Raw genomic sequence first — 40,834 nt, forward strand, 5'->3', positions numbered from 1 at the left:
GTCCCTAGATATACCCCAGGTATACTCCAGATATGCTCCAGACTTTTCTATAATAATTAAGTCATTCCCGTCATCGAAAACAGCCCGTGACTACCACTCCCCTCTCTCCAAGTTCAACTGTTCAGGTTCCCGATGCGCTAGGTCGTTTTGGACGCTTCGGCGGTAAGTATGTGCCTGAAACGCTGATGCCTGCGCTTGCTGAATTAGAAACAGCTTATCAACGATACCGCAATGACCCTGGTTTTCAAGCAGAATTACAGCAGTTGTTACGGGATTATGTAGGACGCGCCACACCATTGTATTTCGCTGAACGCCTGACTACTCATTATGCCCGACCCGATCGCACCGGGCCACAAATTTATTTAAAGCGCGAAGATTTAAATCATACTGGCGCTCACAAAATCAATAATGCCCTTGGTCAGGTATTGTTGGCGAAACGCATGGGTAAGCAACGGATTATTGCCGAAACGGGTGCTGGACAACATGGAGTTGCTACAGCCACAGTTTGCGCTCGTTTTGGGCTGGAATGCGTAATTTATATGGGCGTTCATGATATGGAACGCCAATCTTTAAATGTGTTTAGAATGCGGTTGATGGGGGCAGAAGTGCGTCCGGTGGAAGCGGGAACGGGAACCCTGAAAGATGCCACTTCTGAAGCAATCCGCGATTGGGTAACAAATGTGGAAACAACTCACTACATCCTGGGTTCAGTAGCAGGGCCCCATCCTTACCCGATGATGGTACGCGATTTCCATGCAGTAATTGGTCAAGAAACTCGCGCCCAAGCAATGGAAAAGTGGGGCGCACTTCCTGATATTCTCTTGGCTTGTGTAGGTGGTGGTTCCAATGCGATGGGACTCTTCTATGAGTTTATTAATGAGTCTTCTATCCGGTTCATTGGGATTGAGGCCGCCGGAGAAGGTGTTAATACCGAAAAACACGCAGCAACCTTGACAAAAGGACGAGTTGGTGTCTTGCACGGAGCAATGAGTTATCTATTACAAGATGAAGATGGGCAAATCATTGAGGCCCACTCAATTAGTGCGGGGTTAGATTATCCGGGTGTGGGGCCAGAACATAGCTATTTGAAAGACACTGGTCGCGCTGAATACTATAGTGTGACGGATGCAGAAGCTTTGGCAGCATTCCAGAGATTATCGAAATTGGAAGGGATTATCCCGGCATTGGAAACAGCCCATGCGATCGCCTATCTCGAAACCCTATGTCCCCAACTAAGCGGTAGTCCCCGAATTGTCATAAACTGCTCTGGACGCGGTGATAAAGATGTACAAACGGTAGCCAAGTTATTAGAACAATCGTAAATTTACGTAAAATATTTGGAAGAGAGCAATGATGGCGCAACAATTCCAGCACGCTATGCTACCGCAACCCACTCACGATGAGTTGGCACGCCAAAACTTCATGCAAAGTCTGAAAATGCACATTTTCAGGAATATTGCTCCTGGAAATAAGGTAGTTTATGAAAAACTAGCCAAGCCGAAGTTTGAACAAAAACATCAGCGTCCTCCCCAAAATCGTCATGAAATTCGGGAAGCAATGCAGCATGAACCCTACTACCGATGGACTAGTGCCCTCAAGCGCATCAACCAGGAAATATTATGGGATGCTGTAAATACTAGTGTTGACAGACAACTGCCAGAGTTGATTGAGCGTGCCAAAGATCGGGGTGGTGAACTGGGTACTTTAACCCTCGACCCAAATTTTAAAATACCTAATCATCAAAAGGCTGTAGATATTCACTGTATGCCCGGAGGATATCACAGTGAATTCACTGCTGACGATCTAGCTGCTGGCGCAACTTACGATCGCGGCGTTTACGTTTATGGTCTGGGTTGGTTGGGGCCCCTTAACAATGATATGGGGCTATCTATAGTCCAAAACTACCTTCTGCCAGAGTATCCCGACTTTCGACCTAGAAAAATTCTCGATATGGGATGTTCTATTGGTAATAGCACATTACCCTACGTAGATGCTTACCCAGATGCAGAAATTCATGCCATAGATGTAGGCGCACCCATGTTGCGTTATGCTCATGCAAGAGCCGAAGCCTTGGGCAAAGGGGTACACTTCTCACAGCAAAATGCCGAGCATACTAACTTCCCAGATGAATCATTTGACTTAGTGGTTTCTCACATTTTGCTGCATGAAATTCCCCCGCCAGTCGTCCGTAAAGTTATGCAAGAATCTTATCGTCTACTGGCTCCTGGCGGTATGATGCTCCATCTGGAAGCACCCTTGTATCGTCACATGGATGTGTATACACAGTTCATTTTTGATTGGGAAACCGCTAACAACAACGAACCATTCTGGAGTGCTGTCCGCGATCTAGATTTGGTGACGCTAGCGACTGAAGCAGGTTTTGCCGCAGATAAGACATTCGAGAAGTTTGTCCCTAATGGGGCATGGAAAGCAAAAGTCAATAATGATGGCAACTCAGGTAGCCAAGGCAGTTGGTTTGTAGTCGCGGCAACGAAGTAAATACCAATTCGTAATTTGGAATTGAGAAAGTCAGATTTTATCTGGGTTTCCCTCTTTTCTGTGTGTAGTCTTATTTTTGGAGAATTGGTATATGGTAAAAACAGCCAAAGGTAAACGACCTGTTTACTTAGAAAATCCGCAAACGGATAAATTGTTAGCGATCGTTATGGCTTTGACTGGTGAGGTGTCCGTACTGCATGAGCGGCTAGACACCATTGAACGGTTGCTAGAGGTTAAAGATGTTTTATCGCCTACTGAGATTGAAGCTTACCAGCCGGATGCCAAGGTAATTAAGGAGCGGGAACAGTGGCGTGCAGAATATATTGCACGCGTGTTGCGCGTGGTGCAGGAAGAGTTAGAACCTCTCAATCAAAGCTAGTTGCACAAAGGTTTTAGTGAAAAAAATTATGCTATTTATATAAAACAATCATACTAATGGTAGAGGAAAGTTTTTTATAAACAGCACGATCTTTTCGTAAAATTGTGAATTTAAACGTTTGCTGGCAGTTTTTGCACATAAAACTGGCATAAAGAGAGGTATATAGACCTATAACCAATTTGTCAGATTGACACTACTTTGGTTAGATTGTCTGGAACTTTACTTTCAGCAAGTGATTAAAACAACAATCTACACTGTTATTTTAGGTACGATTGTTCTCAGTAGTGGAGCGATCGCGACTCCTGTGAAAAATCCAAATTTTACACCCATGTTATCAAACGTATCAAGGGCTACTTTCAAAATGGCAGCATCTAGTATTATCAACACTGCTGCTCTAGAACAGTCGGTTTTTATCCAAATTAATAACTATAGAACTTCCCAAGGGCTACCAGCACTGACTCGTAATGCTGCGATCGATAATCAAGCTAGGATTCACAGTCAGGATATGGCTAATGGGAAAGTTCCCTTTGGACATACAGGATTTTCAGAGCGTATTCAAGCAATCGGTATTTCTTACACAGCAGCTGGTGAAAATGTCGCTTACAACCAAGGATATAGCGATCCAGCCACGATCGCTGTTCAAGGCTGGCTCAAAAGTCCAGGGCATCTAGCCAATATAAAAGGCAATTATGACAAAACGGGGATTGGTCTTGCTGCCACCAGTACAGGCAAAGTCTACTTTACACAAATTTTCCTTCGCTGATAAGTTTAGCAAAATTTAGATTTTTTCTGAAATTCCCCAAACTTCAGTCTGTTGACAAAGCTTTTGTTAGATGTGGAAAAATGTAATTTCCGTGACACTTTTCTATTGAATACTAGATTATTTTTTAGTAATTCATGAAAATCTTAAATTATCAGCAAAAATAACCGTGATTCTATGAAGCCGATCTATTGAAATATTGACAATTGGAAATGATTATTTGTACTTCCCGTAAGGGATGTAGCCAAATTGCCGAAATTCATCAACCCTTAATAGTATCGTGGTATATATCGTCGGAACAATAAGTTAGAGTAGAAGTCTTATATCTCTACACATAACGCAATTCTCCATGTTCCGACAAACTGCTTTTGGCATCGCTTTAAGTGCGCTTGTCCTTGCTAGTGGATTAACGACTGTTCCGATACCAAATTATCCTTCTACAAATACATCCACCCGTAATAAGCTGTTGTCGCTCTTTTCCAGTCAGGTTGCAATATCGACTCCTACTTTTAAAACTACTGAGTTAGAAAAATCAGTTTTTGAGCAAATTAATCGATATCGGGCTTCTAAAGGACTGCCAAAGTTGACCCTCAATGCAAATATTACTCGACAGGCAAGAATTCATAGTCAAAATATGGCTAAGGGTAAAACCCCATTTAGCCATCAGGGATTTGAAAAGCGAGTTAAAGCTGTCCCTCTTCGCTACAACAGTGCGGCGGAAAATGTTGCTTTCAACCGGGGATATAGTAACCCTGTGGAGGAAGCTGTGACTGGTTGGATCAATAGTCCGGGACATCTAAAGAATCTTAAAGGCAATTACAACCTCACTGGAATTGGCGTTGCGACTAATAATCAAGGGGAAGTCTACCTGACACAAATATTTTTTCGCACTAGGTAGATTTAATTTCTGATTTTTTTGCACAATGATAATGTAGTGTCTGACAAGACTTTTATCTGCTAGACACTGCTATTATTTTTGAACAATTCATGACATTACAAGATTTTCAGGTGAGCGATCGCGATCTCAGTGACGCAGCCCTTGGACAGTATTTAGAATCAACAGCGATCGCAGTTGATACAGAAACGATGGGATTATTGCCGCAGCGCGATCGCTTGTGTCTCGTCCAACTGTGCAACCTAGAAGGGAAAGTCACTGCAATCCGCATAGCCAAAGGACAAGACAACGCCCCAAATTTAAAAAAACTCTTGGAAGGGGCCAATGTCGTAAAAGTATTTCACTTTGCGCGTTTTGACCTTGCCACTTTGCGAGCTAATCTGGGGATTCAGGTTAACCCGGTTTTTTGCACCAAAATCGCCAGTAAGTTAGCCCGTACTTACACAAATCGCCACGGACTCAAAGATGTAGTGCAAGAGTTAGAAAAAGTGGAACTCGATAAAAGCTCCCAAAGTTCTGATTGGGGTAATGCCACTAGCTTATCTGAAGCTCAACTGAGTTATGCTGCCAATGATGTGCGCTATTTACTTAGCGTGCAACAGAAGTTAACAGAAATGCTCAAACGAGAGGAACGTTGGGAAATTGCTCAAGAATGTTTTGAATTTCTGCCAACAATAGTTTCCTTGGATTTATTGCAATTTAAAGATTTGTTTGAACATTGATCGATTAAATGGGCATTGTTCTGTTGGTGGAAGCGGCACGGTTATCCCGTTCCCAGTGCTGAGTAAAGAAGTGAGATTCCCTACTCAGCATAATTTTCTAAGTTCTTGTTGGTCTAAGAGCCAACATTGGAATCATCTCTGTCTGTGGAATTTTTAGATTCTTTAATGCCTTCTTTGAGGTTACTAGCTCCCTCTTGAATGCTTTCTTTGACGTTACTAGCTCCTTCTTGAATGCCTTCTTTAAGGTTACTAGCTCCCTCTTGAATACCTTCTTTGAGGTTACTAGCTCCTTTTTTAATGGCTTCTGTGGTGCTAGTGCCTCCCTTTTGCAGATTCTCTTGGTGATTTTTTAGCCGATCTACAACGTTGTAGTCATCTGCACCTGCGGGAGTTTTTGATTCAACAATACCTTCTGTTGGACCACCGATCGCTTTCCATGCCTCAAGACCACCTTTGAGTTGGGAGACATGCTGAAATCCATTAGAACGAAGTTGCTGTGCGGCTTGGGCAGTTTCTTCTTCGTTAGCACCGTAAACGTAGATATCACGGCTTTGATCCAAAGAAGGCACTGCACGCTGTACCAATTCATCTATTGGCATGGGCATTGCTCCCATAATGTGACCTTGGTTGAAGGTATTGCGATCGCGCACATCTAGGATTGTAAAAGCTGGTTCGCCCCATTCTAGACGAGACTTCAGGACATGAGCATCAGATTGTGCTTCTATTGGTTGTTGTGGGGGAATGATGCCGCCGACTAAATTGTTTACCATAACTTTTCCTTGTTGATGATAAAAGCAATCTAACGGATTCAACATATTTAATTGCTCTTTCTCTGGGATGAATATCCTCAAACTATTTCTTTAGATAGACTGGATAATTGAAATATTTTCTGCCATTTAATCCATTGCCAATATAGACAAAATATACTAGCTAGAGGAAAAGTTTTTTCTTAACTTGATTAAATATATTTTGAAGTTACATTTTTGAGTTTTAACTATTTAAACACATTATAAAGATATCTAAAGTGACTAAATTTTCTACCTAATTAATCAAAAATATTCAGCCATCTTTCTAGGAATTACGTACCTTTTCTATATCTGCGATCTCTAACAATAATGTCTCTTCAATCTATTTCCGCATTATTGGATTTACACCAGCACCACTATTAAGGCAATCTACCAATAATTTATTCACATCATAATTATGATGTGCGCCTTAGTCGTTACCTCAAATGCCACATTCTCAGTTAAGCCAGCAACCTTTTACCAAAATAATCCTAACTGTTGACAAATTTGTACAAAACAAGAGCGGGAAACCAATTCACCTGCAAAAAATTTGGAACCTGGTTGACCTGTAAGACCTAAAGCTATGACTCCAAGTTTTGTCTGTTAAAGCTGTTTTTGCTGCCCTTATACCTTCTGGTGATGCTCTGAGTCCTTGGCTTGTCATAGTCTCAAGCTGAAACTTGTAGTATAGTGTATGCTTAGAAGGCTAGCTACATGTAAATGCACGCTGAGTAAATTTTCGTAGTCCCTCTTCAGAAGGAGATACCCATTGCTTAAAGTCCGGTTGAGTAGGTAGAGTTGAAAATCTAGATTGGCTTGTGGCTAGGTTTGTAAGCCTTTGTGAAAAACTAATCAGTCAGGGAATGCGTTATTTTTCCAGATTTGTATCAACTGCTGTAGTATCTTGTTTCTGTCTAGAATATTTGTGGTTGTAAAAATGCTCTTCAATTACACTTAATCTTAAGTATAAAAGTCAAAAAATATCCACTAAGAAATCAAAATTATACAAAAATCATACACAAACTATACATTTTATCGGCATTCCACTAGCTGAACTTTTCATAAACTTCATGGAAAATTAATTGTACACAAGTACTACAGTAGCGATCGTACTCAGCAGAGACGCGCGTGAATCCCCTCTCAACAGAAACACGTATTGCAAAACTGGCGCAACAGCGAATCGCCCAATCTACAAATAGGCAGCATTATGGTTATGATTACCGCGACTACTCCCAAAATTATGATTGTTGATGACGACTTCGGTGTGAGAAATCTCGTTCATCGTTATTTGAGTCGGAAATATCAAATAGAGGCGGCAGCAGATGGTAAAACTGCCTTATCAATGTTTGAGCAATTCAACCCAGCTTTAGTAATTCTGGATTGGAATTTGCCGGATGCTAACGGTTATAGCCTCTGCCAAGAAATGCAGAGTCGTACTAATGTTTTAGTACTGATACTGACTAGTAGGACTGATGAGGCTGATAAAATTAAAATCTTGAGTGCAGGGGCTGATGATTTCATGACTAAACCGTTTAGTCTTGCAGAAATAGAAGTTAGAGTAGAAGCTCTTTTGAGGCGGATACGCTACATCAACCCTTCACCAACACAACGAATCATTTTTAAGCATCTAGTAATTAATCCAGAGGGTCGGGAGGTAACACTTAACGATAAGCCTCTCGCTTTAACAGCGCTGGAATTTAATATTTTACATTTTTTGGCAAGTCATCCCAATCAAGCTTGGAGTCGCCCACAGTTAATCCAAAAAATCTGGGGTTGCGACTACATAGGAGATGGCCGGGTGGTTGATGTGCATATTGGTCAGCTTCGCAAGAAGATGGAAGTCGATCCTAGCGTACCAGAGTTTATTAAAACTGTACGCGGCTATGGTTATAAGTTTGAAGCTATCGACGAAAATACTACTTCCTGAGCTTTCCAATTTTAGGGGTAGTTTATAACAAAGAATGACTCATCTGAGTCAGCATTAGTTTTATTGTTTACTTAAATACTTTTACTGAGGCTTGACCGTATAACTTGCGTTAGTTTGGGGCGTTGATACAAACTGATTTGGTGATTTTGTGTCTGCTCAAGCCTTAGACAGTAACTTTATTGCTTTTAATATATCGTCTCAAAATAAGTTCCAACAAAATCAAAATGTACAAAGCTTATCCGAAGTTTCGCCTATAGGTAAAATTTGGGACAAGCACAGAGCTAATACTGATAAAGTCTTGCATTATTACGCCAAAGTAGACGAACATTGTTTTCAGCAGTATGCTTGGCGGATGAGAATATGTTCCGAGTTGCTGAAGTTTCAATTAGTGCCAGAGGCATCGGAAGGTATTCTCAAGTTAAAGCTATCAGATGCCAGATTCTGTAGAGTTCGTCATTGTCCGGTTTGTCAGTGGCGGCGATCGCTAATGTGGAAAGCAAGAGCTTATAAAATTCTCCCACAGGTTGTAATTGATTACCCCAAGTACCGTTGGCTATTTGTCACCTTGACTGTAAAAAATTGCCAGATTGAGGAACTCAGGGAAAACTTGGATTCGATGAATAAGGCTTTTAAGCGATTTACTGAATTGAAAGTATGGCCTGGGAAAGGTTGGGTGAAATCCATAGAAGTAACTAAAGGTAGAGATGGAGTCTCAGCACACCCGCATTTACATATTTTGGTAATGGTGCCGCCTTCGTATTTCAGTCATGGCTATCTATCTCATGCCAAATGGATAGCGTTGTGGCAGCAGTGCTTACGGATTGATTACCAGCCAATTGTTCATATTAGCGCGATCGCAAAGCATCATAACCCATCACTACTTATCCCAGAAATTCTCAAGTATCAGGTGAAAGAGTCAGATTTAGTGGGTGATAGAGAATGGTTTCTAGAGTTAACCCGTCAACTGCATAAAAGTAGAGCGATCGCTGTTGGGGGTATACTCAGGCAGTATATGCGCGAATTAGAGGAGAAAAACCAAGACCTCATTGATGAAAGTGAAGAGACAGATGAGGTGGATGGAGAAAGTTTGTATTTCCGATGGGAGCGCAAGTTACAAAGATTTAATATAGAGTGACATCAGCGATACAAGAACAGCCTCATAATCCTTACATGAAAAGGACTACATAAGTTTAGAACTGTAGAAACTGTGGCTTAATCCGGCGAAAGGACAAAGACCAGCGATCAGATACAACCGGAAGTAGTTCATGGAGAATACTAGAATCAAACTGGATAACCTGACCATCTTCAAGGTGATATTCGTCTTTCCCAATGCGGAAAGTAGCACGTCCAATATTGACTAATGCTACCAGAGGTTCAAAAACGGGGTGGTCATAGTGTGGTTTCATGCCAACACCTGGACGATAATGGCAGAGTAAGGCACAATCCCATCCTGGAAGAATGCGATCGCCAAGTCGATTAACCGTCTCATCCCAATGTCCTTTCTTAATTACCGCAGGGTGTACTAGTATTACCTCGTTTCCAAACCATTTGTGAGTTCGACCAAAAGCAATCTTACTAGAAGGCATTGACTTCATATTAGATTGATATTCACACCAGTCACGAAAGCTTTTAAGATCGAAACCAAAGTCTTCAATGTTATCAAAATTCATAATTAGCTCCTAAAAATCAAAAAATCTTCAACCCAAAATGAACAAAAAAAAGGAAGTCCTATCCACTCAACGAGTAAACAACTGGATTTCCTCACTTTAATCAGGCGTTAGCCTCTTATTTCTCTAACTCAAAAAGCACAAACAAATAAATACCAGCCACCCAACGAGGGGATGACTGGTTAAATTGCCTTTACTTGAAGCTAGTAAATAGCTTCGATGATTTAGTTGTAAAATCTCAAAATAGATTGGCAAAAATAACAATGACTAATCCAAAGCCTATTCGCACAGTTCGTCGGGGAAGAATATTCCCTGATATTCAGTGGTCAGAAGAAAAAAAATCTCAATGGAAAGCTCAACAAGAGGCATTTTACCAACGCTGTAAAGTTATTTTTGACCGAGTTAAACCAGAGTTAATCAAAACTCACTACAACTGGTATATGGCTGTTGAGCCTGAAAGTGGAGATTATTTCATTGATACAGATGAATTAACTGCTATAAATAAGTCTCGCCAGTATCACCCGAATACTCCGGTGTTTATATTTCGGATTAATGAAACAGGAATAGCTGGCACAATATGATTCAAGGCAGCTTTGGTGATGAGGAACAGCTATTCTTTGAAATAGAGTTAATTACTGCTGATGGTTTAGAATTACCTGTCGATGCCATGCTAGATACAGGATTTTCAGGCTGGCTAGCCATTGACAAGCAGGATTTAGAGGAATTTGATTGGGTGTATTTAGGTGAACGAAATATGCAACTAGCAAAGGGGGAAGCAAAGTTTGATATCTACGCTGGAAAAGTGCGAATAGATGGACAAGAGTTTAATATCCCTGTTTATGCAGGTGATGGAGTTTCAGAAGTTTTACTCGGTCGTGAGTGGCTCAAAAATCGACGGTTGGTAGTGGATTTATCAGCAGGATTGTTAACCCTAGAAAACAGTTGAGAAAAATAAATTGGTAAAGTATAAGAGCGAGTGATTTAAACTATCCTTAAGAAATCACCTCATGCTGACTTCACTGTTAGGGACTCGCGTAAAAATAAAATACCAGCTAGACAATCTGTATGAAGTAGAAGATTCCAAAATTTCATTGGTACATTATTAAACCGCAAGTCCCTTACTGCTAGCTGTAATCCCAATGCATCCAGTAATTTACTTAGACAATAAAATTCAATTTCTCCTTGCTCAGATAACATCAAGTCAAGTTGCTCATAGGATTGCTTAACTGGCGCTGGAAACCGATCAATTCCACCCTGTGCCTCAATCACATTTTTGAGTGCTTTTCCTAACATTTTAGGATCGCCCTCTTCTAGAACTACTTCGATATAAGATGCTGCTTCTAATGGATCTTGGAGATGTTTAACTAGTCCTTCGTGATAGCTTGCACTTCTAGGCATTATCTCTACTCCTATAGTCTTTCCAATATTCCTGAGCTTTACCAATATCTTCTTTCTGAGTGCTTTTATCTCCACCACACAAAAGAATAATAATTGTTATCCCTTCTTGTCCAAAATATATGCGGTAGCCTTGCCCATAGTCGATTCTCAATTCAAAAACACCTTCTCCAACTTACTTACAATCACCTAAATTACCATCTTCAACTCGGTCAAGTCTGGCTCTTATTTTAGCTTTTGCTCTTCTATCTCGCAGAGAATCAAGCCACTCATCAAAAATATTTTTTCCATCTACTGTTCAGATAATTCCTAATTTCTCTTGGTTGGACTTCCATGATTCTTTCGACAAGTCTAGTTATAAATCATGAAATAATTCATAGTTTTCTCGCCGCCAATCTTTGACTAACCAACTCAGCCGCTAAATGTATCGCTGCTTTCATACTCGTAGCATCAGCAATTCCCTTACCTGCAATATCAAACGCTGTTCCATGATCTGGGGAAGTCCGAACGAAAGGAAGACCTATAGAAGTATTAACTGCCCGATCGAACGCCATCAGCTTCACAGGAATTAAACCTTGGTCGTGATAAAGTGCCAAATAAGCATCAGCAGGATTTTTTACTACAGAATTTCCATACCAAGCTTGACCAGGTTTAACCCACATCGTATCTGGCGGTATTGGCCCATCTAGCTGTAATTGTGGTCGTTTTTGCCGCTCTTGCTCTAACCAGGGAATTAACCAATCTTGCTCTTCACGTCCAAGTTGCCCCTGTTCGCCACTGTGGGGATTTAAACCTGCGATCGCAATTCTCCCATTTTCTATCCCAAAATCTCTCTCCAAACACTCCACCAGCAAATCCAATTTTTGTGTCAACAATTGCGGTGTCAATGTATCCGCTACTTGACGTAGGGGAATATGTGTGGTAGCTAGTATTGTGCGGAGTATCCAACCAGTATAGGGCGATCGCGCTACAAATAACATCCCAAAACGCTCAACACCTGACTTTTGCGCTAAAAGTTCCGTTTGCCCTGGATAATTATACCCTGCGGCTTTCCAAGCAGATTTAGCGATTGGCCCCGTGACTATCCCATCAAATTTACCAGCAAGTGTTTGAGCGATCGCATATTCCATATAGGCAAAACTAGCCGCACCACTCGCCGCATTACCTATTCCTGGGATAATTTGACCTTTAATTTCTTCATCCAACTGCACATCACTAACAGACAACTCTTCTGGATTTGCCAAAGGTGCTAAATTCTCGATTAAATTCAATTTGCGATCAGTCTGTGTCAGCAAATCCCAGCTACCTACTACTGTTACGTCGTATTTTTTACTAATTTCCGGTTCTGCTAAAGCTTTCAAAATCACTTCCGGCCCAATCCCCGCCGGATCTCCCAGCGTCAGCGCCAAACGCGGGCGGTTATCTGGGCGAGAATTTACTAAGTTATCTTGGTTATTTTGATACATAAAATTTATTCATAATAATTATCATCAAGTTTTCTCGCATTTCCCTATCTTTCCCGCTCCCCAGTAGGGATTGCCCCCCAAGCCAGTAGGGATTACTTGCTAAACTAGTTTAAAATTATTTACACGGGTCTAATCCTACAGTAACTATTGAAAAGCTTCTGCTAGACCTAGTTTACACACACTAATTTGCATAAGGAGAATCACACTAATGGGCGGCGAAATTTTGAATGCAGCTGTATTGTCCTTCGGTTTAATCTTCGTAGGCTGGGGCTTAGGTGCTTTGTTACTGAAAATTCAGGGCGGAGAAGAATAATTGAGTGCTGAGTGCTGTTAGCGGGGCGTTTAGCCCGTGCTGAGTTAGGAGTTAGTAATTATTCCCCCTCATCCCCCTTATCTTTCCCCACTCCTCACACCCTTCTTTCTAAAAGTTCTGTTCGCCCTAAGTGGGCATTCATGCTTTTTGCTAACTGGGAAAAAAGCTTGTCCGTCTAACGGACAGCCATTTTCCCGTGAGTTTTTCCATTAAAAATGATTTTCTGAGAAAAGATGTAAACTTTTGTTTGCATAGGTTATTCTGATAACATTCTTTTCATAAAACATTAAAATTTATTACAAACCTCATGACATTATTAATCGTCGGTGCCACTGGCACCTTAGGAAGACAAGTGGCTCGTCGTGCAATCGATGAGGGATATAAAGTGCGCTGCCTCGTGCGGAGTAGCAAAAAAGCAGCTTTTCTCAAAGAATGGGGTGCGGAACTCGTACCGGGAAATTTGCGTTACCCCGATACCCTAGCGGAAGCTTTAGTTGGTGTAACCCAAGTTATTGATGCCTCAACATCTCGCCCTACGGATTCACTGAGTATCAAGCAAGTTGACTGGGAGGGCAAAGTAGCATTAATTCAAGCAGCAAAAGCAGCAGGTATAGAACGTTTTATCTTCTTTTCAATTTTGGATGCCGATAAATATCCAGAAGTCCCACTAATGGAAATTAAGCGATGTACAGAATTATTCTTAGCTGAATCAGGCTTGAATTATACCATCTTGCGGCTAGCTGGTTTTATGCAAGGGTTAATTGGTCAGTATGGAATTCCAATTTTGGAAGCACAGCCAGTTTGGGTGACAGGTAATTCTTCTCCCATTGCCTATATGGATACTCAAGACATTGCTAAGTTTGCAATCCGCGCATTGAGTGTGCCCGAAACGGAAAACCAAGCTTTTCCTGTAGTTGGTACTCGTGCATGGAGTGCGGAAGAAATCATCAACTTATGCGAACGCTTATCTGGAAAAGATGCCAGGGTAACGCGGATGCCAATAAGCGTACTGCGTGCCGTGCGGGGCTTAATGCGGTCTTTTCAGTGGGGATGGAACGTAGCAGACCGGTTAGCGTTTACAGAAGTATTGGCTAGTGGAAAACAGCTAAATGCTTCAATGGATGAAGTATACACAGTGTTTGGCTTAGATCCGCAACAAACCACAACTCTAGAAAGCTATCTCCAAGAGTATTTCAGTCGGATTATGAAGAAGCTCAAAGAGGTGGACTACCAGAAAAATAAAAATAAAAAGCAGAAACCTAAAAAAACTCCTTTTAAACAGTCTTCAAAAGCTAATAGTCAATAGTAATTACAAAACACACATTAGTCATGAAACTCTACACTCTGAATATTTGATTCCAGATTAATGACTACATGACCAAAAATGTGTAAGGATTATCGAAAACTTAGGTAAAAGCCCCGTCCTTCTAGGACAACTTTAATTCTCTAAATTTGTCTTGAAAGTTTCCGGGGATTGGTATAATCAAACAATATCACAGGTAGAATAACCGCTAGCACAAATGGATAACCAACCCCAATACGACTGGCTAGGAAATAATAATGGTTAGTGGGCGGCGAAAACCACGATAAACATAGCTGGGGTAGCAAACGCTCACCCATACCAGAAAAGTCAAAAACTTGTTAATTAAGCGTACCGTGGGGCACACGGAAACAAGGGGAGAAATCCTCTAAAGCTTGGGGAGATAAGCCCTCTGGGGCTGTCTAAATTAGGCTCGAAACTTGGTTCAATTGAACGGGTTTTTGGTTTAAGTAATGCCGAAAGGCTAGGCAGTTTAAAGGTGTATCAATGAACCAAGAATCCTCATGCTTTCAAGCTGGGGAGTGTCAAATAATACAAAGCATCGCCTAAACTTGGATATTTGAGTGTGCCGAAAGCAGGCATTATCTACAATGACGTTAAACCGATAGCGGGTCGTGTCGCTATCGAGTTGAAAGACAAGCTAACCGCAGCTGGTTGGGATGTGTGTATCACATCCAGTATCGGTGGAATATTGGGCTACTCTAATCCAGATAGTCCTGTATGCCACACCCCCATTGATGGTCTAACGCCCCCTGGTTTTGACTCAGATATGGAGTTTGCAGTGGTGTTAGGGGGAGACGGCACTGTTTTAGCAGCGTCTCGTCAGGTAGCCCCCTGTGGTATTCCACTATTAACAGTGAATACCGGTCACATGGGATTTTTGACAGAAACTTTCCTGAATCAATTGCCCCAAGCACTAGAACAGGCAATGACAGGTAAGTATGAAATTGAAGAACGAGCCATGCTCACCGTCAAAGTATTTCGGGGGGATGCAGTGCTGTGGGAAGCCCTGTGCTTGAATGAAATGGTTTTGCACCGGGAACCTTTGACCTCTATGTGCCATTTTGAAATTGCCATAGGTCGTCATGCACCAGTAGATATTGCGGCGGATGGTGTGATTGTTTCTACACCTACTGGTTCCACAGCTTACTCATTGAGTGCTGGTGGCCCAGTGGTGACTCCTGGCGTACCTGTTTTACAGCTAGTACCCATTTGTCCCCATTCTCTAGCTTCTAGAGCATTGGTATTTCCAGATACTGAATCGGTCAACATTTACCCAGTCAACATTCCTCGCCTGGTGATGGTGGTAGATGGTAATGGAGGGTGCTATGTCTTCCCAGAAGATAGAGTATATATGGAGCGATCGCAATATACTGTCCGATTTATTCGCTTGCAACCCCCTGAGTTTTTCCGAATTTTGCGAGAAAAATTAGGTTGGGGTTTGCCACATATCGCCAAACCAACTTCGGTAGAATTGCCGTAGTTATTGGGAATGGGGAATGGGGCATTGGGCATTGTTAAAGAGACAACTGAGCAAACAGAAAATTATTTCCCCATTCCCCGTTTGCTGATTTCCTGCCAGAATTACTGGTGTACGGATAGGTATTTGGAGTGAGTTATTAAGATTGCATCGAAGAATTCGATGGCTGACACCTGAACGTGCTAAAACATCCTTAACAGCGTGTCAAATCAGGGTCGATCCATCACTAAAAACTCGTAATTGCACTTTATAACTGATGTAAAGATTTTCTCTGGAATATCTTTACAATCCCAAATCCAATATCCCAAATTGTTATGACAGTTGCTCTAAGTCCCTGTGTTTTGGTGATTGAAACCGATGAGAGCCTAGCAAATCAGCTTTCTTGCGATTTGCAAGAAGCTGGCTATGAATCAATTTTGGCTCATGATGCTACCAGTGGTTTGCAATACTGTCGCGATCGCCAACCTGCTTTAATTGTTTTAGACCGGATGCTAGCAGGAGAATCAGGACTCTCATTGTGCAAAAATCTGAGAAGCACTGGTATGCGATCGCCTGTGTTGGTTTTAATGGCAAGAGATACCGTTGACGATCGTGTAGCTTGTCTAGAAGCAGGAGCGGATGATTACATCCTCAAGCCTTACCGCTCAGAAGACTTTTTAAAGTTAATTCGCCTCTACTTAAAACCTGATGTGGATACCACGGAGCAATTGCGCTTTGGGGATCTAATTTTAGACATCGCAACTCGCCGTGCTATCCACGGGGGACGGGCAATTGACTTGACAATGAAGGAATTTGAACTATTAAAATTCTTAATGGAACATCCCCGTGAGGTGTTAACTCGCGAACAAATTTTAGAAAATGTTTGGGGTTATGACTTTCTGGGTGAGTCAAATGTCATTGAAGTGTACATCCGCTACTTGCGCCTCAAAATTGAAGATGAAGGTCAAAAGCGCCTTATTCAGACAGTGCGCGGCGTAGGTTACGTTTTAAGAGAATCCTAGTACAGAATGCCTACTTTTGACAATTGGCTCAAGTGCATTGTCTAGTTATAGAACTTACGTAAAACTACAGGCGGTAGGGTCAATTCATGAATTGCCTCTACCTAATAATAAAAGTTTTGACTATTATTTGCGTAAGTCCTGGTTAATTGAGGCTAAAAAAGGCTGTGGATTACGCGACAAATAAAAGCCGTAGGTTTTATAGCTTAAATTCTGTAAAATTGAAATCTAAATCACAAAATCAAAAAGAATTATGACTCGTTGGCTGGGTTTACTCTCGATGTTGCTGAGTATTTTGTTGATGGGTTGTTCTGTACCAACAACAGCTAAACCTCCAACCCCTACGCCTGGTTCTCAAACTCCAGCACCAGAGAGTTTAGGCCAAAAACTACCAATTTCTGCTAAAGCCATTGTTCCTAATGGAACAATTATTCAGCTAGAAGTGGCGAAGACACCACAACAGCAACAGATGGGGTTGATGTATCGACCAGCTTTACCAGATAACCGGGGGATGCTGTTTGGGTTCTCTTCTCCACAATCAATTAGTTTCTGGATGAAGAATGTACCTGTAGCCTTGGATATGGTATTTTTACGGGACGGTGTAGTTAAATATATTCAAGCTGCTGCACCTCCTTGTGCAAGTGAGCCTTGTCCTACTTATAGTCCCAACACACCAATCGATAAGGTAATTGAACTTCGCTCTGGAAGAGCTGCCGAATTGAAGTTGAAAGTAGGCGATACTGTCAAAATTCAGTATTGAGACTTAGGTCTATTGTATTGCGGGGATAAAGATTTGGATGATTCCTCTGTTCAGAGCCTATACTACCGAAGTATGTGTTTTTTTTGTAAAAAATGTCACGTGTTGTAGCAAAAAAGTCATCTGTAACGCTACTATTTAAAAACTGTGGTAATGATGTAAAATTCTACTGTCTCCAAGCTGAAATCGCAGTCTTAAAGTTTGGTTGTAAAAATATTCCCTTGGGCGCAAGTGTAAATAGTCGCCAATAAGAGAGTATAGGCTATGGAATCTTTATTACTACATGTGTCATTAAATAAAGCACAAAAGCAAACAAGATGGAGCCAATTTAATTCAGTAAAAATGCTGCTTGAGAATCGAGCAGATGATTTGTACGAAAAGTTCTATTTCTCAGACTCTCTATAATAAGCCTGTCTTAAAGGCAAATTTCAAAAACTGTGCTGGGGTGTATAGCCGATAACGGCAAAGTGACAGATAAAATACTGGCTACTGGCTACCAAGCAATGGTGAACTCATATATGACAATACATTCGTCACAAGGAGGTGAGATCGAAATGTCACCATCGAAATATTCTCGACTGATTAATTTTTTGCAAGAAGATTTGGCAATTTCCACGGCATCGCTGGCGGTTGCACTACGCCATCGGGAGCAAGACCCAGGACCTTTGGCAATGATTCTTTGGCAGTATGGTTTGATTACTCTAGAGCAGTTAGAACAAATTTATGATTGGCTGGAGACGGCATAGATGATGCCAATTTTAGATTTTGGATTTTGGATTAAAATTCTCTAGCAAATGGTTGTTATTGGAATCTCAAGCCTTAATACTATCTAGGGCAACTTGGTATAATTTAGGAAAACTAAAGCATGTCACATCAACTCTAATCTATACAAAGATTGATATATAAGTTTATTAACTCTGACGGTTTATACTCATTTATATACAAATAAAAAGAGCAAGTTAAATTATTAACTCGCTCTTTTTATTTAGTTCGGATTAATTAAGACTGACTAAACACTTTAACTGCTGCTGCTATACCAGAACCAGGGGTGAAGTCTTCGTAGCCAAGTTCTGTTAGGGTAACTTCTAAGGATGCTATACAGCTAAGAATATCGCGATCGCTCACAAAGCCCAAGTGACCAATACGGAAAATCTTATTACTCAAATGGTCTTGACCACCGGCTAGGGCAATATCAAAGCGTTTTTTCATCAATGACCGAATCTTATCAGATTCAATTCCCTGTGGTGCTACAGCTGTAATTGCTGGACTAGCAGAACTATCTGCCGCAAACAGGGGTAAATTCAACCCTTGAATGGCGGCGCGGGTAGCATTTTTCAGTCGTTCGTGTCGAGCAAATATTGACTCCAAGCCTTCCTCTTTCATAATTCGTAACGTGGTGTGCAGCGCTACGATCAAGTTCACTGGGGGAGTAAATGGAGTGGTATTTTTGGCTGTGGCTTTGCGATATTTGCCTAAATCCAAATAATATTTCGGTAGCTTCGCAGTTTTGTAAGCTTCCCAAGCTTTGGGACTGACAGAGACAAAACCCAATCCTGGCGGAATCATATAACCTTTTTGGGAACCGGAGGCGACTATATCCAAACCCCAAGCATCCACGGGGAGATTGAATGCACCCAAGCTGGTGACGGCATCAACGATAATTAAAGCTTCACCGTGTTCTTTGACATGGCGGTTGATAGCTTCTAAGTCATTCAACACACCCGTCGAGGTTTCGCTGTGAGTAATAATTACAGCTTTAATTTGCTTTTGGGTATCTGCTTGGAGTTTTTCGGCAAATACTGAGGGGTCTAATGGTTTTCCCCATTCCACCTTAACTTCTTCTACATTCAAACCGTAGGCTTGGCCAACTTCTACCCAACGTTCGCCAAATTTACCATTAGAGCCAACTAAAATGCGATCGCCTGGAGAAAGAAAATTAATTATTCCGGCTTCAACAGCACCCGTACCACTGACATTTAATGTCAGCACATCACTTTGAGTTTGATGCAGCCACTTGAGGTTTTCCGTTACCTCTGCCAATATGTTGCTAAATTCACTGGTACGGTGTCCAATCGGATGCTTGGCTAATGCCAGTAAGGCAGCTTCTGGCACCGGGGTTGGGCCTGGAATCATTAGCATCAGCTTATCGTTCATGTGTCTATCCTAAAAGTCAAATAAAAGTCAAAATTGTGGGAAGTTGGTTTATTCTGGTAGCGAATTCTAGATATTTACCTACAAATTACACTCAGATGACCATCAGTCTTGTTGTATATTTTCCAAATCCATAGGAAAAGTATCGTGGGAGTTAATCATCGGTCAGCTTGACCTTTGCAATTTATACGAGACTCCAACTTAGATAAAACCTCTGTTCTAGGCAATCTTACCATACACTTAGACACCAGGCTAAGACCTTGGTTGTAGGTGAGTGCCGATTGGAGACTAGCGGGAATCGTCGGTGAAAAAGCTATGTTTTGTTTCAACAAAGGAAGTAACCGCCTACACTATGCGGAAGAGTTGGATGTCGCCGTTTGCGAAGATATAAAAGATACCAAACCCAAACTTTTCAATCTGCTTTCGTGGAGGATTGATTCTTGAATTGCGATTCTCTAAGGAATACCTCTATCTATTGAGGAGGTGATGATTTATTTCAGTCTAAATCGCTTTTATATCAATATCCAAGCCATTTATAGCTTACTGAATGATGATTTTTAACTGATAATTTCCGCTTCATTTGCCACCAAATTTGAGATATCTATGCTACTAGTTGCTGTACATCTTGAAATCGTACCCAGTGGTAGATGATAGCTAATCAACTATCCGTTTTTATACTACACTTAGAAATTTGCTACATTTGTGCTTAGTTTTATTAGTTACTATTCATGGTGAGTCGTTTTTAACTAGTGTTCAGTTTATAAACTGTCACTCACCAGATCCCTTGTTTTCTCGTAAAAGAGATATTCTTAGTTAGTGCAAGGAGTGATACCATTTCACCAGATGTTTGTCACAAGTTATCCCCGCAATGCTCCCTGTTTAGGGGGTGTTGCAGATTTCAAATGTTGCATCAAACGGGTGAGTTGGTATAAGCTTTTACGGGGAAGCGCTTGAGTGAGCAAAACTCTCAAGCGCTTTTTCGTGTATAAATAAGATAGTCCAACTATCTGGACGATAATCCAATTAATAATATTTTTACTTATAGATTTAAGTAATTGTTTCATCTAAGATTTATCTGATAACTCAACTCACACTTATCCAGTTAGAAGATGGCACGATTATTTACATTGAAGCCACAAATAAGGGTAGAGTGTTTATTTTCTAACCAACTGGAAAAGAAAACTCAGCAATCATGAGTCAGAATATTGATGCTGCCAAAATTTCTATTATCATTGCGGCTATTAATGAAGCGAGGAATATTAAAGAAACAATTGCTACTACTCAAAGCCGTCTAAATATAGAAGTCATTTTAGTAGATGGTGGCTCTCAAGATGATACTGTAGCGATCGCTCAGTCATTAGGTGTCAAAGTTATCTCATCATCTCCCGGTCGGGCTGTGCAAATGAACGCGGGTGCTGTAGCGTCTGGCGGTGAGATTCTGCTATTTCTCCATGCAGATACCCGTTTACCGACTGGGTTTGATGAGATGATTTGCACAGCGCTCCAACAGCCTGGGACTGTAGCTGGTGCATTTAATTTGCGGATTGATGCCCCACTTTTGAGTTTAAGGTGGGTGGAGTTGGGTGTAAAGTGGCGATCGCATTTTTGCCAAATGCCCTACGGCGACCAAGCAATTTTTTTAACCAAGGAATCATTTCAGCAAATTGGTGGTTTTCCTGAATTGCCTATTATGGAAGATTTTGAACTCATCCGTCGGTTAAAAACCATCGGACGCATTGTAATTATCTCTACACCAGTTATTACTTCAGCGCGTAGATGGTTGCAGAAGGGAGTATTCAAAACTACACTACTTAATCAATTAGTAATTATTGCTTATCTACTCGGCGTTTCACCTGAGCGAATTCGTAGCTGGTATCGCCGAGAAAAATTTAAGGGAATTAAACTGTTTCTCATGTAGGTAGTATATCTTAGGGGCATTGGATTGGAGGTGTAGGTTTGAAACTTGAGCCTCAGAAGGTCAACGTCGAGCCTCAGAAGGTCAACATCGAGCCTCAGAAGGTCAACATCGAGCCTCACGAAAGTCAACATTGAGCCTCAGAAGGTCAACGTCGAGCTTCAGAAGGTCAACATTGAGCCTCAGAAGGTCAACATTAAGCCTCAGAAGGTCAACGTCGAGCTTCAGAAGGTCAACATCGAGCCTCAGAAGGTCAACATCGAGCCTCAGAAGGTCAACATTGAGCTTCAGAAGGTCAAATTTATAAAAATGAAGAAGCGTTTATTAACTTCCAAACTTAAACTGCTACTCCTAAGTTGCCTAATTCTCACTCTAATAATTGTCGCTAAACAGTTGAACATTCAGGGACTTCTACAGACCTCAGTCATTTGGGTTGAGAGTCTTGGAATTTTAGGGCCTATCGCTTACATAGTTATTTACAACTTGGCAACATTACTGTTTATACCAGGTTCCCTCTTAACGCTCGAAGGTGGTTTTCTGTTTGGAGTATTTTGGGGGTCAATATATGTGCTAATTGCTGCAATGCTTGGAGCAACCTTGGCTTTTCTCGTTGGCCGCTACCTTTCGCGAGATTGGGTTTCTCGACAAATGGACAAACATCCTAAATTTAAAGCGATTGATTTAGCAGTTGCTAAAGAAGGATGGAAAATTGTCTTGCTAACTCGTCTCTCTCCCGTTTTTCCTTTCAATTTATTGAATTACGCTTTTGGAGTAACACAGGTTTCTCTGAAAGACTATATATTAGGTTCCTTTGGGATTATTCCCGGTACTGTAATGTACGTTTATATTGGTTCTTTAGCTGGTAATCTTGCCACGATTAACACGACTAATCAACCAACTACTCCAGAAACTCAAGTTTGGCAATGGGTAATGCGAGTAGTTGGGTTAATTGCTACCGTTGCCGTAACGGTCTATATCACAAAAGTAGCTCAAAAAGCATTAGCTCAAAGTGTAGCAATCCAAGAAATAACAATCCATGACAAAACTAACAATCATTCAGATATTTAAAAGTATTGATTTCAAATACTTGCAGAAGTTTTTTAGTCTAAGTACATTAATATTATTGATATTGGTAAGCGCTTTTTTATTAAATACAGACTCGGCTTTTGCCCAAGAATCTCTAAATCCAAATTCTTTTAATCCCCAAGCTATTTTACGCGAAGCCTTGCAGTGGATTGATAGCTTGGGTGCGTTGGGAGCCATAGCTTTTATTGCCATTTATATTATCGCTACCGTCGCTTTTTTCCCAGGTTCTATTCTCACCTTGGGAGCGGGTGTAATTTTTGGTGCAGTTTGGGGTTCTCTCTACGTATTTATCGGTGCGACCCTTGGCGCTACTGCTGCTTTCCTTGTGGGACGTTATTTAGCAAGGGGCTGGGTCGCTGGTAAAATCGCAGATAACAAAAAATTTGCCGCTATTGACCAAGCAGTTGGTAGAGAAGGATTAAAAATTGTCCTGTTAACGAGACTCTCACCCATATTTCCTTTCAATTTATTAAATTATGCCTTTGGCATCACGGGAGTATCACTTAAAGATTACTTCATCGGCTCTGTAGGCATGATTCCCGGAACTATTATGTACGTTTATATAGGTTCCCTTGCAGGTAATTTAGCCATGATTGGTACTGAAGCTCAACCTACCAACCCAACTTTACAATGGGTAATTCGGATTTTGGGTTTGATTGCGACAGTCGCCGTTACAGTTTATGTCACCCGAATTGCACGCAAAGCTTTAGAAGAGGAATTGTAGGACAGCATAATTGTGCTACCCCACTGTGGTCTATTCAACAGCAAATTGCTGTAAATTATCGATTGTTGAAAGGTTTATACAGGAAAGCTTCAATCGAATCTGTCAATTCCCAAACGGACAAAACAACTCAAAGGCTGTATTCCTTATTAAACAAGCATAAAAAATAAAAGACTGAGCCGCCTTAATTTATCAGGATTCCTAATTTTGAATTCCCCAAAAGGCAGTTGACTTTAGTATTTACAATTCTTAGAAGAGGTTTAGCTAATGACCAATTCAGATTTAGAGAGAGTCACGGTTCGCCCAACGGATGAGTATAACCAAAAGTTAGTATCTTACGTCCATCCGCCAAACTGGGTTAATCCTCAACCGGCAGATGTTTATGATTTAGTAGTAATTGGGGCTGGTACGGCCGGATTAGTTGTAGCTGCGGGGGCTGCGGGTTTGGATTTGGGTTTAAAAGTGGCGTTAATTGAAAAGCATCTCATGGGTGGAGATTGCTTAAATGTTGGTTGCGTACCATCTAAAACGATTATTCGGTCTGCCCGCGTCGTTGGCGAAATCTGGGATGCTAAAGAATTGGGAGTTAATATTCCCCAACATAATATTGATGTTGATTTTCCTAAAGTCATGGCCAGGATGCGGCGGGTAAGGGCTGATATTAGTCATAATGACTCGGCGGAGCGGTTTCAAAAGTTAGGTGTCGATGTCTTTTTAGGTAGCGGTCGATTTGCAAGTAAAAATACCGTGGAAGTTGGCGACAAAACCCTCCGGTTTAAAAAAGCTGTAATTGCTACTGGCGCAAGAGCCGCACAACTTTCGATTCCGGGAATTGAAAAGGCGGGTTATCTAACTAATGAGACGGTTTTTTCTCTAATTCAACGACCGGAACGTTTGGCGGTGATTGGTGGCGGCCCCATTGGTTGCGAATTAGCGCAAGCTTTCCGGCGCTTGGGTTCTGAAGTGGTACTTTTCCATAGCGGTTCTCATCTGTTGAATAAAGAAGACGCTGAAGCTGCTGAAATTCTGCAAAAGGTTTTAATTAGCGAAGGAATTCGCGTGGTTTTGAATTCCAAATTAGAAGAAGTGGTAACTGTTACTCAGGGGAAACGGCTTTACTTTTCCTCCAATGGTCATCGAGATTCGGTGACAGTAGATGAAATTTTAGTCGGTGCGGGGCGATCGCCAAATGTGGAAGGTTTAAATTTAGAATCAGTGGGGGTGAAATACGACAAGCGCCAAGGTGTAAAGGTAAATGATTACCTCCAGACGACCAATCCCAAGATTTATGCGGCTGGCGATATCTGCATGAACTGGAAGTTTACCCATGCTGCTGATGCAGCGGCGCGGATTGTAATTAAAAATACGCTGTTTTCTCCCTTTGGTTTAGGGCGCTCGAAACTCAGTAGTCTGGTGATGCCGTGGGTAACTTATACTGACCCAGAAATTGCCCACGTAGGCATGTCCGAACACGAGGCGCAGAAATTAGGTATTGAAGTGACGACAATCAAGATACCTTTTAATAGTGTAGACCGAGCGATCGCCGATGGTGAAGAGTCAGGATTTCTCAAAATCCACCATAAAAAGGGGTCTGATGAAATTATCGGTGCAACTATTATTGCCAGTCATGCGGGTGAAACGATCTCAGAAATAACTACAGCAATAGTGAATAAAATCGGCTTGAGTAAATTAAGCAGTGTGATTCATCCTTATCCCACTCAAGCCGAAGCTATAAAAAAGGCGGCTGATGCTTATCGCCGCACACTCTTAACATCAAATGCCAAAAAACTATTGGGATTTTTGACAAAGTTATCTTGAGCAAAATCAGCGAACAGTCACATAACTGTTCGCTGATATGTCAATCTCTAAACAGGTCGGAAGCGATCGATCTCGCCTGTGACGATGTTTGCGAAATACAGATTGCCATCCTGTCCAGTGGTAAGTTGTGTAGGCACTCCTTGTTCTGCTGTCAGGGTAGCAAACCGATTAACTGAGACAACTTTGCCGTTACTATCGAATTTCAAAGCATCGATAGTTCCTTGACTGAAATCACCAACGAATAAAGATCCTTGATAGATTGAGGGGAAAGTACTACCTGTGTAAAAGTCACCCACAATAATCGAATTGGAAGAATAATGCTTGTAGGTGTAAGCTGGCGCTGTAACTGCTTTGCCACTATTATAAAAATCTTGCGCCGCATCTAGGACAGCATATTTTGGTTGTTTCAGGCTGACAATATTGCCATTGGCATCAAGACCACCTTCATAGAATGGCCAGCCAAAGTTTTGTCCTGGTTTTCCGATATTCACCTCTTCATAAGTACTGAAGCCAACATCACCGATATAGGGGGTATTGGTGGTCTTATCAATTGTGAACCGGAAGGGGTTACGCAGACCAAAGTCATAGACCTTGGAACGATTGCTATTGGGATCGCCATTGTAGAAAGGATTACTTGATAAACCTTTACCTGTAATCGCATCAATATGCAAAAGCTTACCGGACAGATTATCGATATCCTGGACGCGAATTGCTCGCGGATCTATGCCATTGTAGGAAGTGCCATCTCCGAAGCTAACAAACAGAGAACCATCAGTACCAAACTTCACAGTCCCAACTGAGTGAGAGGCGCTATCGTTGGCGACAAAATTCTGGATATTTTGGACTTTATCAAGATTATTGAGATAATCTTGCAAGCTGGTAAACAGCTTACCAGTATCTTTGTTGATGATTCCTGATGGTGCATAGCCAAGTGTAATATCTGTGCTATCTCCCTCTGGGTGGCTGATATTATCCCAAGTACCATTTGTGCCTATCAGCACAACTTCGCTGCCAGCAATGGCAGTAGTGTAATTAGTGTTGGGATCGGCTGTGACGCGAGTTAGCCTTCCAGTTCGATTCGCTCTCTTGTCGCGATCGTCCAATGTGGTATTGGGATTGTTCTTAGGGTTTTTTGGATCGGTTTCTGGTGGATCGTAACTATACAACAGGTAAACGTAGTTGTTACCATTTGGATTTTTGCCAAAATCTGGGTGGACGGCAATGCTTAACAAACCGCGATCGTTAACATCACTTACCTCGTCAGAAATATCGATAAATGGTGTTGCTAATAAACTGCCATTTTTCATTATTCGCACTACCCCATCTTTCTGGGCAATGAACATGGTACTACCATCAGATGTCCAGTCAAAAGCTGTGGGTTGAGTCAAACCAGAAGCTACCGAATCTATAACAAACTTACCAGAGTCATTATCAAGAATAGTGATAGTTGTCTGTTGATTAGTTAGTTGGACTCCAACTGCGTTACTAAACTTCAAAGTAAATGCTTCATTTGATTCCCCAACATTGTCATTAATTATGGGGATAACAATTGTCTTGCTGACTTGTCCTGCTGCAAAAGACAAGGTTCCAGATACAGCCTGGTAGTCAGATCCCGCTTTCGCAGTTCCATCCATAGTTACGTAGTTCACACTAGCGGCTCCGGTAGCGTTACCGCGTGTAGCTGTAACCGTAGCAGTACCATCACCCTCATTAACTACTGGCTGACTGAAATCGATGCCAGAGCGATCGTTATCTTGAATCGTAATTTGGAGAGTTCTTTGGAGTCCTAATGCTGCCCCATCTGGCTGCTCAATAACAAAATTAAACGTTTCATCTGCTTCTGCTAAAGAATCGTCATTGATGGGAATAGCTACCTGTCTGCTGCTTTGTCCTGGTGCAAAAATAACTGTTCCACCGCTTTCAGTGCCTTCACTTCCGTAGTCAACTCCTGCTGTGGCAGTACCAGAGAAGGTGGCATACTTGATTGAAGATGTGCCGCTTAAATCACCAGTTCTCAGTAAGGTGATGATGGCATTACCAGCACCTTCGTTCACAGTCGTGGAAGCCGATCCTAATGTGATGGTGGTTGGAGATTCCGGCGAATACAGTTGAGATTGAGGAATGATTTGCTTTGTCTGAGAATTGCTTGACCAAGACAGTTGGGAAACGGCGCTGTATTGATTGTCGTAGTATTCGAGTTTAATGTCATACTTCTGACCTGCAACTAATGCGATCGAGCCACTATTTTCTGTGGTAGATTGATCGACAAACTTATTGATGAGTAGTTGATTATTAACCCACAGTCGCACACCATCATCACTATTGGTAGAAAAATTGTAAGTCTCGCTATACTGAGCTTGCACCTGACCTGTCCAACGGGCTGAAAAGGTATCTACACCGATAGATGGATCTGGAGAACCAGCCCCCCAAGCAAAGTTCACTGTCGGATCTGTGCGAGTTACCTTCAGGTTGGTGAAGTCGGCGTTGTCGTAATACTGGGCTTGTAGTCCGTTGCCATTACCAGGTGCGTTGAGATTACTATACAGTTGTGACTGAGGAATGATTTGCTTTGCCTGAGAATTGCTTGACCAAGCCAACTGGGAAACGGCACTGTATTGATTTTCGTAGTATTCGAGTTTAATATCGTATTTTTGACCAGCAACCAGTGCGATCGAGCCACTAGATTCTGTGGTAGATTGATCGACAAACTTATTAATGATTTGCTGACCATTCACTGACAATCGTACACCATCATCAGCAGTGGTGTAGAAGTTGTAAGTCTCGCTATACTTGGCTTCTACCTGACCTGTCCAACGGGCTGAGAAGGTATCTACACCGATAGATGGATCTGGAGAACCAGCACCCCAGAGAAAGTTTACTGTCGGATCTATGCGAGTTACCTTCAGGTTTGTGAAGTCGATATTATCGTAGTACTCTGCTTTAAGTCCATTTCCCTGAGAGAGCGCACTGGCGCTAGCGCGAGCAATATTGGATTGTGGTGGATCGATGGTTTGTAGGGCTGATGGAGTAACTGTTGGACTTGCAGCTACTGACAACTGTTGATTAAGAACCTGTGAATCATTCATTGAGATATATGCCTCACAATAGTATTAAAACTAATTCCACAATCAATGCTTGTAGATTAGTTTTATGTTGAATGGTTTCAAAAAAATGCCGAATTATTTTAGCTTAAACATATTGATAAGCGGAGCATTATTTACCTATTAATATATTTATTGATTTCAATACTATTCCACTCAATTGCTGATACAAATTCTTTCTATTTATGCTCCTTTACTGCTTATTTGTATCAATGAAAACAAAATAATATGAAGCTATATACATTGCTATATCTTCTTTAAAAGCATGTATATAGAAAAACACTTATGAGCAATAAAAGCTAGAGACTACTTTCAGGGCATATTAGTCCTTATGAGTCTTTGTCTTCTCTCAATAAATTTCTGAATTTTTGATGTATGTAAATTCAGTTTGGTGAATTTAAAAAATCATAGATTACCTCTCTTGAGAGCTTCTAATCTCACCGTTGTGCTAGTGCATAAAGTTGAGGCAAAGTAACACCCAATTACAGAATATACATACTTAAGTAATAGAAAGTGTAATTTGACATATCTGTTTTTACGTATTTTTTTAGGATTAATCAATTACACATTTGACACTAGAACACCGTGTTATGTCTATCTTTTTTGTGGAACTTTGTTTAAATATTCACATTGCTCTACCCTTTTTTAAAGGAAGATCAAAGTTTTGATGATTTTTAAATAAAAATTACCAACACACTGGATGATCTCATGTTTTTTGGTTGCATAGTTATTAATTACATGAAAATTCTATAAAGAAAAATTTTAATATTTAAAGATTTGAAAAAGTGTTATTTATCTATGCTTGATATTGACTATCAATTTATATATTTGCTAAGTAGGTCGGTGCAATTAAAGCTAACTAGGGAAAACTGTTATTTATCCTTTATCGTTAGTCATCAACAAGGTTTTAAGCCTGTTTATCTTTCGTAACATAAGTTGGTTTATTCCCGCCAACTTACTTACGATAAGCACTAGCTAGGTTATTTGATGAATTACTGGTCATAAGTCGTCAATCATCCGTTAAAACAACAGAGTTCAGCAGAATGCCAAGCTATGTCCCTAATATTGGGTTATTAAGCTGATACTGTTGGGCGAATCATGACGCTAGAGTTAATTTCGTTGAAAGAAAACTTTACAGTATCTCAAGTCCTAGAGCGAATTCACAATTTAGCTAATCCCAGTGAGATAATTTATTATCTTTATATCACTGATGCGGAAAGGCATTTAACAGGGATTGATATGGTTGCAGGAGTTAGTCTACATCCGAACCTGAGTAAAATATTAGCGAAATTATGACCCGTGATATGGTATTTATCCACACTTATACAGATCAAGAAGAAGTTGCAAGATTAAGCAAAAGATATGACTTTCTGGCTGTATCTGTGGTAGATAGAGAACAGCGTCTAGTAAGTATTATTACTGTTAATGATGTGATTTACATTATACAAAAATAAACCACCGAAGATATTTATGTCTTTGGTGGCGGTGTGCAGTCGAGGGACAACGACTATTTTCAGATAAATTTACTGGAAATTGCTTGGCAAAGGGTTGAAAGACAATTGTTCAGACGACAAGCCGCTTTGCGTCTACGCAGGGTCAATTATTGAGAGAAATGTTAGGTAATATCGCTACTGGCTAGGCTTATTTTCTGCAAATGACTAACTTTTACAATTCTGATTCCGTCTTTGGAGCAATAATTTCGCCAGTACCCAATTCCAGTATTAAATCCTGCTCGGTAATCAATCCACTTAGTTCCTTCACTTGTAAGTTCATATCTTCACAAGCTTGTCTGAGTTCTCGCGCAAATTTGTTGAGGTCTTGACCATAGCCACATTGATAAGCAGCAGTTTCAATTCCTTGCTTGGCATTTGCTCTAGCACAATCTACTAGTTCTGTGCCTTGCAGTGGTGTAGGAGATGCCATAGACGTAGTTATTATTTTTTAAATGTTTGCTGCTAAATACATTATCAATATTTTCAAATTGACTCATCCCTCCAATGGAAGACCATGAGGGTAGAGTTAGGAGTGAGAAGTTAAAAGTTATAAATTAATAATATATCAGTTATAACTTTTAATTTCTAATTCCTAAGTCTTAACTTTTTTACTTATCCATTTACAACATCTCCACCATTGACATGTAACACTTGTCCAGAGACATAAGAAGCATCATCAGAGGCTAAATATACGTAGCTAGGTGCAACTTCTTCTGGTTGTCCGGCTCGTTGCATTGGTACTTGTTTTCCAAAAGTTTCAACTTTTTCTTTGGGAAAAGTTGAAGGAATTAGAGGTGTCCAAATCGGTCCTGGCGCGACAGCATTAACGCGAATTCCTTTTGACACCAAATTTTGTGATAAGGAGCGAGTGAAGGCAACGATCGCACCTTTTGTAGAGGAATAATCTAGTAGTTGTGGGCTACCTTTATAAGCTGTAACCGATGTAGTATTGATGATAGAACTGCCTGCTTGTAAATGCTTGAGTGCAGCTTTAGTCATGAAAAACATCGAGAATATATTAGTACGGAAAGTGCGCTCTAGTTGTTCTTTGGTGATTTCCTCGATACTTTCTTTCGGATGTTGTTCGGCGGCGTTGTTGATGAGAATATCCAGTTTGCCAAACTCACCAACTGTTTGTTGGATAGCTTGCTGACAAAAAGTTTCATCCCCAATATCCCCTGCGATGGTTACTGCACGGCGGCCTTGTTTTTCTACCAAATGTTTTGTTTCTTTGGCATCGTCGTGTTCGTTTAGGTAAAGAATCGCCACATCTGCACCTTCTTTAGCAAATGCGATCGCTACAGCACGACCAATACCACTATCAGCACCCGTAATTAATGCTACTTTATCTTGTAGCTTGGCACTACCCCGATACTGGGCATCATCTGCTTTCGGTTTTGGTGTCATTTCTGATTCAACACCTGGTGGTTGTTGTTGTTGTGCAGGTTGTGATTTTTTCTCTTTTGATTTAGGCATAGGTTTTGTCTCACTAATTTAATTTTGAATGTAATTAGATTAGATATTAGGCGTTTGGGAGAAGTTACAGGTGATCGGGAATAATCTGTACCCAATTCTTTTGTTATGTCCGCATTTCCTATTTCAAAAGTAAACCTTGGATCGAAAATTCAACTCAAGGTTTATTTTTTGCTTTGGATCTCATCCATTAGCCATTTGCAATTTTAGGTATTTATACCCCGAATGCTTACCAAACGTACTTATTGCTGGCAATTATTGTATGGGGCTTAGATTATTTATCCTCACACCTGACTAAGAAAGAAAAACTATACAACTCTTATGCGATGAAGGGTTTATCGCTCTCTTATGCTTTAAAGTTAACTATTGTGTGGCTGTAATTTATCGCTCCATAGAGGTAAAAAAGCTGAATTTTTCTCAACCTTAAGGCGGAGAATAAATTAAATAAATGAGAGTTCCTGAATTAGTATATAAATCATTTGTATCAGATAAACAATTGAGCTATTTTTGCTAAATGAAAATAAAGATTATAGTTTCTCACTTCCATCTCGCAAAATACCTACTCTTATGGCATAAATTTTAGTTAATATTAATATTTAATTAGGCTGATATCTATATAGCTGAATTCTTGTAGACTAAATTAGTTGTAAAATTACTTGACTATAATCCCCAAATTAATAGCCCAAAAGCCTACGTGGTGCGCTACATTGAGATCATTAGAGGGTAGGGGTTATGGCAATACTAGATATTTCCGACTTAGAGCAGGTTGAAAAGTTTCACCACTTACAATTAACCTTAAGCGATCGCTGGAAAACGATCGAGTCATTTGACAATAGTGAAGCGGATATTTTAATTATTCCCTCCCTAAGTCTCGACCAGCGCGAACTCCAAAAGATCGAAGGCTGCGAGCATTATGAAGAAAGATTACTATTCTCCTTAATTCGATTGCAGAATCCCCGGACTCGACTGGTTTATGTAACATCAGTACCCTTGCATCCGAGTATCATTGATTATTATCTGCAACTGTTGCCAGGAATTCCTTTTTCTCATGCTCGCAATCGCTTGCTGCTACTTTCTACTTATGATTCCTCTCTTAAGCCTCTGAGCCAAAAGATTTTAGAACGTCCCCGCTTGCTAGAGCGGATTCATCAATCTTTGAGGCTAGACAAATCGTTTATGATCTGCTACAATTCTTCGCACTGGGAAGGCGAATTGTCTGTAAAATTGGGTGTACCACTGTATGCTGCCGCACCAGATTTACAAACTTGGGGGACAAAAAGTGGCAGTCGGCAAATCTTCGCTGAAAGCGGAGTACCGTATCCAGATGGCACCGAAAAAATTTGGAACCACACAGATTTGGCAGAAGCTACCGGTGATTTGTGGGAACGACAACCGACATTAAAACGGGTAGTGGTGAAACTCAACGAAGGCATTTCGGGAGAGGGGAATGCATTGTTGGATCTTAGACCAATTGAGAATTTAGCACCAGGTAAAGGGACTCATGCCCAAAGGGTAGAGGCAATTAGCGATCGCTTCTCAACAATGCGCTTTCAAGCAAAACAAGAGACTTGGGATAATTTTTCGGGAAGAATCCCGGAATTAGGGGCAATCACCGAAGCATTTGTGGAAGGGGAAACTAAGCGATCGCCCAGCGTCCAAGGACGGATTACACCCACCGGCGAAGTGGAAATCCTTTCAACCCACGACCAAATTCTTGGAGGCCCAGACGGTCAAATTTATCTTGGTTGTCGCTTTCCGGCTGATGAAAGCTATCGATTGGAATTACAGCAATTGGGGCTACAAGTTGGCAGAAAGTTAGCAGAGAAAGGCACTTTAGAGCGATTTGGCGTAGATTTTATCGCCGTTGACAAGGGTAACGGAGAGTGGGATATTCAGGCGATCGAAATTAACCTGCGTAAAGGCGGTACAACTCATCCATTCATGACTCTGAAATTATTAACGAATGGTCGCTATGACCTTTCCACAGGTTTATTTTATAGTCAGCAAGGTCGTCCTAAATACTACATCGCCACTGATAATCTCCAAAAAGAGCGCTATCAGGGATTATTGCCTAATGATTTGATGGATATCATTGCTCACCACAGACTGCACTTCGACAGTGGTACAGAAACAGGCACAGTATTTCATCTTATGGGTTGCCTTTCGCAGTTTGGCAAGTTGGGATTAACCAGTATTGGTGATTCTCCACAACAAGCACAAGACATTTATAACAAAGTTGTCAAAGTTCTTGATGAAGAAACCCGCAGCGAAAATCATGATTTCTCGGCGTTTTCAGATTATTCTTTTCCCGTCGCTTGGGATGAACATAGTTAAGGAATCTGCTTAGGAATGTGGATTAAATAAAGTGTAAAAGTAGGGTGCGTTAGCAAGGAGAGGACGGCACCTTCTCCGTTCCATCAGAATTGCAGGTTATTAAAGTTTACATTCCTTATTGTGTTAGCTAGCCTTCCACTTCCAGCTAGCGCAGCACATCTTTACTTTCTTCTGGGGGTTGGGGGATCTTTTCTACGTAATCTCATTTCTTTGTGAAGCTACGCCAAATTTCCTTTGCTTCTTATTTCTTTCTTTGTGCCCTTTGCGTCCTTTGCAGTTCGTTCCTCATATAGTTCGGCGCACCTTCATACAGAACTGGTATAAGTCCTAATGATTACGGATTACGGATTTTTAAAGTCCTGTGTTTGTAACGGACTATGCATAGTAGAACGATTAGCAATACAAGCGCTTTGATCGTTGATGGTTCCACTACTTTCTTCACTTCTATAGGAGGTTTAGGAGTAACATTGCATGGAATCTCAATTATCTGTGTGCCATTCGAACCATTACCATTGGTAGTCAAATCGCATTCACCTTTGTTGGTGAGAGACAAAGGTGTAGTTCCTGGAGTAATAGGTGGTGGAACTGGAGTAATAGGTGGTGGAACTGGAGTAACAGATGGTGGAACTGAAGAAACAGCTGCCTGAGCTGAAGAACTATCGCCATTAAGTAATAAAAGCAGGATTAAAGCAAGACCCCCGGCTCCGATTATTGGCCAGAGTGGGAAGGAATCAGAACTATCTGGTACTAAGACATCTCCCCCAGTCCCAGGGAAAGTATCAAGGGCTATTTCTTCTCCGTCCAACGGTAGTGGAGTGTCACTCAGCAATATATCGCCTGGGACATCTTCTCCTAATATCTGATTAAATTCCTGTGGGATTGCGTTGTTGGGTCGTCCGAGTTCCCCACCATCTTCGGAGTATGGATAGGATAGTAGTTCAAAAATCCTTTTTTGGAGTTGGTTCTGATCTCCAGAATTCAACGCATCTAGTCCTGTAGAGAGTTTATTTAAATAAAAATTCGTCATTTCTGGCGACAGACCTAGAGATTGAATCTGTTCTTTGATGTTGTCAATTTTTGAGGCCTCTTCAAACAACAGTCGTCCGTATGAGAATTTCAAGTCTAGTAACCCATTACGAAGGCTGACTGGATTATTGACTCCTGAGTATGGTGCCCAGTAGAACTGATTGGTTACAAGTCCAAGTCCCTCTACTGGATTGCGACCAATACCTTGTCCAAGAAGGTATTGAGAGCTATCCATGATGGCGGGGGATTCGTTTCTCCAAAATGAGGCGAAAGGCACCGAATAGAGATTGGGATTGTTACCGTAAAAGCTAGCGAAATTCTGGAAGTTTTTCTCCCCACCGGCTGCTCGTATCAAGAGGTTTTCATAGCTATTCCCACCGTTTAACTCTACTAATCGTTGGATTACCGCTCCAGTTTTATTACAGGTCAGGCCAAATCCCACATCACATCCAGGAATGACTCGCATCTGGCTCAAAGTCTGGTTATTGATTTGGTACTGGAGATACTCAGACTCCAGTCCTTGTTGGATACCATAGCGGCCAATATTAAGCTGTGCAAAAGCAGACTGACATGTAGTGATTACTACTGCAACAGATGAAAATGCGATGGTTGCAAAACGAACCGCTTTCGACACCGCAATTCTTTGAAAAATTGATTTAGGCAAAATGCACCTCCAGAAAACTACAGCAATTTAATTGAGCATGGGGCATTGGTTCATCTCCCCCAATCCCAATTCAACTCTTAGGTAAAGAAATGTTGATCGTGATTCCGGTACCTTTGAGATTCCCTGATGAGAGTGTGTGATATAAGACCAATGCCCGGTTTGGCTGGTCGAAAAGAAACCCACGACGTGTGGGTTTGATCTTCCCTTCCTTTACTAAGGAAACGAAGGCTTCTAAATACCGACGTATGCCTTGACGGTTCTCTTTACTAGCATTCAGATGATGCTCAATCAGCATCATAAAGAAGTCCAAGCTCCGATTTTCCTGCCCTTGAATCAGACTACCCTCATCTAGAAAAGAACTTGCGATTAGCCTGCCATCAACTTGTTTAACCTTAAACATAGTGAAGTAACGCCCTTCTTTTTTAGGATCGTTCGCATAACAGACCCAAGAACCCTCTTTATTTTGTGTAAAACCCTGTTCCGCAAGGTAAGAAAGCAAAGAATTATTTGCCTTATTCTGTGGTGGAGGTAACAAATCCTCAATGGGATCTAAAGAGCAAATCCTGTGTGTTGTTCTTGTTTTCAGTTGAGAAATAATAGGAGTCTCTTGGGTAGGGACACGAAAGGGTTTGTCATCAGACATTGCCATGCTAGACATCGCAGCCAATGCAGACACTTGGAGAACGATCGCACCAAACAAACGAACAATGATATTCATGGTTTTCCTGTTACTTTTACTTATGTTGTCAATAATCAAGTTGTTACTAAATCAGGATCGATCTAGCAGTCCTAGATCGGTTGTTAAATTTAAGTGTTTTCCTCATTTGGTCGAGGGTCACTTAAGTTTTCACCAATCACATAGGTTTTATATATAGGTAACTAAGTGCGAAGAGAATAAATATCTAAATAAAACACAAAACTCCAATATATTGTTGACAAGTGAAATTGGGCTTTTTGATACTTTTACGTATACAAAAAACAATTGACATTATGTCAACACTTTTATATTTAGTGTCACCTAAATTTTTGCCATTATTAAGAGGCTTTTACGCCTTCTTCGCTGGCTGCAATAATTTCTAAAAAAGGCTTTGTTAGCTCTTTGCTATCTTATATAAGCAGACTTTCAAAAGCTCCATGCTTTGTACATTGGTGCTTTTGTTGATTTCGTTGCTGGGTTGAATAATTTTTTGTTTTTTGGAGGTAGCACACCTAACTAGCTGTTTCAGCATGGTAACAATTTAATGTATAAAATAATATCTCCTGACAGTAAAATAATATTACCATGAGCTTGAGACATGCAACACTATTGTGGACAGTTGTCAAAGTTGTACACTGTAAATCGTCCTACCTCTTCATTAAATTTCATAGCAAATAGTTGAGAGTCAAAGTCAATTTACTTATATATCGTTAGTACTTTAAAATCTAGTCCTCTTGTTCTTGAGCTATTCATCTTTTGTCTTAAATATGACTTAGTATTAACAGACACACTGAAGATACATGTATTCTAATTGCTGGATAAGCTTGATTATCTGAATTTTAAGCTACAAGCGATCGCATCAAACTAAGTCAAATTAGATGACTATGTATAAAATTTACACTTGAACAAGCTTTTGTCGCTATAAATTTTCTCAGTGTCTTAGACTCAGATTCCTTAATCTACATATTGTCATAACGAAAGAGTATTACTTAAATTTGCCCTGTAGATAGAGGAATATCCTGAGCAAAGTTGATATATTCAAAAATTTCAGTGGTAACAAGCTTTGACTATAATTAAGATACTAAGTTGTTATTTTTACAAGCCTTGGCAGTATGAATGTGGAATTTTTTAGCAGGATTCCTTTGATGCCTTTAGTATTACTATGGCTAGCTTACACTCTTCTGGGATGGTATCTTGCTGCTAATCATATTGTTTGGTTGGTGGGAGCTTTTGTTGCTGCTATGGTTTTAGCTATAGTGCGAAAGAGTACTTCTTGGTTAGAGCGTTTTGTTGAATTTGGTTCTCAAACTTTAGCTGTTGTATTATTTTTAAGTATATCAATTGCTTTTGTAGCAACTTGGTCGCTATTATTAAGGCTTTTTATCATCCCCTTAGCAACTACACTTTTAGCGGATTTGGAAATGCGCTTTTCTGGCTTCAACAAACTAGATTCATTTTGGATATTAACAGTTCTAGCAGTATTGGGTTTGGTCGTGGGCGAATTAATAGATATTCTACTTTTTCCCAGTAGCAGATATTAAAGTATTAAAGATAAAAAGAGATTTATATTATTTATATTATTTATATTATTTATTAAGTAGTGCTGCACTGTGCCACTACTTAATGTCAAGTGTTAGAGGATATTTTAAACGTTTTAAATCACACCCCAAACTGTGCATTTTGAGTCAAGCAAGTGCGGTGGAATTTTTGAGTACTGGGACTTTAATACACAAAGATATCTTCTGATAATAGTAAGCTATCTTAACAAAGATGCAAAATTTAAAGTTGAGATATTAAGTTATTAGTTTCAATCGGGGGCAACAACTTTATTATCCTTCTGATGGTTAATTGACCAACGGTGATCGACAGTCACAGAGGTAAACTCGCAAATTTCTTCTAGTCGCTTTTGTTGCACCGCAGCTTTACGCAGAGTGATAATTAGTTGATTTACCTGATGTCGTAAATCTGGATTATCATTGACTGCTAACATAGTTTGTCTTTCTAAAAGTTGAAGTATAAGTTCGTAGTGAATAGGTGAAGGTAGAGGAATTTGCTCCATGAAGTTCAATTTTGATTTCATATCTGGAATTTTGTATTAGTTAAATGTTATCTCTTGTAAATGAATTGTTACATACTAAATAACTAGTTGCTTATGCTTTAATTTGATTAGCGATGAAGATTTGGCAAAGAATTTATAATACTTGACAGTAAAGCACTGCGTGTCTACGCATAGTATGCCCCATTAGTTGCCCTGCACTAAGAAGTACAGGGGAGGTGTTTATTTCAGAAATTCCTCGGCAAGATATGGCCTATAGCAGCGCCGGGATCTGGTTGTTTTACCAAAGATTCTCCAATGAGTACGGCAGATGCACCTGCTGTAAGCACCAAATTCAAATCATCTGGATTGTGTAGTCCTGACTCACTGACAACAAGGATGTTTTTCTCCTGCAATTGGCTACCTCTTGCAGCTAAAAGTTGGCAAGTAGTTTGCAGATCAACAGAGAAATCTTCCAAATTGCGATTATTGATTCCGACTAAGTAGACCCCATCTAAAGCTAGCACACGGTCAAGTTCTGCCAAGCTATGAACTTCAATCAAGACTGCCATTTTCAGGTTGTTAGCAATTTTGAGGAAGTATTTCAAATCTTGATCGCTCAGGATAGCTGCAATCAATAAAATAGCATCTGCACCCTGAATCCGTGCTAAGTATATCTGATAAGCATAAATGATAAACTCTTTGCATAGTAAGGGCAAATCTACGGCAGCCCGAATTTTGGCCAAGTTGTCAAAACTACCTTGAAAGAACTTGACATCGGTTAGCACTGAAAGACAACTAGCACCACCTTGCTGATAAGATTGGGCGATCGCGACTGGGTCAAAATCTTCTCGGAAAACGCCTTTGCTAGGTGAAGCTTTTTTAACTTCGGCAATCAATGCTGGTTTAGTTTTACCTTGGCGCAAAGCGGCGACAAAATCACGAGTTGGCGGCGCAGTCAGTACCTGCTTCCGCAATTCTTGCAAAGGAACTTTTTCCCGCATCAGGTCATATTCTACTTCTTTCTGCCAGACAATTTCTTCTAAGATGTTGTTTGGCGCGGCATCTGGCACGGCTACCTGATAACGTAATATGGATACGGTAATAGCTGGGTTAGGTGAACGACGGCGGATTTGCATAATTAGTCATTTGTCATTGGTCATAGGTCATTTGTCATCGGTCATTTGTCCTTGTTTATTGACAAAGGACAAATGACAGAGGACAAGTTACTAAATGGCTCGTTTATAAGCTTCGTCTAAGACTTCAGAGAGTGTTGGGTGGGCATGAACTAGATGTGCGAGGCTTTGGACGGATTGACGGTTTGCGATCGCAGCTGACGCTTCATGAATTAAGTCTGAGGCGTGCAGTCCGAAAATGTGAACGCCTAAGACTTCTCCTGTGTCTTTGCGATATATCACTTTGGCAATACCGTCGGCTTCATTTTCTGCCAACGCTTTGGAATTCCCTTTGAAGTAACTCCGACTTGTGGCGACTTCAAAACCTTCAGTTTGTCCCAATTCCTTCGCTGCGGTTTCTGTTAAACCTACATAGCTGACTTCTGGGTGGGTAAAAGCTGCTGCGGGGATGCTGCGATAGTCTACTATTCTTTCCCTCCCAACTATATTTTCTACCGCGATGATGCCTTGAGCAGAAGCCGCATGTGCTAACATCATCTTTCCATTCGCATCGCCAATTGCCCAGACATTTGGTACTACTTCACCGGCTGATAGTACTGCCATGCGATCGTCAACTGGGATAAAATTCCGCCGATCGAGTTCTATACCCACAGACTCCAAACCAAGATTTTTGGTCGCCGGGATGCGTCCTGTAGCCACCAAGCAAGCATCAACTTCGATGACATCTACATCTTCTTTAGTTTTGAAATCTGCTAACTCAATTACCACTGGCGAACCAGGGGTAACTTTTTTGGCGTATATTCCCACTTTGGTTTCAATATCGCGGGGAGTAATCAGCACGCGTTCGGCAAGTTTGGCAATATCGCGGTCAAATCCTGGCATTAACTGATCTAGGGCTTCAATCAAGGTGATTTCACAACCCAAAGCTGAGTAAATATCAGAAAATTCTAAGCCGATGTAACCACTACCAATAATCGCCACCCAGTCTGGTAGCGACTCTAACTTCACACCTTGGTCGCTGGTAAAGACAGTTTTGCCATCTACTTCAATCCCTGGAGGTACAAAAGGAATTGAACCAGGAGAAAGGATGATGTCTTTGGCTGTGATAATTTTTTCGCCACCGTCTCCGGTTACAGCAACTTTTTGTGCGCCAGCGATTTTTCCCCAACCCCTTAGAATATCGACTCCTAGACGTTTGAGACTGTTGGTTAAGTCCCCTTGAATTTTCGAGACGAGATTATTAGCATGATTAGCGATCGCTTGGCGATCGAATTCTACGCTACCAATTTGAATTCCCAGCGATTTGAGGTGGTGGGCATTGCGTAACTCCCGCACACGTCCAGATGCCGCCAGCAGTGCTTTAGAAGGAATACAGCCCCGATTAACACAGGTTCCTCCCATATCAGCAGCTTCAATAATCGCTGTTTTCAAACCACAACCTACGGCGTGTAAGGCTGCACCATGTCCGCCTACACCAGCGCCGATAATGACTAAATCGTAATCAAATCCTTGACTCACCTTAGGTTCCCCGTGTGCTTCGCCTATTTATTCTCAACTTGACCGACAATCAGCGCAACCCCTTTAACAGTTATCAGTTATCAGTTGTCAGTTTCGTTGCTGGGTTTAAGCCCCCAGCATACAATTATCAGTGAATACTGGAAACTGCTAACTGATTTTAAATCCCCTACCATCTGCCTGATAACTATTTACTGATTTAACGTTCGGGTGTTGCTTACTTCAATTATGATTCACTGACTTCGGGCGAAAAGATGGATGTTTTCAGTAATTATAGTCAAATCTAGATACTTATTTTTGTTATA

General features: G+C 40.9%; 36 protein-coding genes and 2 pseudogenes. 24 read left to right on the forward strand and 14 right to left on the reverse strand.

Going from position 1 to position 40,834, the window contains the following annotated elements:
- Window positions 1-86: 86 nt before the first annotated feature.
- The 6 genes from trpB (at window position 87) to CDG77_RS18950 (ending at window position 5,255) form a co-directional block, all read left to right on the forward strand.
- A complete protein-coding gene (trpB, locus tag CDG77_RS18925; protein WP_094330887.1) occupies window positions 87-1,322 on the forward strand; it encodes a tryptophan synthase subunit beta in 1,236 nt (411 codons plus the stop codon).
- Between the two features lie 28 nt (window positions 1,323-1,350).
- Window positions 1,351-2,499, forward strand: coding sequence for a class I SAM-dependent methyltransferase (locus tag CDG77_RS18930; RefSeq protein ID WP_094330888.1), 1,149 nt, complete (start codon window positions 1,351-1,353; stop codon window positions 2,497-2,499).
- Between the two features lie 91 nt (window positions 2,500-2,590).
- Entirely contained in the window at window positions 2,591-2,878 is a 288-nt protein-coding gene (locus CDG77_RS18935) for a hypothetical protein (RefSeq protein ID WP_094330889.1), read from the forward strand.
- Window positions 2,879-3,110: 232 nt separating this feature from the next.
- The gene (locus CDG77_RS18940; RefSeq protein ID WP_094330918.1) at window positions 3,111-3,641 is read left to right on the forward strand and encodes a CAP domain-containing protein; all 531 of its coding nucleotides are present in this window, start codon (window positions 3,111-3,113) and stop codon (window positions 3,639-3,641) included.
- Window positions 3,642-3,987: 346 nt separating this feature from the next.
- Entirely contained in the window at window positions 3,988-4,536 is a 549-nt protein-coding gene (locus tag CDG77_RS18945) for a CAP domain-containing protein (RefSeq protein WP_094330890.1), read from the forward strand.
- An 89-nt stretch (window positions 4,537-4,625) separates the two neighbouring features.
- Window positions 4,626-5,255, forward strand: coding sequence for a ribonuclease H-like domain-containing protein (locus CDG77_RS18950; RefSeq protein ID WP_094330891.1), 630 nt, complete (start codon window positions 4,626-4,628; stop codon window positions 5,253-5,255).
- Window positions 5,256-5,578: 323 nt separating this feature from the next.
- Here the strand turns inward: CDG77_RS18950 and CDG77_RS18955 are convergent.
- Window positions 5,579-6,025 (reverse strand): annotated as a pseudogene (locus CDG77_RS18955) (rhodanese-like domain-containing protein); the annotation flags it as partial.
- A 1,222-nt stretch (window positions 6,026-7,247) separates the two neighbouring features.
- On the opposite strand from CDG77_RS18955, the gene CDG77_RS18965 reads away from it, so the two are divergent.
- Together CDG77_RS18965 and CDG77_RS18970 are read left to right on the forward strand one after the other, a co-directional pair.
- On the forward strand, window positions 7,248-7,967 hold the full coding sequence (locus CDG77_RS18965) for a response regulator transcription factor (protein WP_094330892.1): 720 nt from the start codon (window positions 7,248-7,250) through the stop codon (window positions 7,965-7,967).
- Between the two features lie 148 nt (window positions 7,968-8,115).
- Window positions 8,116-9,102 carry a protein rep gene (locus CDG77_RS18970; protein ID WP_094330893.1) on the forward strand — a complete coding sequence of 329 codons (987 nt, stop codon included), beginning with the start codon at window positions 8,116-8,118 and terminating at the stop codon, window positions 9,100-9,102.
- A gap of 55 nt (window positions 9,103-9,157) precedes the next feature.
- Here CDG77_RS18970 and CDG77_RS18975 read toward each other — a convergent pair whose 3' ends face one another.
- Window positions 9,158-9,637 carry a hypothetical protein gene (locus tag CDG77_RS18975; RefSeq protein WP_094330894.1) on the reverse strand — a complete coding sequence of 160 codons (480 nt, stop codon included), beginning with the start codon at window positions 9,635-9,637 and terminating at the stop codon, window positions 9,158-9,160.
- A 260-nt stretch (window positions 9,638-9,897) separates the two neighbouring features.
- On the opposite strand from CDG77_RS18975, the gene CDG77_RS18980 reads away from it, so the two are divergent.
- Window positions 9,898-10,215, forward strand: coding sequence for a hypothetical protein (locus CDG77_RS18980; protein WP_094330895.1), 318 nt, complete (start codon window positions 9,898-9,900; stop codon window positions 10,213-10,215).
- The gene (locus CDG77_RS18985; protein WP_094330896.1) at window positions 10,212-10,580 is read left to right on the forward strand and encodes an aspartyl protease; all 369 of its coding nucleotides are present in this window, start codon (window positions 10,212-10,214) and stop codon (window positions 10,578-10,580) included. The genes CDG77_RS18980 and CDG77_RS18985 overlap by 4 nt, the downstream gene beginning before the upstream one ends.
- Window positions 10,581-10,639: 59 nt before the next feature.
- On the opposite strand, the gene CDG77_RS18990 is transcribed toward CDG77_RS18985, so the two are convergent.
- From CDG77_RS18990 to pdxA, 3 genes and pseudogenes are all read right to left on the reverse strand, one after another.
- Window positions 10,640-11,032, reverse strand: a complete 393-nt coding sequence (locus CDG77_RS18990; RefSeq protein ID WP_223269877.1) for a helix-turn-helix domain-containing transcriptional regulator — start codon at window positions 11,030-11,032, stop codon at window positions 10,640-10,642.
- Window positions 11,025-11,364, reverse strand: a pseudogene (locus CDG77_RS18995) (type II toxin-antitoxin system RelE/ParE family toxin). Before CDG77_RS18995 ends, CDG77_RS18990 begins: the two are co-directional and overlap by 8 nt.
- Window positions 11,365-11,403: 39 nt before the next feature.
- Window positions 11,404-12,495, reverse strand: a complete 1,092-nt coding sequence (pdxA, locus tag CDG77_RS19000; protein ID WP_094330897.1) for a 4-hydroxythreonine-4-phosphate dehydrogenase PdxA — start codon at window positions 12,493-12,495, stop codon at window positions 11,404-11,406.
- A 208-nt stretch (window positions 12,496-12,703) separates the two neighbouring features.
- Here pdxA and petM point away from each other — a divergent pair, with 208 nt between their 5' ends.
- From petM to CDG77_RS19030, 6 genes are all read left to right on the forward strand, one after another.
- Window positions 12,704-12,808: a cytochrome b6-f complex subunit PetM gene (gene petM, locus CDG77_RS19005; RefSeq protein ID WP_094330898.1), complete on the forward strand. Its 105-nt coding sequence runs from the start codon at window positions 12,704-12,706 to the stop codon at window positions 12,806-12,808.
- Window positions 12,809-13,115: 307 nt separating this feature from the next.
- On the forward strand, window positions 13,116-14,114 hold the full coding sequence (locus CDG77_RS19010) for an SDR family oxidoreductase (protein ID WP_094330899.1): 999 nt from the start codon (window positions 13,116-13,118) through the stop codon (window positions 14,112-14,114).
- Window positions 14,115-14,694: 580 nt separating this feature from the next.
- On the forward strand, window positions 14,695-15,612 hold the full coding sequence (locus tag CDG77_RS19015; protein ID WP_094330900.1) for an NAD(+) kinase: 918 nt from the start codon (window positions 14,695-14,697) through the stop codon (window positions 15,610-15,612).
- A 311-nt stretch (window positions 15,613-15,923) separates the two neighbouring features.
- Window positions 15,924-16,610, forward strand: coding sequence for a response regulator transcription factor NblR (gene nblR / locus CDG77_RS19020; RefSeq protein WP_094330901.1), 687 nt, complete (start codon window positions 15,924-15,926; stop codon window positions 16,608-16,610).
- 250 nt (window positions 16,611-16,860) lie between these two features.
- Window positions 16,861-17,367 (forward strand): DUF192 domain-containing protein, encoded by a 507-nt coding sequence (locus tag CDG77_RS19025; RefSeq protein ID WP_094330902.1) that lies wholly within the window; start codon window positions 16,861-16,863, stop codon window positions 17,365-17,367.
- A 515-nt stretch (window positions 17,368-17,882) separates the two neighbouring features.
- Window positions 17,883-18,110, forward strand: a complete 228-nt coding sequence (locus CDG77_RS19030) for a DUF2949 domain-containing protein (RefSeq protein ID WP_094330919.1) — start codon at window positions 17,883-17,885, stop codon at window positions 18,108-18,110.
- A gap of 253 nt (window positions 18,111-18,363) precedes the next feature.
- On the opposite strand, the gene CDG77_RS19035 is transcribed toward CDG77_RS19030, so the two are convergent.
- Window positions 18,364-19,518, reverse strand: a complete 1,155-nt coding sequence (locus tag CDG77_RS19035; protein ID WP_094330903.1) for a pyridoxal-phosphate-dependent aminotransferase family protein — start codon at window positions 19,516-19,518, stop codon at window positions 18,364-18,366.
- A 1,189-nt stretch (window positions 19,519-20,707) separates the two neighbouring features.
- On the opposite strand from CDG77_RS19035, the gene CDG77_RS19045 reads away from it, so the two are divergent.
- From CDG77_RS19045 to CDG77_RS19060, 4 genes are all read left to right on the forward strand, one after another.
- Complete coding sequence (locus tag CDG77_RS19045; RefSeq protein ID WP_094330905.1) at window positions 20,708-21,433, forward strand: TIGR04283 family arsenosugar biosynthesis glycosyltransferase; 726 nt, start codon at window positions 20,708-20,710, stop codon at window positions 21,431-21,433.
- A gap of 306 nt (window positions 21,434-21,739) precedes the next feature.
- A complete protein-coding gene (locus CDG77_RS19050) occupies window positions 21,740-22,498 on the forward strand; it encodes a TVP38/TMEM64 family protein (RefSeq protein WP_094330906.1) in 759 nt (252 codons plus the stop codon).
- The gene (locus CDG77_RS19055; RefSeq protein WP_094330907.1) at window positions 22,467-23,240 is read left to right on the forward strand and encodes a TVP38/TMEM64 family protein; all 774 of its coding nucleotides are present in this window, start codon (window positions 22,467-22,469) and stop codon (window positions 23,238-23,240) included. The genes CDG77_RS19050 and CDG77_RS19055 overlap by 32 nt, the downstream gene beginning before the upstream one ends.
- A gap of 264 nt (window positions 23,241-23,504) precedes the next feature.
- Window positions 23,505-25,055, forward strand: coding sequence for a mercuric reductase (locus tag CDG77_RS19060; RefSeq protein WP_094330908.1), 1,551 nt, complete (start codon window positions 23,505-23,507; stop codon window positions 25,053-25,055).
- A gap of 47 nt (window positions 25,056-25,102) precedes the next feature.
- Here CDG77_RS19060 and CDG77_RS19065 read toward each other — a convergent pair whose 3' ends face one another.
- Window positions 25,103-28,141 (reverse strand): PA14 domain-containing protein, encoded by a 3,039-nt coding sequence (locus tag CDG77_RS19065; protein WP_094330909.1) that lies wholly within the window; start codon window positions 28,139-28,141, stop codon window positions 25,103-25,105.
- A 1,113-nt stretch (window positions 28,142-29,254) separates the two neighbouring features.
- Between CDG77_RS19065 and CDG77_RS39120 the strand changes: the two genes are divergently transcribed.
- Complete coding sequence (locus tag CDG77_RS39120) at window positions 29,255-29,452, forward strand: hypothetical protein (RefSeq protein ID WP_442946430.1); 198 nt, start codon at window positions 29,255-29,257, stop codon at window positions 29,450-29,452.
- On the forward strand, window positions 29,449-29,610 hold the full coding sequence (locus CDG77_RS39125) for a CBS domain-containing protein (protein ID WP_442946431.1): 162 nt from the start codon (window positions 29,449-29,451) through the stop codon (window positions 29,608-29,610). Before CDG77_RS39120 ends, CDG77_RS39125 begins: the two co-directional genes overlap by 4 nt.
- Before the next feature lie 211 nt (window positions 29,611-29,821).
- On the opposite strand, the gene CDG77_RS19075 is transcribed toward CDG77_RS39125, so the two are convergent.
- Entirely contained in the window at window positions 29,822-30,079 is a 258-nt protein-coding gene (locus CDG77_RS19075) for a hypothetical protein (RefSeq protein ID WP_094330910.1), read from the reverse strand.
- A gap of 182 nt (window positions 30,080-30,261) precedes the next feature.
- Window positions 30,262-31,125, reverse strand: coding sequence for an SDR family oxidoreductase (locus CDG77_RS19080; RefSeq protein WP_094330911.1), 864 nt, complete (start codon window positions 31,123-31,125; stop codon window positions 30,262-30,264).
- A gap of 729 nt (window positions 31,126-31,854) precedes the next feature.
- Here CDG77_RS19080 and CDG77_RS19085 point away from each other — a divergent pair.
- Window positions 31,855-33,456: a peptide ligase PGM1-related protein gene (locus CDG77_RS19085; RefSeq protein ID WP_094330912.1), complete on the forward strand. Its 1,602-nt coding sequence runs from the start codon at window positions 31,855-31,857 to the stop codon at window positions 33,454-33,456.
- Window positions 33,457-33,790: 334 nt separating this feature from the next.
- Here CDG77_RS19085 and CDG77_RS19090 read toward each other — a convergent pair whose 3' ends face one another.
- Both CDG77_RS19090 and CDG77_RS19095 read right to left on the reverse strand, forming a co-directional pair.
- Window positions 33,791-35,146: a hypothetical protein gene (locus tag CDG77_RS19090; protein ID WP_223269878.1), complete on the reverse strand. Its 1,356-nt coding sequence runs from the start codon at window positions 35,144-35,146 to the stop codon at window positions 33,791-33,793.
- A gap of 70 nt (window positions 35,147-35,216) precedes the next feature.
- Complete coding sequence (locus CDG77_RS19095; protein ID WP_094330913.1) at window positions 35,217-35,864, reverse strand: hypothetical protein; 648 nt, start codon at window positions 35,862-35,864, stop codon at window positions 35,217-35,219.
- Window positions 35,865-36,955: 1,091 nt separating this feature from the next.
- Between CDG77_RS19095 and CDG77_RS19100 the strand changes: the two genes are divergently transcribed.
- The gene (locus tag CDG77_RS19100) at window positions 36,956-37,384 is read left to right on the forward strand and encodes a hypothetical protein (RefSeq protein ID WP_094330914.1); all 429 of its coding nucleotides are present in this window, start codon (window positions 36,956-36,958) and stop codon (window positions 37,382-37,384) included.
- Window positions 37,385-37,650: 266 nt separating this feature from the next.
- On the opposite strand, the gene CDG77_RS19105 is transcribed toward CDG77_RS19100, so the two are convergent.
- The 3 genes from CDG77_RS19105 to lpdA all read right to left on the reverse strand — a co-directional run bounded on the left by CDG77_RS19105 (window position 37,651) and on the right by lpdA (window position 40,532).
- Complete coding sequence (locus tag CDG77_RS19105) at window positions 37,651-37,902, reverse strand: DUF5340 domain-containing protein (protein ID WP_094330915.1); 252 nt, start codon at window positions 37,900-37,902, stop codon at window positions 37,651-37,653.
- 224 nt (window positions 37,903-38,126) lie between these two features.
- The gene (gene trpC, locus CDG77_RS19110) at window positions 38,127-39,017 is read right to left on the reverse strand and encodes an indole-3-glycerol phosphate synthase TrpC (protein WP_094330916.1); all 891 of its coding nucleotides are present in this window, start codon (window positions 39,015-39,017) and stop codon (window positions 38,127-38,129) included.
- Window positions 39,018-39,107: 90 nt separating this feature from the next.
- Window positions 39,108-40,532, reverse strand: coding sequence for a dihydrolipoyl dehydrogenase (gene lpdA, locus CDG77_RS19115; protein ID WP_094330917.1), 1,425 nt, complete (start codon window positions 40,530-40,532; stop codon window positions 39,108-39,110).
- Window positions 40,533-40,834 lie beyond the last annotated feature (302 nt).

Source organism: Nostoc sp. 'Peltigera membranacea cyanobiont' 213 (assembly GCF_002245975.1).
Taxonomy (GTDB): domain Bacteria; phylum Cyanobacteriota; class Cyanobacteriia; order Cyanobacteriales; family Nostocaceae; genus Nostoc.

Coding starts and splice junctions, on each gene's coding strand:
- CDG77_RS18930 (WP_094330888.1), top strand. CDS start 1,351: ATGATGGCGCAACAATTCCAGCACGCTATGCTACCGCAACCCACTCAC.
- CDG77_RS18935 (WP_094330889.1), top strand. CDS start 2,591: ATGGTAAAAACAGCCAAAGGTAAACGACCTGTTTACTTAGAAAATCCG.
- CDG77_RS18945 (WP_094330890.1), top strand. CDS start 3,988: ATGTTCCGACAAACTGCTTTTGGCATCGCTTTAAGTGCGCTTGTCCTT.
- CDG77_RS18950 (WP_094330891.1), top strand. CDS start 4,626: ATGACATTACAAGATTTTCAGGTGAGCGATCGCGATCTCAGTGACGCA.
- CDG77_RS18965 (WP_094330892.1), top strand. CDS start 7,248: ATGGTTATGATTACCGCGACTACTCCCAAAATTATGATTGTTGATGAC.
- CDG77_RS18975 (WP_094330894.1), bottom strand. CDS start 9,637: ATGAATTTTGATAACATTGAAGACTTTGGTTTCGATCTTAAAAGCTTT.
- CDG77_RS18980 (WP_094330895.1), top strand. CDS start 9,898: ATGACTAATCCAAAGCCTATTCGCACAGTTCGTCGGGGAAGAATATTC.
- CDG77_RS18985 (WP_094330896.1), top strand. CDS start 10,212: ATGATTCAAGGCAGCTTTGGTGATGAGGAACAGCTATTCTTTGAAATA.
- CDG77_RS18990 (WP_223269877.1), bottom strand. CDS start 11,032: ATGCCTAGAAGTGCAAGCTATCACGAAGGACTAGTTAAACATCTCCAA.
- pdxA (WP_094330897.1), bottom strand. CDS start 12,495: ATGTATCAAAATAACCAAGATAACTTAGTAAATTCTCGCCCAGATAAC.
- petM (WP_094330898.1), top strand. CDS start 12,704: ATGGGCGGCGAAATTTTGAATGCAGCTGTATTGTCCTTCGGTTTAATC.
- CDG77_RS19010 (WP_094330899.1), top strand. CDS start 13,116: ATGACATTATTAATCGTCGGTGCCACTGGCACCTTAGGAAGACAAGTG.
- nblR (WP_094330901.1), top strand. CDS start 15,924: ATGACAGTTGCTCTAAGTCCCTGTGTTTTGGTGATTGAAACCGATGAG.
- CDG77_RS19025 (WP_094330902.1), top strand. CDS start 16,861: ATGACTCGTTGGCTGGGTTTACTCTCGATGTTGCTGAGTATTTTGTTG.
- CDG77_RS19030 (WP_094330919.1), top strand. CDS start 17,883: ATGACAATACATTCGTCACAAGGAGGTGAGATCGAAATGTCACCATCG.
- CDG77_RS19035 (WP_094330903.1), bottom strand. CDS start 19,518: ATGAACGATAAGCTGATGCTAATGATTCCAGGCCCAACCCCGGTGCCA.
- CDG77_RS19045 (WP_094330905.1), top strand. CDS start 20,708: ATGAGTCAGAATATTGATGCTGCCAAAATTTCTATTATCATTGCGGCT.
- CDG77_RS19050 (WP_094330906.1), top strand. CDS start 21,740: ATGAAGAAGCGTTTATTAACTTCCAAACTTAAACTGCTACTCCTAAGT.
- CDG77_RS19055 (WP_094330907.1), top strand. CDS start 22,467: ATGACAAAACTAACAATCATTCAGATATTTAAAAGTATTGATTTCAAA.
- CDG77_RS19060 (WP_094330908.1), top strand. CDS start 23,505: ATGACCAATTCAGATTTAGAGAGAGTCACGGTTCGCCCAACGGATGAG.
- CDG77_RS19065 (WP_094330909.1), bottom strand. CDS start 28,141: ATGAATGATTCACAGGTTCTTAATCAACAGTTGTCAGTAGCTGCAAGT.
- CDG77_RS39120 (WP_442946430.1), top strand. CDS start 29,255: ATGACGCTAGAGTTAATTTCGTTGAAAGAAAACTTTACAGTATCTCAA.
- CDG77_RS39125 (WP_442946431.1), top strand. CDS start 29,449: ATGACCCGTGATATGGTATTTATCCACACTTATACAGATCAAGAAGAA.
- CDG77_RS19075 (WP_094330910.1), bottom strand. CDS start 30,079: ATGGCATCTCCTACACCACTGCAAGGCACAGAACTAGTAGATTGTGCT.
- CDG77_RS19080 (WP_094330911.1), bottom strand. CDS start 31,125: ATGCCTAAATCAAAAGAGAAAAAATCACAACCTGCACAACAACAACAA.
- CDG77_RS19085 (WP_094330912.1), top strand. CDS start 31,855: ATGGCAATACTAGATATTTCCGACTTAGAGCAGGTTGAAAAGTTTCAC.
- CDG77_RS19095 (WP_094330913.1), bottom strand. CDS start 35,864: ATGAATATCATTGTTCGTTTGTTTGGTGCGATCGTTCTCCAAGTGTCT.
- CDG77_RS19100 (WP_094330914.1), top strand. CDS start 36,956: ATGAATGTGGAATTTTTTAGCAGGATTCCTTTGATGCCTTTAGTATTA.
- CDG77_RS19105 (WP_094330915.1), bottom strand. CDS start 37,902: ATGGAGCAAATTCCTCTACCTTCACCTATTCACTACGAACTTATACTT.
- trpC (WP_094330916.1), bottom strand. CDS start 39,017: ATGCAAATCCGCCGTCGTTCACCTAACCCAGCTATTACCGTATCCATA.